The organism is Nitrospirota bacterium (genome assembly GCA_016207905.1).
GTDB lineage: Bacteria > Nitrospirota > Thermodesulfovibrionia > Thermodesulfovibrionales > JdFR-86 > JACQZC01.
In genome coordinates this window covers 1-57,210 of record JACQZC010000084.1, presented here as the reverse complement: position 1 = coordinate 57,210, position 57,210 = coordinate 1, and the positions used below count along the sequence as shown (strand labels likewise).

Here is a 57,210-nt window from a genome sequence, read left to right as displayed (position 1 = left end):
CGGAATGGGAATCGAGCTCACAGATATAGATGCAAACTACATGAATTTTGTCAAGGCATCCACATTGTCGGATACGACTCAGACAGGCAAGCAGGGTGAGCAAGAGTTCCTGATAGTGTTCTGTATTTCATGCGGGACTAAAAATAAGGTGCCAAAAGCAAAACTCCATATGGGTCCAAGGTGCGGGAACTGCAAAAGTGGCTTAAAGATAAATTAGCCCCTGCCATAGTAAATCTCATATACCCGTCAAAATGCCCTGTGTGCGGGAAAGACTCTAATAGGTTTCTACACTCACCTATATGCATTGACTGCTGGAACGGAATGTCCTCCTATGAAGGGAACTCATGTAGGTCATGTGCAACGCCCCTTCCTGCTCCTCAGGCAGGCTCTTGCGGTGAATGCCTAAAGGAGCGTCCAGTGTTTTCAAAGGTCATTAGCTTTGGCATTTACAAAGGCACACTTAAAGAGGCAATCGGTTTGTTTAAGTTTTCAGGCATCAGGAGGCTTTCAAAGCCTCTCGGAGGATTGCTTAGTGGGCTAAACATCCCAAAGGCAGACTGCATCATCCCTGTCCCGCTCGAAATCCATGGGCTCAAGGAAAGGGGATTTAACCAGAGCCTTCTCATTGCAAAGGAACTCTCACAGGCATTGAAAATCCCCTTGTTTCAGGATGTGCTTTATAAAAAAAGAAGGACCCTGCCACAGATAGGACTCAGTGCAAGCGAGAGGGCAGTGAACCTTAAGGATGCATTCGGAGTAAAAAGAAGGCTCGATGACAAAGAGGTTCTTCTTGTGGATGATGTTATGACAACAGGTGCAACTGTAAAGGAGTGCTCTAAGGAGCTGATTAAGGCAGGCGGAAGCAGGGTAACCGTGGTTGTGCTTGCGAGGGCAGAAATGTAGTAATAGGCATATGGTAAAATTTACAATGCTTCTCAGGGAGGTTTCCTATGAAGTGTAGGAAGTAAGGTCATCAGACAGGGCATGATGAGTAAAAATCTCATAGCAGTCATAGGTGGAAGACACGAGGGAAAGCCTCTTCTTAAGGAGGCAGAAGCACTGGGAAGGCTTATCGCCAAAAAAGGCTTCATCCTGATTACAGGAGGCTTAAGCGGAGTTATGCGAGCTGTCTCAAAAGGTGCACACTCTCATGGAGGAATTACAGTTGGAATACTTCCGCAGGAGCACAAAGGCTCTGCAAACGAATACGTCTCAATCCCCATTGCCACTGGCATTGGCATTGCAAGAAACGCAATCATAGCACGCACTGCAGATGCAGTCATAGCAATAGGAGGAGAATACGGAACGCTCTCTGAGATTGCATTTGCCCTTCAGATGGGAAAGCCTGTCATCGGGATAAAGACATGGGATATAAAAGGCGTCATAAAGGCAAAGGATGCAAAAGAGGCAGTCTCAAATGTAATGAAACTGCTCAGCTAAAACCTATTCTAAGCAATTAGAGGGAAGCCATGCCTTATTCTAATTTTTTGGCGGATAAGTTTTGGGCATTGGCTCTGGCTGTCCATGCGGCAGGAGTAACGAGGGATAAACCTAAAAGGTGTAAGGAAGTGACAGCGAGGAGTGTGTGATTTTCTCTTGACAGGGGTGTTTTGGAAGGTGTAGTTTTAAGGGCATGCTGGTTGTCATTAAGAAATAAAAGGTATGGGATACGAAGGAAAAAAGACAGAGCATTCAGGCCCTAAAAAGGGTTGTGGTTCTTACTGGGGGCGGAAGGTTGACGCTAAAAAGCAGAGTAATCGTAAGCGTCGTGAGCAAGGCAAGAATTTGACACGGAAGGGAATGAACTGACTTTTTATTGTAAAAAGAATATTATAAAATAGATAATAAGAACCGATGAAGGAGAAGGTTATGGAAACCATAAAGTTTGTATACTGGCAGGATAGCAATGTGTGGCTCGGGCATCTGGAAGAATATCCGGACTACATGACACAAGGCGAAACATTAGATGAGCTGAAAGAAAATCTAAAAGACTTGCATAAAGAACTATCAAGCGGTGTAATCCCTTGTGTTCGTAAGGTTGCTGAACTGGAAGTAGCTTGAAAAAAAATGAAAATCTTGCAAGGCATATCATAAAAATGTTGAAGGATAATGCCTGAAAAGAAAATGGAGGGTGTAGTTTTAGGGGGATTGAAAGGAGGATAAACAACATAAAGAAGGTATTGATTTTATTTTCAGTTACTTTGATTTTAGTTTTTGTAAGTGTTGCCTGCGAGGCGGGCAAAAAAGGAACGAACATTGAAGGGAAGGTAGTTGACATCTACGGCAATCCGCTCTCTGGCGTAAAAGTAGTGGCTATACAGGAAGAGACTCTTAAGGGTTATGAGAAGTTTGAAACTAAGACTAAGGGCGATGGAACATTTGTATTTAAAGGTCTCTATCCTAAATCCACATATTACCTTTTACCCGAAGGTGGACAGTGTAATAATGCAAAAAAAGAGATAGACACCGGGCCTGCGGGTGAGACGAAGATGCTTAACGACCATATTGTATTAAAGTTCTCACCATTTCAAGTTTCTAATGAAGGTGTTGTAACCGATTCGAGAACCAGACTTGAATGGGTTTCTGCATCCAGCGAAAATATGAATTGGTATGAGGCGAATCAGTATGTTCAAAGCCTGAGCCTTGCCGGAGGAGGTTGGAGGCTTCCGACACGAGTTGAACTCAGAGGATTATATGAGACAGGTAAAACCGGCTGTGGCGTTGGTGACAAACTTGTTTATAAGGGGGGCGAATGGGGGAAAGGGGCGAGAATTCGGGCATGGTCATCGGAGTTATATAAAGACGATTCATCATCAGCGTGGATTTTCAATTTCCAAAGCGGCAGCGAGGGAGCTTACAGATGCGATGAGACATTCCCCCAGTACAATGGCCTCTATGCTCTGGCAGTGCGTTCCCAAAGGTGATGATATAGTATCATGGAAATCCATTAACATAAAACAAAAGACTAACATCCAAAACCTTTCGGGCTTTTTCCCCGCCTTGAAGGTTAGGCGCAATTTTGTCATAATATAGTATTATATATAGTATATGGGAGGATAGCTTTATGAGAGCCAAAAGTTTAGGTCGGTATATTATCGCTGACCCTAAGATTTGTCATGGCAAACCTGTTTTTCGCGGCACTCGCATTCTGGTTGCCGATATATTGGAACAGGTGGCAAGCGGTATGGTCTGGGAAGCGATTATTGATGAATGGCGCGGCGTATTAACAAAAGAGGCAATAGCAGAAGCAGTTCGTATCGCCCGTGAAATGTTAGTCACTCATGCTTCAGAGTTGGTAACAGAAATAGCCTGATGTGATTATTCTGAAGGAAGAAAACATTAAGTGGCAACCATAAACAAAACTTTCTTTTTTGTCCCTTTCAAGAACTCCCGCATGAATTAAAAGAACCACTGAGCAGTAAGCCCTATCCTGCTTGGGGCAAACGGATCAGTATGAATACGAATATACGGATGCAGTGTTTCAGAAGCAAAACCACCTTGCCAAGAACAGCCTACTTATCAATCTATCTTTTTGATGGACTCACACACCCTTTTTCAATTCAAAGACAACTATTAGAAACCTGCCTTCCGCCTTTTTTAGTATAATCCATATTATACTAATTAATTATGAAGTTTGAGCTGATTTCAAAAGAAACCATTGGGCCCCGACTCGGAATTATAAAGACTCATAGGGGAGATATTCATACCCCCTCATTCATGCCTGTTGGGACAAATGCCACTGTAAAGGCAATGACCCCCGAGGAGCTTAAAGACATTGGGGTTGAGATAATTCTTTCAAATACCTATCACCTTTATTTAAGGCCCGGAAATGAGACAATAAAAAGATTAGGCGGTCTTCATTCATTCATGAACTGGCAGAGACCTATACTTACAGATAGCGGTGGGTTTCAGGTCTATAGCCTTTCGGCGCTTAGAGATATAAAGGAGGAAGGCGTTAGTTTTAAATCCCACATAGACGGCTCAATGCATTTCATAAGCCCAGAGCTTGCAGTGGAGATTCAGGCAGATTTAGGCTCCGATATATTCATGGCATTCGATGAGTGCACTCCTTATCCTGTCTCTTATGAGTATGCATTGAACTCCCTCAGACTCACAACAGAATGGGCAAAGAGGTCTAAGGAGGCATATAAGAAGCTCTTCTCGGTTGAAGAAAATCCCTCTACATCCCCCTTTGCTAATCAAATCCCCCTACATCCCCCTTTGCTAAAGGGGGATAAGAGGGGGATTACCAATAAGAGCCATCCGTCCCTTTTTGGAATCATTCAGGGTGGCATGTATAAAGACCTTAGAAAACAGAGCATAGAGGAGATTACAGAAGTTGGCTTTGATGGATATGCAGTAGGAGGAGTTTCTGTTGGAGAGCCAAAAGATGAGATGTATGAGATAATAAGCTATGCAGGGACCCTTTTGCCATATGAAGCTCCGAGGTACCTTATGGGTATAGGCGAGCTAAGGGATGTCATCCATGCAGTAGAGGCAGGCTTTGATATGTTTGACTGCGTAATGCCTACAAGAAATGCAAGAAATGGAACGCTTTTTACATCCGAGGGAAGGATAAGCATAAAAAGAACAGAATACAAAGAAGACAGCTCTTCTCTTGACCCTGACTGTGACTGCTATACATGCAGGAATTACTCAAGGGCATATCTAAGGCACATGTTTCTTTCAAAGGAAATCCTTTCGATGAGGCTTAATACTATACATAATCTTTATTTTTACATGGAGTTCTTTAGACAGATGAGGGACTCTATAAAGGAAGATAGATTCATGGAGTTCAAAAGGAAATGGCAGAGCATACCATTTTAGATACAGCCCGGAACACCTCGATGGTAAGAAGGGTTCTCATCTATACCTTGGGGCTTAACCTTCTGGTGGCTTTTGCAAAGATAATCTATGGCTATTTAAGCGGCTCCGTGGGAATGCTCTCGGATGGGTTTCATTCCATGTTTGACGGGTTCTCGAATGTCATCGGGCTTGTTGGCATCTGGGTGGCATCCCATCCACCCGATGAGAGGCACCCTTACGGGCATAAGAAATACGAGACCTTCTTTACGATTGCCATAGCGTTTGCGATATTCACCACATGCATTCAGATTTTTAGAAGGGCATATAACTCGTTTTTTGATGGACACAGGGCTACTGCAGAGGATACGAGCTTCATAGTGATGTTTCTGACATTATTCATAAACATATTCGTTATGGTATATGAGATGAGAAAGGGAAGACAGCTTCAAAGCTCATTTCTCATAGCAGATGCCCTTCACACAAAAAGCGATATACTTGCCTCGCTGGCAGTAATTATGGGGCTTATCTTTACAAGACTGGGGTATGCCTTTGCAGATACTATTGCAGGGCTTGTAATCACCCTTTTCATAGGAAAGATCGGCTATGATATTCTTAAGAATGCCTCTGATGTGCTTGTGGATACTATCTGCATAAATACAGAGGCGATAAGTGCGGCTGTGATGAAGGTTGCCGGGGTAAAGGGATGCTATCGGATAAGGACGAGGGGTACTCAAAATGCGGTTTATCTCGACCTTCATATACTCGTAGAGCCAGAGCTACCCATGGATAAAGCCCATGATATAGCAACTACGGTTGAGGAGAAGATTAAGGATGAGTTTCCCTCAGTTGTTGACATTGTTGTTCATGTGGAGCCTGACCGAAGAGTGAGTCGTTAAACAGGAAAATAGCATAAAATATTTTAGTGCATGCCGGGGTAGCTCAGTGGTAGAGCAGCTGATTCGTAATCAGCAGGTCGTGGGTTCAACCCCCATCCCCGGCTTTTTTATAAAAAAAGGCATGCTGGCGGAGGGGGTGAGATTCGGACTCAATGTTTCAGGGTTTTAAGTATATTCTTAAAAGTGCTGGTAAACTTTTTCTCTTCTGATAGCTTATCAAACTCTCCAAGCCATTTCTTTATATAAGCCATATCGTAGTCAGGGTTTTTTATGAGCATTGACCTGACATCCTCTAAATCCCTTGCACGGCATGAGAAGACTTTATGGATGATAATATCCTCTAAAGAGGCAAATTTAATCTTAGTGCCAGAAATGACTATGTCCCTTACCCTTGAAATCGCCTGCCTTTCATACGGGGTAAAGGAAAAAATGAAATCCACTCTCATTTTGCTTTTCCTATCCCTTGTGGGCAGGACAAAGGTTTTTTTCACAAAGCCTTCAGAATCTTTCGGAAGAATTTCCAGCCCCGCGTCTTTGACTGTATTGACCACATCAGAGAGTTTGTCTATGCCGACTCCGAGAGTTATGTCTATGTCTTTTGTAAGCCGCGGTGCTCCATAAAGAAGAACTGCCTGGCCACCAATGACCATATAGGGAATGTTGTGCCTTTTGAGTGAAAAAGCTACCTTTGCTAAGAGTTTTTCAAACACGAATTTAACACCTTTGCAAGTGCAATATCTGCCTCAAGGTCTTCCATAGGGTCTTTTAAAGGCAGGACTCCAAAGCTCACTGCCTCCTTCCACATTGCCTCAAAGAGCTTCAATGCCTCTTTATAAGAGAGCCTTTCTTGTCTTAGAAGCCTGTCTTCAAATTCAGAAAGGAGCTTTGCGTTTTTAATCATGGCTTTATTATACCAGTTTTTGTCGGAACGATGCTTTGCAACAGAGTTTATTTGTAGGAATAAAAACTGCTCTTTCGGGGCGGGGTGAGATTCGAAAACAGGACTGCTTCTTGTCTTAGAAGCCTGCCCCGGCTATTGTGGAATTTAACAGTTAAGCCCTTTACAGGGATGTTAAAGGGAACTATAATTTAGTCCTTTGCGGCCTGTCATGAATTTTGATTACAAGCTCATTGAAGATTTTTTTATCGAAGGCAGGGGCAAGGGTTTGTTTCAAGAAGTCATACTCAAGAATATGGAAAGTGTAGCCTGTCTAAAAACTATGGTTCAACGCCTGAATTAACGGGCGGCTACTCGCCGTCCCGTTGAATGACTCGTTAGATGTTTCTTTGATTCAAATTTTAGGGGGTATTTTTCTGGATTTTCAAGATTGTCAATTTCCAAGTCAACATCCAATTCAGGCCAATACAAATGATAGCCATGAAGTAATTGAACATTTTGTATGGAACTCAATGTCTGGTCCTTAAAATAAGGATAGTCCTTATAGCTTAGAAAATATTCTTTTTCTTTTACATACAGCCAGATACCAAAAGGCGTTATATTTTCAACGCTTACTGAAATGTGTTCGCCATGCTTTAATGATTTCATTTTTATGCTCCTCTACGATTTTTTGAATTTCGTTCAACTTTCTTGGATTTAACCCATGAGATATAGCTAATGATATTATGGGTTCCAGCCAAAACTTAGCCTCCCCGTCCTCGCATGTAACATGGATATGGATTCTATCCTCTTCATTTGAAAGAAAATAAAATCTGTATCCCCTTTCCCTAAAAATTGAAGGACTCATACAGTTTTATTTTAACATCAAACGGTTGTGACAAGCTATCGAAAATAAATAGAGACACAGAGCCTGTCTAAAAACTATGGTTCAACAATGAGCTAAGCCGCCCGGCCACAAGCCTTTGCCAAAATCAAACCAGCGTTGTTCCTGGTCGGCTTGAGTGATTCGTTAGACAATCATATATCCTTATTCATTTATTGTCTATTAGTCGTTCCATCTTGTAAAGATGATAATAGAATCTGGAATCGTCTATAAAAAAGAATATTCCAACTGAGAAGATAAGAGACCATATGACCCCGGGAATCCATTTATATGGTAAAATTGTCAAAATATTTTCTGGCAAAATAATTGAGAGTAATGCAATAAGGGTTGCGATTCCAAAGAAAATCATGGATTTCTTGAAACCATTTGGCTCCACCTCAGCCAAAACAAGTTTTAGGCGTGGAAAACCTAATTCATCTGTAAGCAGATTCAAAAGTCCTGAGGCTGTTAAAGGCGGATTATGCATAATGTGATTTTTAAGTATACGATTGATTCCCTCATCTCTCTTTTTACTTAAGGTTGGTGACTGCCGATAAAAGTTAAGAAACGTCACAATAGAGACCAATAGAAAACTTCCAGATGCAATGGCTAAGCTGACCATCTCTCTAAGCTCCTATTTTACCAATTTGGTTTTTCTTTATTTGGCTGATTAACTTATTCCAATCATCTGCTGAAATTGTAATACGATTCTCAGAATTATAACTATCGATGATACGCGCTTCTCTCAGCTTGTGATCTAAATAAATATCAATAGATCTAATCCCTCCCCAAGTTTTGGAAGAGACGTGATAGTGATCTACTTCTTCCTTATTTTGCTTCATAATTTCCTCCTTTATAATTATCTCTGTCTAACGAGATAAATAACCCGATGGTGAACTGCCCTTTGAAAACCAAAACAGGCTTATCACCAGTCGGGTTGATTTTTTTGTTAGGCATTGTTTTTCATTTTTATATCAGATCAACATGTCCTATAGCCAAAAAATCTAAATAAGCCAAACAGAACAATAAAACATAAGCTTGTAAGAATCCAAAGCTTTAAAAGAAAAGGCTCTCTAATTGGTGTCTTATGAAGAGTTGCAAAATGTTTATTGATAAATTGATGTCTTGCAAGAAAAGAAAGAGATAAAGAAACAGTGAAGCAACTTATAATCCATAGTATAAAAACGGAAATACCCCGTGAAAGCAGTAATACATAAGAATACCGATAAAGTATAAGAAGGGAAATGGCAGAAGAAAGAAGGCAGTAAAATATGCCGACGGTAGTTCTCTGGTTGAGCCAAGCTTGCTTATCCAGATCATAAATTTTATCAAATAATAAAACATCCCGCTGAAGAAGACTGCATAACCGCTCGCCAATTACATAAGTTGCACAACGAGCCTTAACAAGTATGACTTGAAAAGAAGAAACAGCATGAATTAAAAGGATCGCATTTATTATAGGAATAGCAAGAACTAATCCGATCAATTCAGTCTGTTCATCAATGTTCTTTATGAATTCATTGAAATTTGCAGTTTTCAAAAAGAAACCGATAATACCAAAAACAGCGATGGCATAAATTCCAATTATTTTGTCTATACGTGCTATGTCCGTTCTTATTGATGCCGCAAGCATTTCGTATTCTTTCAGATGAACAGCTATTTCCTGTTCATCATTAGATCTATTAGCAAGTTGGTCTTGTTCTACTTTTGTCAATTTGATGCCTCTATATTATTCTCATTTATGCGTATAACCAGTTATTAGACGGAAACCGTCCCGATAATATCGGAATTTGTATATTAGTCAGGAAACGCTCTATATTCCCCATAGTTGATTACCAATAATAACTTACACTATTTTGAATCTTTTGCCAACAGTTTGTATGGGTTCAACACATATGAGACAAGTTATATCCCCCTCACCCTGACCCTCTCCCACAAGGGGAGAGGGTAATTAAAAGGAGTAAAGACCTGTCCTGTAAGGAAAAAATGCGATTTGCTTTATCGACCCCTCCCTTGATGGGAGGGGTTAGGGGAGGGTGATTTAATTGACGCATTTTGTCTCATATGTATCTGAACTTATTCACAGTTTAATCTGTAACAACCTGATAGCTTTTGCCAATTGTAATGAAATCTTCTGTTTTTCCTTCTTTGAGTTTCTTTCTTATGACCTCAAACTTTTCCACCACTTCAGGAGAATATAGCCTTTCTCCACAATGGATACATGCTTCTGCTTTTACTCTGACAATAGCAGTATTTCCATTACCTTTAAGGAGTTTTTCAACCTCTTTATCTACAAGCTCGCCTTCACAGAGAGGGCACTTTTTAAAAAGTCTCATTGTTTCCTCCTTGTCTTGAAGTCTTCCATCCACCTCAGTGGGTCTGGACGATATACTGTTATTAAAACGCTTGCCTCGGTTTCCGAATTATAAGCCCATACACTATGAATTGGCTCGTTTCTAAGATTCCTTCCTAAAATCAAACAGCTTGGATATGGTTTATCTTTTGGATATTGCTCTATTATTTCACCTATCTGCACCGAGCTTAGTATCTCCTTAAAAGAAAGATTGTCAGCCTGTGCTTCTTCATCAGCATGGTCTGTTATTCTAATTTTACCATTTCTGATAGACTCTATTATATCGTTAATATTTATCACTTATTCTTAATTAAAACGGAGGGGGTGAGATTCGAACTCACGGTAGAGTTGCCCCTACAACGATTTTCAAGACCGTCGCCTTCAACCACTCGGCCACCCCTCCAGAAGAGTTTAATATTATAAAGAATTTCGCTCCTTTATTTCATCTAATAAATCATAAGCAACCGGCACCACAACTAATGTAAGAAATAAAGAGGTAAGAAGCCCGCCTATGGTTGCCACTGCCATCGGAGCCCGTGTCTCAGCACCCTCTCCAACTCCAAGTGCAATGGGAAGCATTCCGAATACTATTGCAAATGTGGTCATAAGGATAGGCCTTAGCCTTACAGGGCCTGCCTGAAGTATTGCCTCTCTTCGGCTGATACCACGACTCCTTAATGTGTTTGTGTAGTCTACGATGAGTATTGCGTTTTTCTTGACAAGTCCCATGAGAAGGATTAATCCGATGAAGCTGAAGCGTGGCTTTTGCACTGTCAACCTATGCCTGTGCCAGGGCAAGGCGCGTGGAGACATCGTCAAACTGCTGTTTCGTAATAAGCTCGTCTTTGATAAGGGCAGATTTTCTTTCGTATTCAAGCTGGATATTAAGTAGGCTTGCTTGAGCCTGCTTGAGGCTTGCCTCTCCCCGTTTTACCTCAAGGTCAAACTCCACATCCTGAATACCTGCAATGAGCTGGCCATTTCTGACATGCGAGCCCTCCTTCACTTTAACGGATTTGAGTATGCCCTCGGCCTCTGCACTAACAATCACCTCATCGTAGGCATCCAATGTCCCGACTGCCTCGATATATGGCTTCAGTGCCTTTTTAGATACTTCCCGAACCTCTACCCTAATAACCTTTTCCTTGGGCTTTCGTGCCTCTTTTTCCTTACAGCCCCCTACGAACAAAAGCACAAATATAGATACCAAAACCGAGATGCCCCTTTGAACGGTTGGACTCACTGAATTCCTCCTTTATTTTCTCCAAGCACCGATTTAACGAGTGTTCCAGTTGCCTTTTTAAGCCTGAGCAGGGATAACCTATAGGTTGCCTTCTCATCGGATAGCTGTTTTTCAGTGGTAGTAAGAAGATTATTGGCATCCATTACATCGAGGCTCGTTGCCAAGCCGTAGTCAAATTGTTTTGAGACTGCCCCATAATTTTCCTTTGCATAATTCAGTTGGGCATCGAGCTTTTCGATAACTGCCTGATTTGCAATAACATCTAAATAAGCACTCTGAACCTCGACCTCGATAGTCTTTTTAATGTCTGAAATGGCAAGCTCTGCCTGTCTCAGTCTGGACAGAGATTCCCTGAGCTCTGCCTTTCTTAGTCCTCCCTCAAAAAATGGGAAACTCAGCTTTATGCCTCCATAGAAACTCTCCTCCATAAACAAATCCGATTCAGGTTCATCGTCCCTTTGAGTAAAGACTGCCTCCACCGACACGGTGGGTAAGAAAAAGCCTCTCGAATATCTGACCTGCTTTTTGGCAATCTCATTCTGAATCATAATGCCTCTGAGCTCAGGCCTTTCGGCATATGCTATTTCTTTTAATGCCTCTATTGACAGGGTCTCTGCCAGTTCATCCTCGGATTCCTTGAGGGTAAAATCCTCATTTACCCCCACAAGTCTGATTAAGGTAACCTTTGCAATGGCGAGGTTGTTTTGCATGCGCACAAGGTCCGAATAAGCGCCCTCGAGCTCTGCCTCTGCCCTTAGTAGCACTGTCTTTGTTACCTCACCCACCTTGAGTCTTAAAGCCGCAGCATCCCTGTGACTCTTTAGACGGGCAACATTTGACTGGCCAATCTCCAATGCCCTTTCGGCACTAAGCACATTGTAGTATTGCACCGCAACACCATAAAGATATTCCTCTTTGATGCGATAAATCTCATAACGGTTTTTCTCTATATTGTCCTTAGAAATCCCCAGCGATATAAACTCATTGCCTCCTATGGAAATGGACTGGTCAAGCCTTATCCCCCATAGCGAGGATGTTTCAGGCTGAAGAATCTGACCACCGGGTATGACCTTCCCCTCTTTGTATCTTCTGAGTTCTCCGAATAAAGAGAGCTTTGGAATAAGAAAAGAAGATGCCTTATCCTTTCCTGCCTCTGAGATGCGGAATTCTTCCTCGGAAATCCTTATCTGCTCGGAGCGCTGAAGGGCAAGTGAAAAAATGTCCTTGAGGGTATACTCCTCAGCAGATGAGATGCCCTGATAAATAAAGAGAAATAGACATAAAAACCCGATTGCCTTTTTCATTTCAATGTCCCCTTTGCAAATATCTCTACAAGCTCCGCTATAATCTTTTTGGATTCCTGCTTGCTTAATTTTTTCCTCAGCATTAACTCCTGTGAGGTAAAAAGGGAAAAGAACATTCCGAGGAATGCCCTTGCTCCGTATCTTGGCTCGAACCGTCTCAGGACGCCCTTTTTCTCTTGCTCGCTGAAATAAGAGGCAAGGGTAGTGAAGGTTTCATTAATCAAGCCATGGTATATCTGCCTTGTCTTAGATGGATACTTTGGAATCTCGGAGTGCATTATCCTGATGAGCTCTTTTCTTTCCGATAGGGTGCTAAGAAACCTTTCTGCAATCTTTGTAAGTGCATCCTTATATGGAAGGGCATCTATTTCTCTGAGAAGACCTTTAAGGGCAGGAAGAAAAGAATATGTCTTTATGACCTCTTCGAGAAGGCTCTCCTTCGAAGGGAAATATCTGAAAAGCGTAACCTCTGCTATGCCTGCCTCTTTGGCAATGTCCTTTGTTACGGCACCGAGGTAGCCCCTTTCCGAGAAAAGCTTAAGCCCTGCATCGATGAGTCTCTGTCTTGTGTCTTTTCTTTTCATAGAAGTTTTGTTTGTTAGCACTTACTTACAATTTTACCGATCAAAACCAGAATTGTCAAGAAAAAATTATGTGGGGTAATATCAATTATTTTGTGTAAATTCATTTCTTATTTGGGGTTTCACCCCAAACCCCAGTTGCTTTTCTTCATGCCCAAGAAAAGTAACCAAAAGAATGCACCCATGAAAAGGGGGTAAGGGGGGATCGGTGGGTTTTTAAATATGCTCACTATTAGTGGCGTTCCTTCAACTGCCGTGTTGAGTATAGTTTCCAGATATACCTCAGATAGAACATAGCCATTGTGAAATAGAAGCAATCTGATCTTCGTCGGTAAGGTTCGCGGCGTTCTCCAAAATAGATTGGGTGAGCATTTCCCAAATCTCCGCGGCCATCTTGGTTTCAATGGCCGCTCCGATGAAAAAGGTATGCGGTTTGAGTTTCTTCTTTGAAAATGCCTCGTGAATTCGGTTGAGCGCAGTGCGAGCCGTTTTCCAATGTTCATCCGCTCCTGCCGGGTCAATGCCTCCTTTGAGTTCTCCAAGTGCGATGTAAGCGGAAGGCGTTTTGATGATTTCACGCGTCAGGTCTTGGGCGGAACAGTTGAAGAGAACCAAATCAACATTGTTTTTGAAAAGCGGAACAGTTACATTATAAAAGAGTGTACGCGGCCCATTGCCAGTATTCCAGCTAAGACCCCTTAACGACAACTCAATATCGGCATCATCCTTCGGCAACTCAGTCCATGAGGTGGTTTTATTGGGAAGCCATTGACATTTATGTTCAGTAAGTTTTAAGTAAGCAATAATAGCCCGTGTAATCTTCTTTTGCGCTATAAAGCCACCGATATTTCGCATAGAATCGCCGAGGGTGTCGCCGCGAGTTAGAAGGAAGCGAAAGACAAGTTCCTCGACAAAATTAGTGCCTGCTGGTTCAAGAAAGTTCTTGATAAGGCCACCGACGGCTTCATGCTTATCAGAATCTTGCAGATGGTTTATCGCTTTGTCCGATACTCCAGCTGCCGTCAGCAATGCAGGTTGAATCTCTTGAATCTTTAGAAGATCATCGGCCGATTTGGCTTTGCTCGCGGCAGCCTTCAAAGCACGTGCCTGAGCGACAAACGGCGTTGCACGTCGATTTTTTTCAAGTGCAAGGGCAACGAAACCTGCTCGCACTGCCTCATAGCTGGTCTCAAGACTCTTACTGGATTTTAAGTGTTGTAAATATGGCTTCGCCATTCGTTATTCCTTTCGCCAGACATATACGCATTTGCGCAGTGCTTCGCGTCCATGCGCGCCCATTTGCTGGCTGCTGTTTCCTTTGCCGTTCGGAAGTGCCAGAATCTGCTCTGTCCTAAAACCCAACTGCTCGGCAATTTCCGAAAGAATGATGTCTACGGCTATACTAGCTCCAGCGTATCGCACGTTGTCGTTGACCATGATGAGTGGCGCTCCTCTCTTCAGTACTCTCGCTGACTCAAAAATAACGCAAGCCATCTCATAAAAGTAGCCGCGCACCATCCGAGGGATTCCATTATTGTTGAGCAGGCCGAGATTCTTTTGCGAATCTAAGTATTCGAGGATGTTTTGCAGTAGCGTTTGTTGGTCAGCAGCAAGAATGGCTTGTTTCCATTTTGGATTCAGTACCAGAAGGTCTTTGGCTCGGTTTTCAACAGTGCAACTTAACATTTCTTGCCTGAGTTTGAGCAGTTCTCCCTCATCAACGCCAAGTAGCGCGAGTTCCAGAGCGTAAGTGCGTGTGTAATCGTAGCGATTACAATAGGGCGGTGAGGTAATCAGGCAATCATAGGATTCGGTTGAGAGATGAGGCAAGATTTCCAAGCAAGAGCCACCGTAAAGACGGACATCTGCCTTAGAGCGAGTTGTAGCAAATAAATCTTCAGGCAGTTCAGCAGAACGCAAATCGGTAACGATTTCATGTAGTTTAGATGTTATGGCCCTGTCGAAACTCAAAATCTCGCCTTTGTCGAAAAACTTCTTTCCTTGGCGTCGCCCGGCGCGGTAGTCCCATCGGAGATATTGCCCGTCTTTTCGTGTGTAGCTGACATTCTCAAGAACGCATAGCAAAGCAAATAGCAGGATAGCCTTTATTCTTTCTTCCTCTTGTTCCGCCGCCTTGAGGAAACGCCCTATCGCCCCAAGCGTCTCTGCCGGATATGCACCGCGAGTAATACGAAGTTCAATAATAGGCTTCTCCATCGTGATTTGACGCCAAAGACATGTGTCGCGCCAAGAGACTAACCGCTCGATAACCTTATCTTCCAACCCATCTTCAATGATCTGCCTCGTCTTGATGATAGTACGGCCTATCGGAAGTAACTCAACGCCTTCGGCACTCATTCCAAGCCCACCCGCTACAAATAATGCCGTCCCACTGCCTGCAAATGGGTCGAGCACAATGCCACTTGTAATTCGATGTCTCCTTAACAAATGCTCAATGAGGTCAGCAAAAAATGCTTCCTTGTATTTGAACCAACGATAAACCGCTTTGCCTTTATTAGCCTGAAAACTCACAAGTGCGCGCGTGAGTGAGCTATCAATCTGAATTCTGGTCGCCCATTGTAGTTCGGCTTCCCTGTTAAGCTTGTCAATGTCATTAAGTTTTATAGATGTCGCAGTCAACATTTGTTTGGTCACTTAAGTTTTACTTATTTTCTGCCGAAATTTCAAGTGTTATTCCTGCTATCTCTAACAGCCTATTGAACTCCTCTACCTGTCCGATAGAGTCTGGTATCTGGCAGTCCAAAATGAATTTTGCAAATATGAAAAAGGGTATAATTCTCAATAGTTTAAACAAATCCCGAAGTATCGGGACAGTTACATCATCTTAAGCAGGCATCCTTTCTCTGTCAAGGGGAACACAGAGCAGGAGTAATCCCCTTTTGCTTTTAAAGAAAACTTGGATTCTCCGGTCAAGCCGGAGAATGACAAGAAGTGCAGAATGACAAAGGCTCCTCAGGAGCGAAACTGTTTCTTAAAACTACTTTTTTTCTGTCGAGGGGAAAATTAGTAATCCCCACAAGCAATCTGCAGAGTATCTAAAAAAATCCCCTCCCTTGAGGGGAGGGGTTTGGAGAGGGTGAACAGAAAAGTCCAATCACCCCCACCCTCGCCCTCCCCCCTCAAGGGGGAGGGGAAACGGAGTTGCAACCTGCTAACATAGGTAACACATTAACCTATGGACATGGGTAACAGTATAATGGCAGAGCAAGGAGAGAGGGAAAGGTAACAAGGGCTGGATTCTTGTTTTCACAGGAATGACGAATGTGGAAATGTCTTAGGTGAACTATTTCAGGTGAAACATTTCAAGTGAAACATTTCATATTGACTGCTTCCATCTTTTACTGATATAGTGCGACATATGAATAAAAAAATCTCAAAAGAAAAAAAGGATGTGTTTCAAGGTTATTGCCTCTGCAATACTCATGGACAAGGCAAGGCTCATCGAGGGTGAGAAAGTAAAGGATGACAACAGAGCTGATTTGAACAAATTGAACATGATTGAACACTCTAACGATAAAAATGAAGATAATTCAAGCACTTAGGGAATTCAAATTGAACCTATAAAAAAAGGAGATGGCAACGATTTCAGAAGATTTTACACAGAAGATTTTAGACTACCAAAGCATGTTATATATCTATCTGTCCTTCAAAGACCTCTTCAGCAGGACCTGTCATATAGACAGGACTCTCGGATGTCCACTCTATGAACAAGTCTCCGTATTGAAGCTCTACCCTGACATTTCTCTCTGTAAGCCCTTTAAGTATACCTGCAACAACAGATGCCGATGCACCTGTTCCGCAGGCAGGGGTCTCGCCTGAGCCCCTTTCCCATACCCTCATCTTAATGTGGGTAGGCGTGAGGACCTCTACGAACTCTACATTCGTTCTTTTTGGGAAAAGCTGATGCCGCTCTATCAGGGGACCATAATGGCTTACAGGGAATCCTGAAACCGACTTAACGAATATAACTGCATGGGGATTTCCCATCGAGACGCATGTGATGTTAAACAGCCTATCTTGAATCTCCAATGGGTAATCAATCACCCTTCCAGAGATATTGACAGGTATGTCTTTTCCTTCAAGTATAGGGACCCCCATATCCACAGAGACGAGACTGCCTGCCTTAGAGGGCTTTATTATGCCTGCCAATGTCTCTATATTAAGGGTATCTTTTTCGGAAATCCCCCTGTCCCAGATGTATTTTGCAAGGCACCTTATGCCGTTTCCGCACATCTCAACCTCTCCACCATCTGAATTGAATATCCTCATTCTCAGGTCTCCGATATCGGATTTCAAAAGCAGAATGAGCTGGTCAGCACCAATGCCAAGCCGTCTATGGCAGAGCCTTTTTGAAAGCTCGGTAATGCCCTCTGGGATAGATTCCCTGACATCTATCACTATAAAGTCATTTCCGAGGGCATGCATCTTTGTAAATCCGATGCTCGTCACAGAAGTCTTTCGCCTGCTATGAGGTCTTCGTATGTCTGCCTTTTACGAATGAGGAAGTGTCTTTTACCTTTTACCATGACCTCGGCAGGAAGCGGTCTTGAATTGTAGTTTGAACTCATTGAAAACCCGTATGCACCTGCACCAATCACTGCAATGTGCTCTCCTGGACGAATCCTCGGAAGCTCTCTTTCCTTTGCAAGGAAATCCCCTGACTCGCATATAGGTCCTACTATGTCCTGAATGCGATTACGCCGTCCTGTCCTTATCACAGGGATAATCCTGTGATAAGCTCCATAGAGGGATGGCCTCATGAGGTCGTTCATTCCCGCATCCACGATGAGAAACTCCTTGTCCTGTGTTTTTTTGATATATAGGGCTCTTGAGACAAGGATTCCTGCGTTACCCGAAATAGAACGGCCGGGCTCTACTATGAGCGTTAGTCCCTGCCTTCCATTAAGAAGAGGGATTATATGCCTTGCAAGCTCTTTCGGATGAGGTGGAGTTTCGGTGTCATAGGTAATACCAAGCCCTCCACCAATATCGAGGTAACGAATGTCGATTCCCGATGCATCAAGCTTATCCACAAGAAGAAGCGTTCTTCTAAGCCCCTCGACAAAAGGAGAGACCTTTGTTATCTGAGAGCCAAGATGCTTATGGATACCTATAATGTTAATGCCTTTGAGCCTTGCGGCAGACTTGTAGTGTTCAATCGCATCCTCTATTGGTATGCCGAATTTCTGGCTCTTAAGTCCTGTTGCAATATAAGGATGCGTTTCCGGGTCTATATCAGGGTTGACCCTGAGGGCAATGCAAGCCTTTTTTTTCATCACCCGTGCAATCCTGTCTATCTCCATAAGTTCGGAGAAGGACTCTACATTAAACATGAGTATTCCTGCATCAATGGCGTATCTTATCTCATCCTCTGTCTTTCCGACCCCTGCATAGACTATCCTTTTGGCAGGGATGCCTGCCTTAAGTGCCCTATAAAGCTCTCCTCCTGAGACTATGTCTGCGCCTGAGCCGTTTTTCCCGAGAAGCCTGAGTATCGAGAGATTTGAGTTTGCCTTCAGGGCAAAACAGATGATATTTGGAAAACCATCGAATGCATCCTGATATGCATTTAAATGCCTGAGGAGGGTGTTTGAGCTATAGACATATAAAGGAGTTCCATACCTGTCCGCAAGTGTCTTTACAGGAACATCCTCTGCATAAAGCTCGTTTCCTTTATATCTAAATAGATGCATACCTTAATTTACCACTATTATTGACATATAACTCATTTTCCTTTTCTGAAAAGGCTCAAGAAGGAATTCAGGATTTTGAGGGGTTTCCGCAGTTTTGCCTTTAGTGCCCATATATTTTTTCCCGGAAAAAGCAAAAATAAAAGCGAGATGCCTATCTGCCTTAGATTGAATCCGAGTCTGAGAAATGGGAATACCCTGAAGCCTGACTCACTTAGGTCAAGACGAACTGTCATAAGATACTGTCTTGCTAAGTCCCTGACCATGCCTTTTTGAAATCTTACCTTGTATTTCCCCAAAAGATAAGAGGCATCGTGTGCAAAGATATGTCTTCTTAGGGAAGTCCAACTGCCTTCGTGCATCCTATAAATAAATGTTGGCTCAGGTATATATCTGAATTCCCCTATCTCGGAAAGCCTGAGCATAAGGTCAAAGTCCTCTTCGGCAAGCATCACAGGGTCAAATGGATACTCGAGTTTCTCTACGGCATCCCTTTTTACCAAAGCAGACTGAAGCCATATGAAGTTTTTCTTACATAGATGCCTTGTGATACTGCCTGAGTGGAATTCCCCTTCAGGGTCAAAAGGGACATACTCCTTATTGGATGCCATGTCCCTTATCAGGAAATTGCCGTAAACGACAATCGTGTCTTTTTGAAATGCATTAAGGTGAGAGCTTAGGTGCTCTGGCATCCACACATCATCGCAATCGAGAAATGAAACGAAATTACCGCTTGCCTTCTCGAATGCCTTGTTCCGAGCTACACCAAGTGGAAGAAACTCCGTGCCTCTGAAGTATTTAAGCCTGCTGTCATAGCTTTTTGCAATGTCTGGGCTTTCGTCTGTCGAGAGGTTATCGTAGAAGATAATCTCCCAGTCCGTGAATGTCTGGCTATAGATACTGTCAATCGCCTCCCGAAGATACTTCGAGCTGTTATAGCAGTTCATTATGACGCTTACAAGAGGCATGATGTGTTAATTAAATCTCAGCGATGTTTAAGGCTCCAGTCATAGGGAATTCTTTTGTCGAATGGCTCGAGCCTTTCAATCTCCTCAGGGTCATGAGGAAGGGTGGCACAGTTTGCAATAATCGCAGGCTTAATGCCTATGCCTTTTGTTCCGTTCCATACCATTGGAGGGATTTTTACAAGCACATAGTTTTCCTCTCCCATAAAAAGCTCCATAAGTTCGCCTTTGGTTGCCGAGTCCTTTCGCTCATCGTAAAGCACAAGTTTTATCATTCCCTGTATGACTGCATAGTTTAGAGTCATCCTCTTATGGATGTGCCATCCTTTGATTACATTGGGATAGACTGTGGAAAAATATATCTCGCCAAACTTCTCAAACTCAGGGTCATCTGCCCTGAGCATGTGATATATACAGCCCCGCTCATCAGGTATCTTTCTTAAAGGTTTTATCACAACACCATCTATCATGGCACTACATTTTATACCATTTCCTCTTTTTAAAAAGCAATCGAAGGGAGCTATAAGTCAACTTGCAATCTCGCCGTTTACAGGCTATATTTTCTTCCATAGACCTCATCTAATATCTCCCTTGCGCCCTTTGTAAGGAGGTCTTCGGCAAGCCTTATACCTAAGGCATCTGCATCCTCAGGGCTTCCTTTTATCTCAGACCTAATTATCATATCTCCTGAGATGCTTCCAACAAGCCCTCGAATAAAAAGCTCTTTCTTTAGAAGTCTTGCATGTGCGGCTATTGGCACCTGACAGCCGCCTTCAAGCCTCCTGAGCATAGCCCTCTCTGCCTTAACGCATAGTGCTGTCTCTGTGTGGTTTAACGAAGACAGTAGCCTGTTTATGAATTCATCCTTTACCCTGCATTCTATGCCTATCGCACCCTGTCCTATGGCAGGAAGGCTTATCTCTGGAGAAAGGATTTCTGTAATTACATTTTCAAACCCGAGCCTTTTTACGCCTGCCAGTGCAAGGATTATTGCATCGAATCGTCCTTCGTCGAGCTTTCTTAAGCGTGTGTCGAGATTACCCCTTAAGGAGGTTATCTCCAAATCAGGCCTCAAGCTAAGGAGCTGACATGAGCGCCTGAGACTCGATGTGCCTATGTGGCTATTATGAGGAAGGCTCTGAAAAGAGCTTATTCCTTTTTTTGCAATGAATGCATCTCTTGGGTCTTCCCTTTCTAAGACTGCACTGAGGTGAAGCCCCTCTGGCAGGTCAGTTGGGACATCCTTCATGCTATGAACCGCAAGGTCAGCCTTGCCTTTTAGTAGTGCCTCTTCTATCTCTTTAACAAAAAGCCCTTTGCCCCCAACCTTTGAAAGAGGCACATCCAGAATCTTATCCCCTGTTGTCTTTATTTTTAAAAGCACAACATGAAGCTTGGGGTTAAGTCTCTGAAGATTGGACATCACCCATTCTGACTGCCATAGGGCAAGCTTGCTTCCGCGTGTGCCAATTATGACTTTAGATTTCACTGCCCGTTTATGCCGTAAAGCCTTTTTATGGTTGCGATGAGAAACTCTTTGTCTTCCGAGTCCTCTTTTAGGGCAACTGTCGGAGAGTGTATAAGTTTATTGACTATTGCAGTTGCCATATATTCGACTGCCTTTCTTTCTTTTTCTCCCAATTCAGGAAGTCTATTAAGAAGCCTTTCTATCTCCTCCTTTTTTATGCCCTCTGCCATCTCTCTTAGGGCTACGATTGCAGGCACTGCATCCAGAGACTCAAACCATCTGAGGAATGTCTCCACTTCCTCTGCTATAATGCCTTCTGCCTTTTCAGCCTCTTTTTTCCTTTCGAGCATGTTTGTGTCAATCACGCCCTGTAAGTCATCCACATCGTAGAGGAATACATTTTCCATCCTGTTTATCTCAGGGTCTATGTTCCTTGGGACCGATATGTCTATTATGAATACAGGTTTTTGTTTTCTTTCCTTCATGACTGCATGCATCTCTGCCTTTGTGACAACATATGTTGGTGCTCCTGTGGAGCATATTACTATGTCTGTGTGCCTCATCTCATGAAGGAACTCATTGAACCTTACTGCCCTGCCTCCGAATTCTTTAGCAAGCTCCACCCCTCGCTCAAAAGTCCTGTTTGCAACCACAATCTCCCTGACACCAGAGGAGACGAGATGTCTTGCGGCAAGCTCTGCCATCTCGCCTGCTCCGAGAAGCATGACCGACTTTTCGGAGATATCCGTAAAAATCTTTCTTGCGAGCTCCACTCCCGCAAAACTTATCGAGACAGCATTCTCTGCAATCTTGGTCTCTGTTCTTACCCTCTTTGCAACGGAGATTGCCTTTTTCATGAGCTTATTAAGAAGCACCCCTGTTGTCTTTTTAAGTAGGGCAAACTCGAATGCATCCTTAAGCTGACCTAATATCTGGGGCTCGCCGACAATCATAGAGTCTAAAGAAGAGGCAACCCTGAAGATATGCCTTACTGCATCTTTTCCGCTCAGGAAATAAAGTGCGGACTCAAGGAGATGGCTTTTTATTCCGTGAAACTCCGATATGAATCCCTTAATGGCATCCGATGCTTCATCTTTGTCCAATACATTCGTGTAAATCTCAACCCTGTTACAAGTAGAAAGCACCACTGCCTCTAAAAAGCCCGGAAGCCCTTTCAACCCCATGAGCCCCTCATGAAGCCTTGGACCTTCAAAGGCAAGCTTTTCCCTTACCTCGACATCGGCAATCTTATGGTTCAGTCCAACGACAAGGATGTTCATAGGAATACATGCCTTCCCTTTTCAAGAAGTTTTATGCCAAAGAAGGCAATGAGTATCGTAAGGAAGCCTATTATCGAAAGAATTGCGGCCCTTTTTCCTCTCCAGCCTGCGAGGAGCCTTGCATGGAGGATTGTGGCATAGATGAGCCATGTTACGAGTGACCAGACCTCCCTTGGGTCCCATCTCCAGTATGAGCCCCATGCAGTGTTTGCCCACAAAGAGCCTGTTATTATGGCTAAGGTAAAAAGCGGGAATCCCCATGTGATAAGCCTGTAGTTAATCTCATCGAGGCTCTGAAGAGATGGAAGCCTCCTGAAGAGGTCCCCTATGTGCTTTGACCTTACAAATCGCTCCTGCACAAGATACATGACTCCGATGCCAAATGCCATGGCAAATGCGGCATTCCCTAAAAACGCAAACACAGTGTGTATTCCAAGCCAATTGCTCTGAAGCATAGGACTCAGGTCCTTAATCTCTCTTGGAAGCATGGAGGATGAAAGCATGAGGACAAATACAATCGGCATTATGAAAGACCCCAGAAGGCCAATCCTGTATCTGAATTCTATGATAAAAAACATGAAAACGATACACCATGAAAAAAACGATGTTGCCTCATGCGCATTCGATATTGGTATGTGCCCTGCGATGACATACCTGTAGATGATGCTTATGCTGTGGCTAAAGAAACCAAAGCCTGCTATAACAAGCATGAAACGGGATGTCGTCTTTGTGCTTTTGAAAAGCTCTATGATACCTATAAGTACTGCGGCGAGATAAAGCGTCAGTGCAAGCTCAAATGAGAGGGTGCCTGTGTCCATCAAAAGCACCCAAGCTCGCAGTCTGTAATCTTTATCCTGAGCTCATCTGCGGCTCTTCCAACCTCTCCGTAAGAAACCTTATAGGTCTCTGCAATCTGCCTTGCCATGGCACAGCTAATCCTGCCTTCGGATGACTTCTCTTTAAGCACCTCTTTTATCCTTGTATCCATCTATAAGTCCTATGATAAAGCTTATATAGCCTTCTTCGTCCTCAGGAGAAAACACCGGTTTTCCCTTTAGCTTGAGCCCTCTGTCTCCTATAATAACATCAGCCATCTTTAAGGTGTTTTCCGCAGATTTTTTAAATCCGCCTTTATATACAAATATTACAATATCAGGCATTAAAACCTCAATCGCACTATTGCCCTCGATGATAATGCCCTTAAGATGGGAAAGCCTATCTATTGCCATTGAAAGGATTTCTTTAAGAGCCTCTTTTGGGGATGAAACCCATAGGACCTCTTCGGCACCTGCCCTAAGGAGTCTTTCTGTGTCTTTGCCTTTCTGCCGCAGAACCTCAGGGTCATCTATGATAGAGCTATAAAGGTTTGTCTTAGTGTATTTTATAGCGGCCCAGCCTTTTAGCCTTTTTAAAAGGTTACAGGCAACTTCTGTCTTCCCTGCCTTGCTTTGGCTTCCTCCTACTCCTATAACGATGTGTCTCAGCCCTACTCTTCTTTTTTAAGGAAAACAAATATGTTCAGACCTGCGGCTAAGAGGAAAAACGCAGCTGTAATCCAGAAACCAAACTCATATTCCACCCGAACCATTCCGCTTGCTTCCTTTGTGATATCGCCATCGAGCTTTGATTTTAAAAGCAGAATCATGACCAATCCCACTACACCTAAGATTGCAGGTGCAATAGCACTCTTATTGCCCCTAAGAAAGCTCAAGACCAATCCTAAAACTGCCACTGCTAATGCCGCAATTGCAAATGGCTGTATCTCTACTTTCTGACCAGCCTTCGCGGTTGGCTCCTGCCCAGGCATGCCTCCTGGCTGTTGCTGCATCATCTGGCTCATATCCGGCATGTCCATGTCTATGGTTGTGCCTGTGATTAGCTGAAAACCAGAAATGCTTTTGCCAACCTTCTGCCCCTGACAGGAAAGATGCATAAACGGAAGGAAAAAACAAATAATGATAATCCCGAAAATTACAGGTGAGAATTTTTTAATCCCCATTCTTGTCTCTCCTTTACTTTCACTTGTATCTACAGGTCCTACACTGGGTTTCCTTATGTCTCCTGTTGCTATTTTCTCCTTAGCCTCTGCCGCCCTTTTAGCCTTCCACTCCTCGTATTCCTCACGACTTTTAAACTCAGGCATAATGACCTCCCTTTATTGAAATTATAATTCCAATATAATTCTGGTTATACTCTAAAATTTTTAATAAAATATTTCAAGGGAAAAATATCAGAAAGAGCGGGCGACGGGACTTGAACCCGCGACAACCTGCTTGGGAAGCAGGCACTCTACCAACTGAGTTACGCCCGCATAAGTGTTTTATAAAATACCCTCTATATAAAAGTCAATCCAACCGGTATCGATAGATATGAATTATTATGTTCATTTTAAGGTTTTTTGCTGTAATATTAAATATGGTTAGATATATTATTTTCCTTACCGCATGTCTTTTGTTTTCTGTGACCTCGGCAGAGGTTAGTGACATCTATAGCGAAAGGCGAAGGCAGATGGTGGAGGAGGACATATTGGCAAAGGGAATTAGAGATGAACTGGTTTTAAAGGCAATGAGAGCTATTCCAAGACATCTCTTTGTGCCGAGGCATTATATGGATAAGGCATATGGCGATTATCCGCTTCCTATAGGAGAGGGTCAGACAATATCGCAGCCATATGTGGTTGCACTTATGACAGAGGCACTAATGCTTAGCCCAACTGACAGGGTCCTCGAGATAGGGACAGGCTCAGGGTATCAAGCCGCAGTGCTTGCCGAGCTCGTCAAAGAGGTCTATACGATAGAGATAAGAAAGGGGCTTTCAGAGGAGGCTGAAAGGAGGCTTAAGGAGATGGGCTACAGGAACATCAAGGTCAAACATGCAGATGGATATTTTGGCTGGCAGGAGTATGCACCATTCGATGCCATAATCATAACTGCCTCTGCAAACCATATCCCTCCGCCTCTTATCAAACAGCTTAAAGAAGGCGGAAGACTCATTGTTCCGCTTGGAAGCACTCTTTATTACCAGACCCTTACGCTTGTAACCAAGAAAAAGGCAGAGATAGAGCTTACCCAGATGGGACCAGTTTCTTTTGTCCCAATGGTTGGCGAGGTAGAAAAGACAAGATGATATTTTATAAAAGGGTATCCTTCTGGCTCATCCTAATTTTGGTATCAGCAGTTTTATTTTTTGCTTTAAAAAAGAGATTTACATCTATCGAGGTGAAGACACAGATAGCAAGCCGACAGTCTATCGAGCTTACAGTGTCGGGCATTGCAACAGGAACCATAAAATCCGATATGGAGGTAAAGGTCACTGCCCAGAGAATAGGAAGGATTTCAAGACTCTTAGTCGAGGAAGGTGACATTGTAAAGGCAGGCGAAACCATTGCAGAGCTTGACTCTGAGGAGGCATATCTTTCAGTTCAAATAGCCAAGGCATCACATGAAAAAGCTAAGGCACTGCTTGAGGAGATGAAGACTGCGATTGAGGCTTTAAAGGTAGAGGTAGAGACAGGCATTCAAAAGGCAGAGGCTAATCTCAAGGAGGCTAATAAAAGGCTTAAAAGGCTTAAAGACCTTAAGGGAGAGGGCTTTGTTTCGGAAACCGAGCTTGACTCCGCAGAGTTGAATTACGATGTCTCAAAGGCAAACTACGACTTTGCACTTTCGGGAAAAGACAGGCTTAATGCAAAGAAAGGCAAGATTAAGGCACAGGAGGCAACCATAAAAGAGGCGGTCAATCAACTGGCACTTGCGGAGCTGAATTATAAATACTCATTTATAAAATCGCCCATCTCAGGTGTTGTGTCGGCCCGACCTGTGAAGCTGGGCGAGACTGTTATAAAGGGAGCCCTCATTGCCACTGTTACCAAAATAGACTCGTTTTACATAGAGGCATTTATAGATGAGGCGGATGTGGGAAAGGTAAAAATAGGTCAGGATGTCCATATATCTCTGGATGCTTATCCAGAAAAAACATTTTCTGGCAGGCTATATGCAATATCTCCTGTGGTTTTGGGTGGAAAACAAGAGACAAGGTCATTTGAAGTAAGAAGCAGGTTTAAGGGAAAAGACATTCAGGTGAAGCCCGGAATGTCGGCAGACATAGAGATAGTTGTCTCGACGGCAGGTGATGCCATTGTAGTTCCGTCTCAGGCAGTGGTTGAAAAAGATGGGAAAAAACATCTCTATGTGAAAGAAGGCACAAGGGCAAGACTCAAGGAGGTCAAGATAGGGCTTTTTAACTGGACATATACTCAGATAATCTCAGGCATAAAAGAAGGCGCTGAGGTTTTAATCAATCCTGACACCCCAGGTCTAAAAGACAGCGTAAGGATAAAAACCAGTGAGTCTGATCATTGAACTCAAAAGAGTTGAGAAATCCTATTCCCTTCCAAGGATTTCTATAGAGGTGCTGAGGGGCATAGACCTTGAGGTCAAAGAAGGGGAGTTCGTTACAATAATGGGACCATCTGGCTCTGGCAAGTCAACCATCCTTCATATAATAGGCTGTCTTGACAGACCCACATCAGGGCTATATCTGTTTTCAGGCACCGATATAAGCGGCAAAACCGACAATGAGCTTGCAGAGATTAGAAACAGAAAGATTGGCTTTGTGTTTCAGGGCTTCAATCTCCTTCCGAGATTTTCTGCATGGAAGAATGTGGAGCTACCGCTTCTTTATAGCGGGGTCTCCTCACACGAAAGGCAGGAAAAGACTTACCAGACCCTTGAAAAACTTGGTCTTTCTGACAGGGCAGGTCATACGCCATCTGAGCTTTCAGGCGGCGAACAGCAGAGGGTTGCCATTGCGAGGGCACTTATAAATAATCCTTCGGTAATCCTTGCCGATGAGCCCACTGGAAACTTAGACAGCCATTCGGGCGTAGAGATTATGAATATATTCTCAAGGCTCAAGGAAGAGGGTGTGACCATCATAATGGTCACACACGAAAAAGACATTGCAAGTACTGCCGAAAGGGTAATCACCCTAAAAGACGGGGTCTGTTACAATGGATGTTATTGAGACACTGAGGACAGCAAAGGACTCACTTTATACAAACAAGGTGAGGTCTGCCCTCACTATGCTTGGCGTAGTCATCGGAGTGTCGGCAGTAATTCTTCTTGTTGCAATAGGCGAGGGGGCAAGAAGATATATCCGGAAAGAGCTTGGGGAGCTTGGCTCTAACATTCTTGTCGTTGTGCCCGGAAAGACATCCAGAGAAGGCGGAATGCACATGGGCACATCTGCCGTAAGAAAACTCACATACGAGGATGCCGTCCTTATAGAGAAGCGCTCCCAAAATATACTTTACGCAGTGCCTATTATTGTCGGCACATCAAAGATAAAACATGAAGGCAAAAGCAGGGACACTTATGTAGTAGGCGTTGGAGATGCTTATTTTAATATAAGAAACTTGAGGATTGCCGTTGGAAGGGCAATCAGTGCATCCGATGTGGATGATGCAAGGCGCGTTGCGGTTTTAGGAAGAACAGTAAAAAGAGAGCTCATGGGAGACAAAAACCCTCTTGGCGCAAAGGTAACGCTTACGGATACGAAATACAGGATAGTGGGAGTTATGGAGCTAAAAGGGGTTGCATTAGGCTTTGATGTAGACGATGTTGTCTTCATACCGGTCAGCTCTGCCAGAGAGCTCTTTGACACTGACTGGCTCTTTAATATAACGGTGAAGGTCAAAAACGCAGAGCAGATTCCATCTGCTAAGGAGGACATCAGGGGACTGCTTATAAGAAGGCATGCAGGCAAGGAGGATTTTACAATCCTGAGTCAGGACGAGATGATTGCCGTTATGAGCAAGATACTTAATATAATGACTGCTGTCCTTGCAGGCATTGCGGCAATATCTCTGATTGTAGGTGGAATCGGAATAATGAACATAATGCTTGTCTCGGTGAGGGAGAGGACAAGGGAGATTGGCATAAGAAAGGCATTGGGTGCAAAGAACAGGGATATACTGTTTCAGTTTCTCATAGAGGCAGTTGCACTGAGTCTCATAGGTGGTATATGCGGAATCATATTTGGAGGAGGGATGTCTTTGGGAATCCCTTATTTCGTGGAATTCCTTCCAGCACATCTCACATGGTGGTCGGTTGTGGTTGCATTTTTATTTTCATTTGCAGTGGGCGTGTTTTTTGGCGTGTATCCTGCAAGAAAGGCATCCTTTCAGGACACGATAGTTGCCTTAAGATATGAATAGGGTAGCGTAAAATACGGAAAATGGTTGACACGACCAATTACCCGAATCTATGTTAAAATATTATGCTCTCATCACTTGTTTGCAATGAAGATGGAATTAGACAAACTTCATGAGGAATGCGGTATCTTCGGTGTCTATGGACACGAGGAGGCGGCAAACCTTGTCTATTTAGGCTTATATGCCCTTCAGCACAGGGGTCAAGAAGGCTCAGGAATATCTTCATCAGACGGCAGACACCTTTACACTGAAAAAGGCATGGGATTAGTGGCAGACATTTTTAGCGAAAAGAGGCTCAAGCGCCTCCCAGGCAATATAGCCATCGGACATAACAGGTATTCCACAGCAGGCTCAAGCGTTCTTAAGAATGTCCAGCCAATAGTTGCCAACTTTGCCTTAGGAATGCTTGCTATCGCACATAATGGCAACCTCGTCAATGCAAAGGAGTTAAGGGAAAAGTTAGAGGCAGATGGCGCAATATTTCAGTCCACATCAGACAGCGAGGTCATTATTCATCTTATAGCCCACTCAAAAAACGAAGATGTATACGAAAGAATATTAGATGCCCTCAAGGCTGTAAGTGGTGCATACAGCCTCCTCCTTTTAATGGAAAAGGAGATTATAGCAGTCAGAGACCCTTATGGCGTAAGACCTCTTTGTATCGGTCGGGTCGATGGCACATATGCAGTTGCCTCGGAGACATGCTCATTTGACCTTATAGGAGGCACATACCTTAGGGATGTAGAGCCAGGAGAGATGCTGATTATTAACGACAATGGCATAAGGTCGATAAAAACCCTTTCAAGCCCAAGAAGGGCTTTCTGCATATTTGAGTTTATATATTTTTCCCGTCCTGACAGCTATATCTTTGGCGGAAACAATGTCAATCAGCTGAGGAAAAACTTCGGAAGACTTCTTGCAAAAGAATCCCCTGTCGATGCAGACATCGTTATACCAGTGCCTGACTCGGGAGTGCCTGCGGCAATTGGGTTTTCAGAGGAAAGCGGAATACATTTCGATTTTGGACTTATAAGAAGCCACTACATTGGAAGGACATTCATAGAGCCCAGACAGAGCATAAGGCATTTCGGCGTGAAGATAAAACTAAACCCTGTCAAAGAGCTTCTTTCGGGCAAAAGGGTCATAGTGGTGGATGACTCCATAGTAAGGGGCACGACAAGTAAGAAAATCGTAAAAATGCTAAGAGAAGGAGGAGGAGCAAAAGAGGTTCATATGAGAATCAGCTCTCCGCCTAATATAGGGCCATGTTTTTACGGCATAGACACTCCCACACGGCAGGAGCTAATTGCAACCACGCACTCCATAGATGAGATAAAAAAATACATTACAGCGGATTCCCTTTCATATCTAAATCTCGGTGGACTCAAAGACATTGTGCCAAACCCTGAAAATTACTGTACAGCATGTTTTGATAATCACTATCCAATAAGCTTCCCGGGAGAGAAGTTACACCAGATGGGATTTGCATTCTGATGAGAAAAAATTTAAAGGTTGATATAAAATATAATATAATCTCCGAAGACCCAAAATAAAATAATAAGAGGGCAGGGAGAAAAACTGGAGGTAACAAATGAAGAGGAACTGCTGGGAATTTAAGGGTTGTGGAAGACAGCCGGGTGGAAAAAGAGAAAAACAAAATGGAATCTGTCCTGCCACTACAGAGGCAAAGCTTAATGGCATTCATGGAGGAAAAAACGCAGGAAGGGCATGTTGGGTTGTGGCAGGCACATGGTGTGGTGGAGATGTTCAAGGCTCATTTGCACAGAAATACAAAAACTGCGAGCTCTGCGACTTCTATCAGACCGTAAGAAGGGAAGAAGGAGCAAATTACCAGATTTCGATATTGCTTTTGAATAAGCTAAAAAAATAAGGTTAGCTTTGGCTCAAGGCAGTCCTTAGAGAGCTGATGAGTGGTTTTATCTCAGAGCCATTTACAGTCCTCATATCGAGCAAAAGTGCATTCTCCTTGATTCTTCCTATAACAGGCGGATTACATTTTCTTAGTCTTTCTTCTAATTTGTTTGGTGTAAGGACTCTCGTGCTTATCGAGACCACATATGTCTTAAGATTAACCTCGGGAAGTGCACCTCCGCCTGCTTGCGAGAAGTCCTCCATGACATCTATATCCGCATCCTTTATATATCTTTTGAGCATTCCTGAAACCTTTTTTGCCCTTTCCTTTATGGAGGAAGGAGGCTCAATCAGCATCCTCAGGCACGGGATGTTCCTTTTTGCCTTATCCTCATCCATATATTCCATGAGCGTTGCCTCAAGCGCAGAAAGAGTAAGCTTGTCTATTCTCAGTGCCCTCAGAAGTGGGTTCTTCTCTATCCTCGCTATGTAGTCCTTCTTGCCAACGATAATGCCTGCCTGTGGCCCACCGAGGAGTTTATCTCCGCTAAATGTCACAATGTCTGCACCCTTTGACAATGCATCTGCCACAATCGGCTCTCCTTGTATTCCGTATGGCGTTAAATCGATGAGACATCCGCTTCCCATGTCATACATCACAGGTAATCCATGTTTCTTCCCAAGCAGGGAAAGTGCCTCTATGGGCACATCCTCTGTAAAGCCCGTTATCCTATAGTTTGACTGATGCACCTTGAGTATGAGGGCTGTGTCTTTGCCTACTGCATTTTCATAATCGTAAAGATGGGTTTTGTTTGTTGTTCCTACTTCCTTTAAGACTGCACTACTTGCCTGCATGACATCGGGGATTCTAAAGGAGCCTCCGATTTCCACAAGCTCGCCTCTTGAGACTATCACCTCTTTACCCTTTGCAAGGCTTGAAAGGCAAACGAGAACTGCGCCTGCATTGTTGTTTACTACAATTCCGTCTTCTGCGCCAGTTGTGTCTCTTAAAAGTCTTTTTATGTGGCTATAGCGTTTTCCCCTACTGCCTGTTTTAAGCTCATATTCGAGGTTTGAATACCTTGAGGCAGTTTCCAAAATATGCTGGATTGAACTTTTAGAAAGTATAGCCCTGCCTAAATTAGTGTGTATGACTATGCCTGTTGCATTGATAAGGGGCATAAGGCTGTAAGAGGATAACTGCTCTATAAGGGAATTTATTTCAGGCGATAGTGTCTCCATATCTAAGGATGAGACTGTCTCGCCTGAAAGGATAAGCCTTCTTTTTCTGTCGATGAGCTCTCTTACCGATTCAAGGACAAACCTTCTCGGATAAGCCTTAAGCCACTTCTCGCCATAGGGGCTTTTTAATACCTCATCAACAGAAGGAAGTTTTTTTAGGGCTTCTTTCTTAGCCATGCCTCAGAGCCTGCCTGACCTGATTATGGATATTATAAGCCATATGCCGAGGAAGGATGCAAAGCCAAATGCAAGAAACCCTAATATGGACATGCCGTATATCTTTGGACCAACGCCAGTTGCATGCATTATTGCAGAGCTGACGATAATTGAGCTTATAATCATTGCAAAGGCAATCCTGTTAGAAGAGCGGTCCATGTCCTTTATGAATTGCTCAAGTCCTATATGTGTGAGCTTCATATGGAAGTCGTCCCTCAGGAGCTTCCTTGTGAGCTTTTTCATCTGCTTTGGGAAAAGAAAAATAAACTCGCCTGCCTCTGATATGTTTTTGCTTAGATTGCGGTATAGCCTTAATGGGCTTAGTCTTTTTCTTGCAAGCTTAGAGGCATAAGGCTCGGCAGAAGAGATAAAGTCAAAGTCAGGGTCAAGCTGAACCCCAAGGTTTTCCAGTATGAGCATTGCCTTGTTGATAAGCAGAAGGTCAGAAGGTATCTTCATATTGTGCTTCATTGCAAGATGTATTATAGTGCCAAGGTATTCGCTAAAGTTAATCTCACCGAGTGTCATTCCGTAGATAGGCTCGAGGAAGTCCGTGAGGTCTGCCTTAAACTCCTTTCTGAAGACATCTATATCTATATCCTCGGATACCAATCCAAGCTCTATATACTGGTCTATCAGCTTATCGAAGTCCTTGTTTATAAGGGCAAGAAATGTATGAGCCATTGTTTCTTTCAGCTCATCCGAGACCCTGCCAACTATGCCAAAGTCCATGAAGCCTATTCTGCCATCTGGCATGGCAAAGATGTTTCCCGGATGAGGGTCTGCATGGAAAAAGCCATCCTCTAATATCATCTTGAAATAAGCATCTACACCCAGTTTGGCAAGCCTCTTTCTGTCAAGGCATAATGCCTCTATGCCTGCTATATCGTCAATCCTCACGCCCTCTATCCTCTCGAGGACTAAAACCTTTTCTGTTAGAAACTCGGTGTATGCCTTCGGGATGCATATATCCGGGTTACTCTCGAAATTCCTCCTGAAACGATTACAGTTTCTTGCCTCTTCCCTGAAATCTAATTCCCTTCTTACTGTTTTTGAAAACTCCTGAACTATTCCAGATGGATTAAAAAACCTACTTTCAGGAATATATTTCTCCATCATATTTGAAAGCGTTGTGAGCATGCTGATGTCGGTTTCGAGTTGTTCTTTGATGGCAGGTCTCTGGACCTTCACCACAACCTTCTGTCCATTAAGGAGTGTTGCATGATGCACCTGCGCAATAGATGCCGCGGCTGTAGGAACAGGATGAAAATCCAAGAATACACCTTCGATTGGCATTTTAATCTCCTCTGAGATAATCCTTATTGCCTCTTCCTCTGAAAACGGAGGAACCTCGTCCTGAAGCTTCTTGAACTCATCTGCGTATCGGGCTGTAATCAGGTCTGGCCTTGCCGAAAGAAGCTGGGCAAGTTTTATAAAAGATGGTCCTAATTCGGCAAATGCCATCCTCAGTCTTTCGGGGACAGTGGGTCCCTTCAGGACAGGCCACTGACCAAATGTCTTTAGCCTCTTTCTAAAAGGTATATACCTGCCTAAGTGAATCTGGTCTATAATCCTGCCAAAGCCATGCCTCAGAAAGACATTGATTATCTGTTGGAGTCTTCTTGCCGTCTTATATGTTCTCGTTAGTCTATGGAAGTTCAACTACTGCCTTTCTTCTATCTTTTTAACCCTCTCTGAAAGTGTCGTGAGCTTTTCGGAGAGCTTGTCAATATCATCCTTTTTTGGAAGATTCAATTTTTCCATTGCCTTTGTAACTGCATCCGAGATGCTTTTGCTAAGCTCTGTTGTGCTTTTCTCTGCCTGAGATGTCCATTCCTTCACGAGCTTTGCGCCCTGAGACTCACTGAGCTCACCTTTTTTTATGAACTCTTCTATCAAGTCCTTGACCTTTTCTTGTGCGCCAACGCCTGCAAGCAATGCCTTTCTTACGACATCGAATACTGCCATATAAGCCTCCTTTCAGGTTTTATCGAGATTTTCCATGATAAGAGTATAATACCTCTCAACACAGTTGTCAAAAGGTCTTGTATCGCTCTCCTTTTTTTATATGTTCATTCTTTAGCTCTGTTTTCAGGGATTTTCTCTTTTAATTCAATAGTTTTATCATCTTTTTGAGTGTTCAAGCGTTCATTCTACTTTTCCCTTCCTAAGTTTAGTTTACTGGGGAGGGGGGGTGTCTTCATAACCCATTGACTTTTAAAGATTCCCATGTTTACTTGTTTACTTTTCCTTTACTTTTGCTTTACTCTTTCTATTAAGAGGGGTATGTGTAATCCTTTTTCATATTTATCCTTCCCTATAAACTATAGTTAGATAATAAACTATTGAAATCTATTTGTCGAGTAAAAAATGAACTATGGTTTTCATTTCCCTCTCCCCTTGCGGGAGAGGGCTAGGGTTTGGGGTGAAACCCCAAATTAACAAAAATCCATGACCTGAATAAGTTCAGATAATCAGGGAAACCTAAATCTGCCGATAGGATTAAAAAAACCTTACCCCTCTACGGAACTGAGAGGCTTCTTAGGTTAGAGATAATCTTACGAGCCTATTTTCAGCCGGCGGCGCATTTCTTCCGTGGAAATCCCAACCTTCAATTTTCTCCTTGTGCGCGAGCGCTCGATTAGGGCAAGAAATCGCGGATTATTGCTTAAAGAGACAGTCTCCATGTCAGCATTCTTGATGCCTACCAAAACAGCTACAGGCTTGCCTTCAGAAGTAACCACTAATGGCTCTTTCTTTACCTTTTCTGCGTACTCCGCAAGCGGTTTAGCTTTTGCTGCTTCGACAGTCCTCATAGTTTTATCACCTCTTTTCCAATTTTAACATTATTCCTTTCTTTGACGCCAACTGCCAAGATATAAACAGCATACTCGCCCTCATCAACATCATAATAAACTCTAAGGCTCCTGATACGAAGTTCCCACGGAGCTATCGGATTTGGCCTCATGAGTTTCCGGTTCATGGTCTCCACAGCAGGCTGGTATTGCAGTTGTTTTTCTACGGTGTCCAACACAATCACCTGCTGACGCCTCGTTAGTGCCTGTAAATGCCCTTCTGTTTCTGGAGAGTATCCTATGCGATATTTCATAGTGACCTATTAAAAAAGTCTTTCATTATTTGCTTATACTCTAAACAAATCAGAATAATATCTTAAAAGCAGACCCCTAAAATTCATATCTCATCTGGAAATAGGCATTGTCGTTTTTCTTAAGCCCTCCCCATCGTCCCTTCATATTGCCTTCAAAGATATTTCCACCTAAGGATGCCCCGAGGTTATCGGTAAATTTATATTTTACTTCAGGGTTAAGCATCCAGTCGGCATCAGAGGGGCTATAAAAGGTAAAAAGAGAAAGTGTCAGATTCTGGTGCATGAGAAGCCTTGTGAGCCTTACTGTTATAAGCTCATAGAGTTTGTCTTCCTTGGACATACTAAAGGGCAGGTTTTTTTCATATTCCGAATACCTGTGCATATACTCCATGTAGAATTGAAGCCCAATGTTAAAGTCCTCCATAAGCTGTCTTTTATAAGATGTAATCAGCCTGCTTGTGGAATTAGGTAAGGATGGATTAGCTCCAGCCCTGTCGTCTTTTGAGTCATAATATCCTGCCTCCAGCCCAAGTATGCCTTCTCCTATAGAGCCTTCGATGCTTCCGCCAAATACAGAGAGCTCAGGATAAAAAAATCCTCCTCCTGATTGCATAGAAGGTGCCCTGAAAAAACCCTTATAAATATAAACCGATGTGTCAAAACCACTGAGGCTACGATATGCCCTCAGGCTAAACTCAGTGTTGTCAAAGGTTACTGCTGGCTCATCGCCTTTAATGTCCGAAGAGGAGTGAAACCTCTCTCCTCTCGGATAGGTATTAGGCTCAAAAAACGGGATTAGCACTAATTCAAAGTTCATAGCAGATGGATAAAGACCTAATTTTACTCCATCAACGGCTTTCTTTAGATATTCTATGGGTCTTCCTGAATAGAATGCCTCGTAATCTTTAGGGAAGACATCGTTTATGAAAAGCATGTCTCCAATACCCCATGTGATGACCTGTCTTCCTGCTCTAATGTCCCATTTACTGGCAGTGTAATCCGCATACCCCTCTCTGAGCTCAACACCTGCTTCATCATCTATATGGTCATAGAAGGCATCTGCCTTGAGGAAGAGCCTGAACAGCTCCTTATCCACATCGAGCTTTAACTGCACCCTTTCTTCTGCCCATTTGAAATCACCTCCATCTGGATTTTCCCTGTCCGTATTAACAGAGTAGTTTCCCTGTATGAAGCCATGAATGGAGACATCTCCTCCGTATGCAGTGTTCAGCATTAGAAGTATTAACGAAACAGTGATTAATAGTTCTTTCTTGCAAGCATGCATACGAACCCAGCTCCTTTGGAAAGATTATTTATCGCTGTTTCCTCAGATGGGCTTTCAGATGGCGGATTCATTCAATCCATTTCTTAGGAGGCTTTCTCAGGTATCTCTCCGAAAAAAGGCTGTCCTCGATGCCAATGTCATAGTCCACCTTCAAATAAGCGACCGTCGTCGTATGTCCGCTCTGAAGGTTCTTCATCGTCCTTTTTGTGACCGTTGGGAATCCCTTTATATCCTTTATCTCATCAGCAGTGAAGACCTTGTAAAGTTCTCCTTTTCTGTCATAATATTCTTCCTTGACAGGAAGGTAGCTTGCCTTGTCAACCCATGAGAGCTTATAGCTATAATCCACATCAGCAGTCTTAGGAGTGCTCTTTATTACATAACAGTTCTTGTCACCAAGCTTTTCTTCCTTTACAAGTGCATGAGTATCGTCCTCTATATCCCTTCCTGAGATATCCTCGTATGTAAAGTCAGAGCCCACAAAGCTTGAGAGTTTGTCCTGTGCGGCTATTCTTCTTACCATATTAATCGAAGGCACAAAAAGCCACCTGTCATCGTCTTTCTTTGGATATTTGTAGACCATGAATGTCATGTCTTTGACATCAGCAGGCTGAAAAAAGTACATGAAATATTTCTGCTCTTCGCCTGGCTCTCCGTAGTTTTTCCTGAGCATCGTGAGTTCCCTTGTCCTTTCCTGACCACCTTTACTTATGAGCTTCATCATCACACGAGCCTTGAAATCCTTCCCTGCATATAGGAATGCAGCCTGAGATTTTTTCATCATCTCTTCGGCGCTTAGGGCAAATGAACTGGAAGATATGAATAGAACTGCCAATACCGCTATTACCGATGAAAAGATTCTCATCTTAGACCTCCTTTAAAAAGCCAACTCTGCATCAATGTAATCAGGGCTGGCAGATAGATTATCGTCATTAATGCACTGAAGAGCATCATACTTACGATGAATGCCCCTACTGTGATATAAGGCGTAAGAGGGGCAAAAAGCATCACAGCGAATGAGGCGGCAAAAAGAATAGCATTCCTCATAATCCCCTTGCCCGGTCGTGCGGCAGTCCAAAGAAGTGCATCGCTCAGAGATTCCCCTGATGCCTCATTCAGCCTCTGCCTGAGCCTGCTTACAAAATGTATAGCGAAGTCCACTGCCATGCCAAGCGATAGACAGCTTAATACAGAGATAGGCATGTCAAAGTCTTTACCGATAAAGCCGACAACTCCATATATAAGAAGGATTGTAAAAAGAAGTGGCATGTAGCCAACAATCGCCCATTTTATCGAACGGAAGTTAAAGGCAAGGATGACAAAAACTACAATAAGTGCAATGATGAAGCCCTTGAGCATGTCAAAAAGAACCGCATTGTTCCATACGAGATTGAAATAGGCGATGCCTGAAGGCTTAAATTCCATAATGACAGGATGCGACTTTTTGTATTCTTCTACTGCCTTTATCACATCCCTCATTGCCTGAGCATCCCATGTCTTGAGCTGAACCCATATATTTGCCTTCTGAAATGGATAGTCTACAACATTATCCAGATCAGAGGGCTTTGCAGACATCGAAAATAGGAATAGATACTGGCCAATCGTCTCTTTTGTCTCAGGAACGGTGTCGTATCTCGGGTCGTCGTCATGAAGGACACGGTTGATTCGTTTAACATAATCTGAAACAGAGGTCGTCTTTCCAACAACATGGAGTTTTTCAAGATGCCTCTGAAGGTTTTCTATGTAACGCATTGCCTCAGGGGTTTTGATATAGTCGTCTTTCTCTGAGATTGCAACAACATAACCGAGGGATGTCCCTCCGAGTGCCTGATTCATAACCCTATCGGCAGTGCGCACCTCAGAATCCTTCTTGAACCACTCCACCATATTGTTATTGACAACTGTTTTCGTTATGCCGAAGATTGCAGTTACAAAAAGCAAAAGACCGATAGTAACAGTCATCTTTGGCTTATGCGTGCCGAATCCAGCAAGTTTTCTCAGAAACTGTGAGCCCTTGCTTATGCCGATGTCTTCTGCATGAGAGATTTTAGCAATCTTTTCTTCTTTAACAAAGGTAAACATGGCAGGTATGAAGCTGAAGCTCAAGAGCCTTAAAACTATTGTTCCAAATGCCACAAGCCCGCCAAAGACCTTAACAGGAATGATGTGCATGAACATCAAGACAGCAAAGCCTACTGCAGTTGCGAGGGCAGTGTATCTTACAGGCCGACCTACTGCTTGCATTGTCTCAATTATTGCGGTTTTTTTGTTTCTTGTCTCTCTGAAGCGGAAGTAAAACTCGTTAAATATGTGCATGCTGTCCGTAGCTATTGCCATCAGGAATACAGGTGCCATGGAGCTCATAATATGAATTGGAAATCCAAGTCCAATAAGAAGTCCCATGCTCCAGACGATGCTCACCATGGCATCCATCATCAGGGTGATGGAAAGAAATAGGTCCCTAAACATGAGATACCTGACAAAAAGCATGACCATTCCAGCAATTGGTGCAAAGATAGCCATGAGCTTGAACATCTCTGCTCCGAATGTGTCTCTTGAAACAGGGTCCCCTGCAACATAGTATTTTTCGTCCCCCTCTTGTTTCTTTACTATCTCTCTTATCCTGTCTGCTATTTCTTTTCCATTTGCGCCTTCCTCAAGAGGGACATATATTGCGGTGGTTTTTCCGTCCTCTGAGATAATCCTATTGATAAAAAGTGGATTTTCGTAGAGCATCTTTCTAAGGGCATGTATCTCCTCGTCGGTTCGGGGAGTCTCTGTCATAAGGGGAGCTACCCTTAAAACCCCTTTCTCTGCTGATACATTCGTAATAGTGGTAAAACTGTTTACATCCCTTGCCGCAACACCTTTGATTTTCAATATCTCATCGGTGAGCCTTTTAATCTTTCCGAGTGTACCTTTATTAAGAATACCTTTGTCGTTAACTATTCCAAGTACGAGCATGTCTTCGTAAAGGCCGAAGGTTTTCTCTACACCGTCATTCCATACCCTCACATCTGAAGTGGCAGGAAGCATGTTTTTGGGGTTCGTATCCGTCTTTATCTTCGGGAACTGGGTCATGAAGATTAAAGATATAGCGATAGTCAGGACAACGATTAGTTTTGGATGCTCTACAGAGAATTTAACTAAAGAATGTTTCCTCAAGGGTTCCTCCTGAAAAAGTTAGTAAGAATTATTAGCAGTATAGCACTGATTACCCTTCTAAGCAATCTTTCCTGTATAAAGGCAGGGGCTGAGCCCCTGCCCTTTATTTACACCTCCTGAAACAGCAACCCCTGAATTAATACCCCCCTGCTTCACCCTGTTCCTTCTTAGGTTTTGTTGGCTTTTTAGCAGGTGCCTTTGTTTTAACTGGGATTTTACTTCTTTTCCCTATATCAACATCTCCAGGTATGACCTCTGCAACCATTTTCATCTCCTCCACAGGCAGGCTCAGGTCACTCCCCCAGACAATCCAACTATCGTGATATATGGCTGGGTCATTGAATCCTAACAACCTAAGCACGAAGTAAGAAAGAGAGATTCGGTTTGCTATGTAGCAATAAAGGACAGTCCTCTTGTCTTTGTTTAGAGACTGGTAGAGCCTCGCAAGCTGGTATGTGGGTCTGAGCTTGGCTGTATTTGGGTCAATGAACTGAAAATAGTGCGGGACATTGAGTTTCGTGTTTGGTATACGACCCATTCTTCTTACCTTACCCTCAAGAAAGTGTTTTGGTGGTGATTGGTGTTCACCCAGATATTCATCCATTGTCCTGTTATCAACGAGCTGTGCATCTTCTTCTTTCTGAGCTATCTTCAGCACTTCCTCTGTGGTTGCAAGCCTGTTTCTTTGGACATCTGCTTTGAATTGAGTGGGTGGCAGTTTGTTTGCCTTCTGCTCGATGGGCTTGCCTTCTGCCTTCCATGCACCGATACCGCCGTCAAGCACCCGGACATCCTTATGCCCCATATATTCCATATACCAGAATGGCACAAAGACATAGCCTGCGAATTGACCGTAATACCTTCCTTTGCTGGTCTCTCCGGGGTCTTCCCTCTGGTCATAGAAGAGGATGGTCTTATCCATGCTGATTCCAACCTTGCTCAACTTTTTCTCAAGCTCTCCTACATCTCCAAGTTTGAGGTCTTCAATCATCCCTATCCCTTCTACTACAAGGTCATCTCTAAAGAAGTCATTACAGGTCTCACCAAGGTGTATTGCAGTTGGTATGTGCCCCTCGTCGTATAGGTCTTTTGGACGGCAGTCAACGACAGTCCATTTCCCTAAGTTCTTCTCCATGTCCGCAGGTTGCACTAAAAGGTGTAGGTTTGCTCCTTTTAATGCCAGTTTTTCTTCATCTGGAGAGGCAGGCGTATCCACATACTCAATCATAGGTGTTCTTGGACTGATTGTGCCGCCATATCCGCCTGCCTCAGGCTTTTTCTCCTTTGCCCCTTCTGGAATGCCTGACTGGCTGTATACCACAAGGAAGCCGAGGATAACAACAACAACCCCTACAATTAATCCTTTCTTCATATTTGCCTCCTTTAGCAACTGGGATAATACTACATGTTATAATCGGATAAAAATTTACTTATCACCTCCTTTATCTGAATATTCAAAGATATGAATATACTTTCGAAAAAAATATATATTCACGACCGGAATCTCCTTACCAGTTTCCCCCCTTTTTCAAGCTGTTCCAAAAGAACTTCCCGCATCATCCCGCATGCCGTAATTATCTTTGGGTTTGCTATGCTGTAGTAGATGTTAAGACCTTCTCTCCGTGCAATAATCAGCCCTTTTGAGCGCAAAACAGATAGGTGTTGCGATGCATTTGCCTTTCGAATCCCAAGCCGCTCTGCCAGTTCCGTAACATTTAGCTCCCCATTGGAGAGGGCTTCTATAATCTCAAGCCTTTTGGGATTCCCCAATGTCTTGCATATGTCTGCCTGATAGGTGAATATGAGTTTTTTCATTTTTTTCATAGCTTCTAATATTAGAATATAGAGATATAGACCTCCTTTCAAGAGGTTTTAGCATATTTCTTCTAAAAGGTCAAGTTCATATCAGCCCGAATAACTACTTCTTTATAGTATCTTGTAGGGTCTGCAATCTTGACGCCATCTACAAGGTCAGAAGGTGTCATCTCAAACAACGATGTATTCAAGGGACATGCAAGCACTGTTGCACCCTCGGCTATGAGCATTATGAACATGTCCTCTACAGAGGGCAGTTCCATCTCCTCCATCTTCTTCATAACTCTATCGCTCACCTCTTTTGGGGCATCAGGCATACACTTAAGCTCTTTTACCTTGTCCTTATGGATTGCATTTACTCCCCTTGAGCCAAAGAATATTGTAACCTCAGAGCCTTCCCTTAGAAGGCTTAATGCAGTCATAAGGGCATTAAAGACCTGGCATAGCTCGTCATGAAAGCACATTATCGAGACTTTTTTTCTTATCTTCTCTCCCATAGCTCACCTCCATCTGCATGGCATCATGGCCAGTTCGGGATGCCATGTCTCATCTTGAAAAGGAAATACTTCTCGAACCATACCTTTAGCCACTTAGCCCATTTGGCTTTTTTAAGTATTATCTCCTGCCTTGGCGAAAGAAGCGGTTTTGCCCTCATGTATGCCGCTGTCTCACCCATATCCATAAGACATATGACATCCATCTCGTATGGGGCAACATAGCCCTTATCAGTGATTTCAGAGGCTATGGCTTTTGCGGCAGTAAGCGCCATTTTCACTGTCATGTAACCTGTTTTTGGAACACCAGTTGGGATGGGAGTTGGCTCTGGAGGTGCTATGGCAACTGCAACGCCAATACAGAAGATGTTCTTGTGAGTTTTGTGTCTCATGGTATCGTCAACAGGGATAAATCCACGGGGGTTTCCTAAATGAGTTACAGCAGGCACACCCTTCATGGGAGGTGCAAACATGCTGAGTTTATACGGTATCTTTGTTCCGTCTTTTAGCCTTACCTCTGATTGTGTGAACTCTTCCACTGCCTGATTCGAAAGCACCCTTATGTCTTTCCACGCAAACTCATCCTCGAGCCAGCTCTTCGATGCTCCGAAACCTCCTATGCCGAAATGCCCGATATATGGCTCAGAGGTTATGAAATATATAGGTGACTTATGTCTGAGCTTTCTTTTTCTGAGTTCTGCATCAGCTTCGAAAGCATATTCATACGGAGGTCCAAAACAGCTTACTCCCTGAACAGAGCCTACTGCTATTGGCCCTGGAGCCTCAAGAAACCTATCCCATGCCTTTTTTGCCCTTTCAGCCTGAGAGATCGTGAATATGCACTCTGTATGTCCCTTTTTAGGTCCAAGTCCAGGAACCTCTTCGAAGGCAAGATAAGGTCCTGTGGCTATAACGAGATAGTCATAGGTCAGCTCTTTAGATGCAGTAATAACCTTAGAGGAGTCGGCATCGACTCCCTTTGCCTCCTCATGAATAAATGCGATGCCTTTTCTTTCTAAGATAGGTTTAATGGAAAGCGTTATGTCTTCTGCCTTTCGCCATCCAAAACTGAGCCATGGAAGCGAAGGTATGAAGACGAATCTATCGGAGTCCGAAACAACCGTTATATCTGCTTTGTCTCCAAGAAGCCTCTTAAGCTCATATGCGGATGTAAGTCCTCCAAATGAGCCTCCAAGTATTACTATTTTTGCCATGTTATCTCCCCGGGGTCTTAGAGCCCCTAAAAAGCGCCTACTACCTTATTGTTTTCTGCCATTATCTCTATGAGCTCATCATAGCTTAGGGTCTTTATGCCCTTTTCTGTCTCTGTGATACCCCTTAGCAATATATCCTCATCGAGAGCATATATTGTTCCGCAGAAGCCCTCTAAACGCTCTTTTTCCGCAAAATAAACTGCATTTTGCATAAGCACGAGGTCTCCTGCCATATCCCTTGCGAGCTTGACTGCCCTTTTGCCATCAGCTGTATCTGGTGCACTTTTAATCAGTACGAGCATAATACCTCCTCATTTTAGAAAATCAAAGAGACATCTGCCTCTTTGATGAGCCCTGCTATTTCAGAGCTATTGATGATTCTTACGCCTTCCACAAGGTCTTCTGGCTCAAGATGTTGCTCCCTAAGAGAGGGCTTATCCACATAGACTCCAACACCCATATCAGTGCAGTCCTTTAGAGTTTCGGCAAGGTTTGTAAAGCCTGTGTCTCCGACATCCTGAGTTTTCTTTGCAAGAAGCACACCTCCATCCACCATTATGAGCACGGTGATAAGCTCATCTGAAACAGCACCAAGTGCATGTCTGACTGCCTCTGCCGAATTAATGTCACCGTAAGGCTGTTTTCTTGAGATTATTGCGATTTTCTTCATATATCCTCCATCCCTCTTAACCCCTTAATTTGTGAGGTTGAGCCATGTATCCGTTTCACCCATTGTCTTAAACAAGCCTTTAAGGGTGCCAACATCTGTGCCTTCGAGGTAGTCGTCTTTCGCTGCACGGCGAAAATTCAGGCATCCACCTCAGAGAAAGACTTTCAAGCCCCTTTCAATGAGCGATGAGAACTCCTCAGAGGCATTTTTTATGCCTTTTGCCTTCTGTCCCTTTAGGAAGCAGTAAACTCCGTCTCCTGATGCTATAAGATTGACTGTGTGACCTCCCTTAAGTGCCGAGTCAGAAATGCGTAAGGCAGTAAGTGTGTTTTCCGATGCATAGGGAGATGTCCCTAAGAGAATCGTAAATGTCTTTGCCATAAGACCTCCTTCCTGCTTTATATGCAAATATAACAATATTTGCATATATTGTCACGGAAAATTATAACCTGTCTTTTATTTGTCCTTTTGGAATTGTTTATTTAACCATCCTAATGGTATATCCACATTGAAATAAAAAACCTCTGTCTTGCCTGTTTTCGGGTTTGTTGCCTCTATACGGTCATAACTATGGCCACCTGAGACTATCAGGCTTTGGATTTTTTTCTCAAGGCCTAAGACATCAAGAATCACATATTCCTCTTTTATGCTGATTACCTGATATGCAGACTCAGGAGACCTGCCCTGTCCTGAGTCAAAGATGGAGTCAAGAAGCCCTTTTACGACAAAGTCGTGGAAATCGGATTTTCCCGAATCCCCTATTGCACGGTAAGAGATGCTTAAGACGATATGGGCAGGAATGTTAACATAACTGCTCTCTAATATGGACAGGGCATTTTTAATAGCTTCCTTATATTGTTTGCTATTCAAGGCATTAAACATTGCCATTGTTTCACTGGTATTTTCATTATAAGGGTCATACTCAGATGTCTCTGTGTAGGAAAGCCTTAGCGCCTTAAAATCAACCGAGCGGTCAAAACTCTTTACCTTATCAAGCAGGGTGTAATAGGATTTATCCTCGGCAATTGCCTCTTTGCCGAATGGGCTAAATGCTATGGATAGCAGGGTTAAGATAACGAAAGGAGTTTTATAGTTCATCTTGCCACCTCCTTAATTTACCCAATTATCTCACTTTCTAAGGTTTTAGGCAAGAGATGTATGGGTTCAACACATATGAGACAGTTATATCCCCCTCACCCTCGCCCTCTCCCGCAAGGGGAGAGGGTAATTAAAAGGAGTAAAGACCTGTCCTGTAAGGAAAAATGCGATTTGCTTTACCCCTCCCTTGACGGGAGGGGTTAGGGGAGGGTCTCATATGTATCTGAACTTATTCAAGATGAAGTATCCCCTTGCATAAGGAAAATGGGATTGTATGTTATAATCTAATCCCGATGCTTCTGGATTAGATTGGAGGGGCAATGCCCAAAAAGGCTTTTATCACAGGCATAACAGGACAGGACGGAGCATATCTTTCTAAGCTTCTTCTTGAAAAAGGCTACCGTGTTTATGGGGCATTCAGAAGGACATCTGACCTTCATGTGAACAGGTTAAAATTCTTAGGCATAGAAGACCAGATAGAGTTTCTTCCCCTCGAGCTTCTTGAGTTCACAAACATTCATCGGGCAATAGAAAAGGTGAAGCCTGATGAGATATACAATCTCGGTGCACAGAGCTTTGTTGCACTTTCATTTGAAGAGCCTGTATTCACGGCAGATGTAACTGCCATTGGTCCTCTCAGGGTTCTTGAGGCAATAAGGGCTGTAAATCCAAAGATAAGGTTCTATCAGGCATCGTCCTCTGAAATGTTTGGGAAGGTAAGAGAAACACCCCAGAACGAAAAGACCCCGTTTTATCCAAGAAGCCCTTATGCGGCATCAAAGCTTTTTGCACACTGGATGACAGTCAATTACAGGGAATCCTATGGCATGTTTGCCTGCTCAGGAATACTCTTTAATCACGAATCCCCTTTGAGGGGACTGGAGTTTGTTACAAGAAAGATAACTAATACCGTAGCAAAGATTAAGCATGGTTTAAAGGACTGCCTTATGCTTGGAAATTTAGATTCCAAGCGGGACTGGGGCTATGCACCCGAGTATGTGACTGCTATGTGGCTCATGCTCAAGCAGTCTAAGCCCGATGATTATGTTATAGCCACAGGTGAGCCCCATAGCGTAAGGGAGTTTGTCGAGACTGCATTTAAAGTGGCAGGTTTTGACATAGGATGGTCGGGAAAAGGCATAAAGGAAAAGGGCATAGATAAGAAAACAGGGCATACCCTCGTTAAGATAGACCCACAGTTTTTTAGACCTGCTGAGGTCGATGTTCTCAAGGGAGATTACTCAAAGGCAAAGAAAAAACTTGGATGGTCTCCAAAGACAACATTCAGGGAGCTTGTGAGCATAATGGTCAGACACGATTTAAACCTCATATCAAAGGGTTAAACCACTTTAATCTGGAATCTTAAATGGGCTTGCCCTTATAATACGGTTTAGCTTAAGAGGACTTCCTGTTAGCTCAAAAACAGCCATGCCTTTTGCTTCCTTAACTTTACCGTTAATGCTCCAGCTTGCCTGCCATGAGATATTGAGATAAACTGCCTCTGCCTTTATCTCAACCAGTCTCGGTGTGAATGAAAGCGAAACGCCTTTGAATTCCGCGAGGTCCTTTTTAATGTCATTATAGCCTTGCTCGGTAGCGTAGTCTTTAAGCCCTTCAAAATCCTTTCCTTCATATAGAGACCTTAAAGAATCTGCAAGCCCAAATGCCTCCTGAGCTATCAGGGAGTCCTCTGAAGGAGGCTTAACCGCCTCCTTTTCGCAGGATGAAAGGAGAAGGATAATGCCTGATATAAGCAGGATTTTCTTCACGGATTCTATTATACTATAAATAATAATCTATGCACCTTCTTCATTTCTATAGAACACCCGGGTTTTCTGAGGCTAAGAAAAACGCACTGCTTTACGCCTTGAGGCAGAAGGTCTCCCCTGACATTCAGGACATAGAGGCAGAGTATTGTTTCAATATAGAGCTTACAGAGCCGTTAACCAAAGACGAGCTTGATACCCTCATGTGGCTTCTTTCGGAGACATTCGAGCCCGAGGGCTTCGGGGAATTGCCGTTTCTTAAAGATGGGGTTATAGAAGTAGGCCCGAGGTTGAGCTTTCAGACTGCATGGTCTACGAATGCAGTTTCTATCTGTCATGCAGTTGGCATTAAAAAAGTCAATCGCATAGAGCGCTCAAGGAGATACATCTTTAAAGGTGTAATCACGGAGTCTGCTATTAAAGATGTGCTTTTTACGCTTCATGACAAGATGACAGAATGCCCTTATCCCCAGAGCCTAATGACCTTTGAAACAGGGCTCAAGCCCGAGCCTGTATTTAGAGTTCCGCTTATAGAGAAGGGTATATCTGCCCTTAAAGAGATAAACATCCAGATGGGTCTTGGTCTCGATGAATGGGACATGGATTATTACTACAGACTGTTTGTCAAGGAAATGGAAAGAAACCCAACTAATGTCGAATGCTTTGACTTAGGACAGTCAAACAGCGAGCACTCAAGACACTGGTTCTTTAAGGGGAAATTGGTAATCGATGGAAAAGAGATTCCCCAGAGCCTTATGGAAATCGTCAGGGCGCCTTACGAGGCAAGCCCGGGTAATAGTGTCATAGCCTTCAAGGATAACTCAAGCTCCATCAGAGGGTATGAGATAAAGACAATCCTGCCTGAGTATCCGGGAAGACCATCGAGGTTTATCTCAAAGGATGTCGGATACAACATCATATTTACTGCAGAGACACATAATTTCCCATCTGGTGTTGCCCCATTTCCCGGCGCAGAGACAGGAACAGGTGGAAGAATCAGGGATGTTCAGGCAGTTGGAAGGGGAGGCATTACAGTTGCAGGCACAACAGGCTATTGCGTTGGAAACCTCCTTATACCCGGGTATGAACTGCCATGGGAAGATAAGGGGTTTCTTTATCCATCCAATCTTGCAAGCCCTCTTGAGATAGAGATAGAGGCAAGTAATGGTGCATCGGATTATGGAAATAAATTCGGAGAGCCTGTAATACAGGGTTTTACAAGGTCATTCGGAATGTCTGTAAATACATCGGAAAGAAGGGAGTGGCTCAAGCCAATAATGTTTACAGGCGGAATAGGACAGATGGATGAAAGGCATACGGAGAAATGCCCTCCTGAAAAGGGGATGCTCATTGTAAAAGTAGGAGGTCCTGCATATAGAATCGGCGTGGGCGGAGGTGCGGCATCGAGCATGATTCAGGGAGAAAATGTAGAGGAGCTTGACTTCAATGCAGTCCAGCGAGGAGATGCAGAGATGGAGCAAAAGCTAAACAGGGTCATAAGGGCATGCGTTGAGATGGGAATGGATAATCCCATAATAAGCATTCATGACCAAGGGGCAGGGGGAAACTCAAATGTCCTTAAAGAGCTCATATATCCAGAGGGCGCAAGGATAGACCTTAGAAACATTCAGATTGGGGATAAAACCCTCTCGACCCTCGAGATATGGAGTGCTGAATATCAAGAGCAGAATGCACTTCTTATAAAGCCCGAAAACGCAGAAATGTTTAAAGGGCTTTGTAGTAGGGAAAATGTCCCAGTTTCATTCGTAGGCGAGATAACAGGTAGTGGAAGGGTTACTCTTTATGACAGCCATGATGGCTCAACCCCAGTGGACTTGGACCTCAAAAAGGTCTTAGGTGAGATGCCAAGAAAGACATTTAGTATAACCCGCATTCCCAAGACACTTAAGCCTCTTAGACTTTTAGAGGGACTAAATGTAAAAGATAGCCTCAAAAGGGTTTTACGGCTTTTATCCGTTGGCTCAAAGAGGTTTCTTACGAGCAAGGTCGATAGGTCCGTAACAGGACTTATAGCAAGACAGCAGTGTGCAGGTCCATTAGGGCTTACTGTGTCGGATGTGGCAGTCATTAGCCAAAGCCATTTTGGTCTGACTGGTGCGGCAATATCGATAGGAGAACAACCAATAAAGGGTCTGATAAGCCCCTCTGGAATGGCACGCATGTCCGTTGCCGAGGCACTGACGAACATGGTTTGGGCAAAGATAACACGGCTTGAGGATATAAGATGCTCTGCTAATTGGATGTGGCCTGCAAAACTACCGGGCGAAGGTGCGCTCATTTATGATGCCTCTATGGCAATGAGAGACATAATGCTTGAGCTTGGAATTGCAGTTGACGGAGGTAAAGACAGTCTCTCTATGGCAGCGGTTTTACCCCAAACAGGCGAGGTAGTTAAATCCCCTCCAACGCTTGTCATATCTGCATATGCGACCATGCCTGACATAACAAAGGTCATTACACCTGACATTAAGATGCCCAATAGCAGACTGCTTTACATAGACCTGGGAGATGAAAGAAAAAGACTCGGCGGAAGTGCCCTCGCACAGGTATTTGGACAAATTGGCAATGAATCCCCTGACATAGAAGATGCCTTGCTCCTTAAAAGGGCTTTTGATGCAATTCAGAGCCTAATCTCCAAAGACCTTCTCCTTTCAGGACATGACATTAGCGATGGAGGTCTAATTGTAACAGTGCTCGAGATGGCATTTTCAGGCAATAAGGGCATTGATATTAATATCGGAGATGTCTCTGACCCATCAGCATTTCTTTTTGCCGAAGAGGCAGGACTTATCATTGAGTATATGCCTGAGGATGAAAACAAGATAGAGGCTCTCTTAGATACCTCGAATGTGAAGTTTAAGGTTATCGGAGAAAGCACACTTAGCAATAGGATTAGGGTTATGGCAAGCGGCAATACCCTCCTCGATGAGGATATGCCTTCGTTAAGAGCTATCTGGGAGGAAACAAGCTATCAGCTTGACAGGCTTCAGACAAACCCTGAGTGCATAGAAGAAGAAAAGAAAAATATATATGAAAGGCAAGCACCTGAATATGTTCTCACATTTTACCCACAAATCTCGGCTCTAAAGGAGAAATCTATAATGCCAAATGTGGCAATCGTCAGGCAGGAAGGAAGTAATGGAGACAGGGAGATGGCATCTGCCTTTTATATGGCAGGGTTTAATACATACGATGTCACAATGACAGACCTGATAGAGGAAAGAATAAGTCTTAAGGAGATGAGGGGCATTGCATTCGTTGGAGGCTTTAGCTTTGCAGATGTGCTTGACTCGGCAAAGGGCTGGGCAGGAAGCATCAGGTTCAATAAAAGGCTTAAAGAAGAGTTCGAGGGTTTTTATGAAAGGCAAGATACATTCAGCCTTGGTGTGTGTAATGGCTGTCAGCTTATGGCACTTTTGGGCTGGTTGTCCGAGGCAGGCTTAGATGGTAAAAAACAGCCTCGTTTTATACAGAATAAATCAGGAAGATTCGAATCGAGGTTCTCGACAGTAAAAATACTTCAAAGCCAATCGATTATGCTTAAGGGAATGGAAGGCTCTGTCTTAGGCATATGGGTTTCGCATGGTGAGGGCAGGGCATATTTCCCGGACAAAGGGGTTTATAAGAGGGTCATGGATATGGGACTTTCACCAATAAGATATGTGGATGACAAAGGAAACCCTACAGAGGCATATCCTTTTAATCCAAATGGCTCTTTAGAGGGCATAGCCGCATTATGTAGTCCTGATGGAAGACACCTTGCCATGATGCCTCATCCTGAAAGGACATTTCTTAATTGGCAGTGGCAGTGGATGCCCCTCGAATGGAAAAAAACCCTTAAGGAATCGCCATGGCTAAAGCTTTTTCAGAATGCAAGGAGCTGGTGCACTAAAGTATAAATCCCATCCTCATCTATTCCATATCTTCTTTTAAGCTCTGCCTGTGTTCCATGCTCTACAAACTCATCCGGTATGCCGAGGGTTTTTACCTTGACATTTTCCATGCCTGCCTCATTCAGACACTCAAGCACCGCACTTCCAAACCCTCCCTGAAGGACATTGTCCTCAACCGTTATAATCCTTCCTGTAAGAGTAGCCGCATAGATAATGAGTTTTTTATCCAGAGGCTTTATGAACCTCATATTGATAACCATTACATCTATACCCTCGGATTGGAGTCTCTTTGATGCGGAAAGTGCCGATGTAACAGTGCCTCCAATTGAAAGAAGGGCTATGTCTTTACCTTCCTTGAGGATTTCGCCTTCACCGATACCAAACGATGTAGATGAAGAGATTTCCTCTGCCTTTGCTCTTGGATACCGAATTACAGAGGGGCCATTATGTTTAAGGCTAAGCTCAAGCATTGCCCTGAGCTCATCTTTATCCTTTGGGGACATGACTATGAGATTGGGTATATGCCTTAGAAAGGATATATCGAAAACCCCGTGGTGTGTTGGGCCGTCTTGTCCAACTATGCCTGCCCTGTCAATGGCAAATATAACAGGTAAGTTTTGAAGACATACATCGTGTATTATCTCGTCATATGCCCTCTGGATAAAGGTTGAGTATATGGCAACAACAGGTCTTAAGCCCCCTATTGCAAGACCTGCTGAAAATGTCACTGCATGGGGCTCTGCAATGCCCACATCGTAAAACCTGTCTGGGTATTTATCGGCAAACGGTCCAAGCCCTGTGGCATCCTTCATTGCAGCTGATACGGCAACTATCTTAGGGTCAGACCCAGCAAGCTCAAGCAGTGCCTGTCCGAATATATCGCTATATGTAACGGCGCCTGATAGAGGAAAGCCTGTCTCTGGCTCAAATGGCCCTATGCCATGAAACTGCTCAGGGTCTTTCTCGGAATGCTCATAGCCCTTGCCCTTCTTTGTTATCACATGGATTAACGAAAGGGTCTTTTGATTCTTAATCTTTCTGAATGTCTCTATGAGAAGCGGAATGTTATGACCATCTATCGGACCTACATAATTAAAGCCTAATTCTTCGAAGAGCGCCCCTGGAAGGAAAAGCCCTTTTAATGACTCCTCAATCCTCTGGGCAAATTTCGAGAAATGGCTACCAAACCGTGGGATGCTTTCTATAAGGCTTTTTGTGTCTTTCTTAAACCTCCGATAAAGGTCGCCTGTGAGAATTCTGTTTAGATATCCAGAGAGCGCACCAACATTTCTCGATATAGACATCTCGTTGTCGTTAAGCACTACTATGAGGTCTTTCTTAAGATGCCCTGCATGGTTAAGTCCCTCAAAGGCTAACCCTGCTGTCATAGCACCATCTCCTATGACCGAGATAACCTTAAAATCCTCGCCTTTTATGTCCCTCGCCTCTATCATCCCGGTTCCTGCTGATATGGATGTTGAGCTATGACCTGTGCCAAACGCATCATAAGGGCTTTCGCTTACCTTCGGAAACCCGGATATTCCGCTTAGCTTTCTAAGGGTGTGAAACCTTTCATATCTTCCTGTAAGGAGCTTATGGGCATAGGATTGATGTCCCACATCCCAGATGAGCTTGTCTTTAGGAGAATCAAAGACATAATGAAGTGCTATAGAAAGCTCTATAACCCCAAGGTTTGAGGCAAGATGCCCGCCTGAAAAAGACACTGCCTTTATTATTGTCTCTCTGAGTTCCTCTGCAAGGAGGCTGAGTTGGTCGATAGTAAGTCTTTTCAGATCATCAGGGGATTTTATATATTCAATCAATTTTTTCTCACCAGAATGTATCTTGCTATCTCCCTCAGAGGCTCTGCCTTTCTGTCTAAATCTTTAATGGCATGAACTGCTGAGCCTATAAGGCTATGTGCCTTGCTTTCGGATTTCTCGATGCCATAAAGGGTTGGATATGTCATCTTCTTTTTTCTTATATCAGAGCCTGTGGTTTTGCCCATTTGTTCCGTAGAGCCTTTAATATCAAGTATATCATCTACTATCTGAAAGGCAAGTCCGAGGTTTCGGGCATATACTGTTAGGCAGTTCAGTTTAGGCTTAGAGGCATTTCCAAGTATTGCGCCCAGCCTTACGGATGCAGTTATGAGAGAGGCTGTCTTATACATGTGAATAAAGGAAAGGGTCTTTGGCTCAGGCATAGAGCCTTCTGACAGGATGTCTTCTGCCTGACCAGAAACCATGCCTTTTATACCTGCATAACATGAAACCTCATTGACTGCCCGAAGATGTGCAGTGCCTTTTATTTTTTTTGTAGGTGTTGAAAGTATGGTAAATGCCTCTGTAAGAAGGGCATCTCCTGCAAGTATTGCAATTGCCTCTCCAAACACCTTGTGATTTGTTGGCTTTCCCCTTCTCAGGTCGTCATTGTCCATGGAAGGAAGGTCATCATGTATGAGGGAATATGTGTGTATGAACTCTAATGCCGATGCATAAGGAATTATGTCTTTCGGGTCTTTTCCACATGCCTCATAAGAGGCAAGTGCAAGTATGGGTCTTAGCCTTTTTCCTCCTGCAAGAAGGGAATAACGCATTGATTCCCTCAGGATTAAAGGCTTAAATGGCTTTCTGAAATAAGACCTTAAGAAGGAGTCAATAAGGGATTTTTTTTCGTTAAGATAGGGCTTTATATCAAATGTCTTTTTCATTGGATTATACCTTTAAGCAACCTAACTGTCTTTCCAACATCCTCTACATTCTCATATATCTTCTTTATCGGCTTTAACTCGGTGGCAGGGTAATAAAAGATTATATCCTGAATTAAATCCTCAAGAAGATTTATTGAGAATAACGCATACCTCGTCTCATTTAAAGGGCTTTCGCTTAATGATGACCTATAGGAGCCATCTCCATTGTAATACATTTTAACTTTAGCAAGTAATCCCTTAGTACTATCAACTAATCGGGTGAGTTCGTTTTGTTTCAACTCAATCTTAGAATAAAGAAAGTCAATACAGTAAGTGATTTTAGATACATCCTCCAGCGAGATATTGTCGCTAATGTAACTTAAAAGATAAATAAGCCAGAGATTGGCATTCTGAGGAATCTTACTTAGATTATCTAAGATAAAGCAAACCTTGAAGAAGCTATCTAAGTCCTTAGGTATAATTTTAATGACTTTATTTTCATCCACTACGCCCTGAAGAAGATGCGAAAGTTTCTCTTTATGTATGTCGACTAATTTATGCTGAAAGTTAAGAATAAAATTTTTAGCATCTATCAGTTGGCAGAGCTTTTCTAAAGTAAAGTCTGGCTTAAGCACTCTTTCAAACCTGTCTTTTGAAATCCTAAATGCATAAGTTCTCCATGCCTCAACCATTCCATACTCACCGTTCTTGACAATCCATTCAGGTTTAAATATTGCGTATTTTTGTAGTGGCTTATGAATATAAGCAAAGAATTTATTCTCTATAGGCTCTTGTTTACCACCCTTCTTTTTAGCAACCTTAGATATCTTGAAATCATAAAATTCTAAATCTGCTTTTTCAGCATACTGAAACTCAAATTCTATCTTGCTGCCATTTACCTCTGCAATAAAGTCAGGCTCTCTTGAAACACCACCCTTCCTTAAAAACCATAAAAACCTATCACCACCTGACTTATAAACCAGCACCTTCTTTTTAGGATATAATCCTTTAATTTTACCTTCTAACCATTCAAGCACCTCTAATTCGGCAATTGCCTTTTTCTTCATGTCTCTGCGATATTCTAAATAGGTGCGGGATTTTATATCGCTGGATTGGGCGTATATCGTCTTCGCATCCAATTTCATTTATATCAACCTTGTTTGATAGTTTCTTAGATTCCTTACTGCCTCAGAAGCAATCTCAGGGTTAATCTCATACCCTACACCATTCCTTTTTAAATCAGCTGCAGCTATCAGAGTCGTCCCGGAACCCATAAAAGGGTCAAAAACCGTTTCTCCAATATAGCTAAATGCCTTTACCAGTCTAAATGGAAGCTCATAAGGAAATGGTGCGATATGATTTCTCCTGTCTCCGCTTCCTTGTGGTTTCATAACCCATACATCACTCTTTTTGATTTCTATCCAGAATCCCTTGTCAAGTTTGGACTGCTCTTTCTGCTCTTTAGTAAGATGTCCATATTTACTAAATCCTTTCTTTTCAGGCTTATTAAACTCCAATATGAATTCATGCATATTGTTGATTAAAATCCCTCCTGGATAAGGATATGTTCCAAAATGTGCCCTCACAGCATTGGTTTTATGCCATATAATATCACGCTTAAAAATAAAGCCTATTTTTTCGCACAGGTCTATGGTTCTTCCAGCCAGATTTAATGTCCTAAAACCATGTCTTTCTCTTATCGGTAAATTCATTATATTTATAAAGGCTTTTCTACCCGGTTGCAAAACCCTGAAAACCTCGCTCCAAACCGCGCCGATCTTCTCAAACCACTCTTCTATATCATGAATATCACTTAAGTCTCCATCAATATGCTCTTTAGAATACATCTTGGTATTAAAATAAGGAGGCGAAGTTATCATTAGATGAATTGACTCGGACTTTAGAGCCTCCATTTTCATAGAATTCTTTATAAATATTCTTTGAACCGTTTCATTAATATTTAATTCTGAAAACTTATCAACTATGGGTTTTCTTTTTGAAGGGACTATTAATGTCAAAGTGAGTTTTTTTAAGTCTTTTAGGTCAAATCGCATCTGTCCGCTTACAGCAATCTTTGCCTTAATGATGCCTTTACGAACTAAGTTATGAATACCGCTAACGGATGTATGTAAATAAGTGGCAGCTTCAATAGCAGAAAGATAACTCCTATCTCTGTAATCCTTTGCTTCTATAGCATCAGTAGCTGAAGACTTCTTTGAGTAAAGCCATTTATCATGGTTCTTTCCATAAGCCTCGGCGTCTTCAGCTATCCCCGTAATAGACTTTATTCTTAGACCTTTAATAGTTTTAGGATTCTTTCTACTCTTTTTTGTCACTACCTTCACTCCCACTCAATCGTGCTTGGGGGCTTTGAGGATATGTCAAAGACAACCCTGTTTATCCCCCTTACTTCGTTTATAATCCTATTTGAGATCTTCCCCAAAATATCGTAAGGAAGTTTTGCCCAGTCAGCAGTCATTCCATCAACAGAATTAACTGCCCTGAGAGCTATGACATTCTCATAAGTCCTTTCATCACCCATCACACCAACGCTCTTTACAGGAAGGAGAACTGCAAATGCCTGCCACAATTCTTGATAAAGCCCTGCCCTTTTAATCTCCTCAAGAACTATAGAGTCTGCCTTCCTAAGAATATCAAGCCTCGGTTTTGTAACATCTCCTATGATCCTTATAGCAAGCCCTGGACCCGGGAAGGGATGCCTCTTCAGTATCTCATCAGGCATACCAAGCTCCTTGCCCAAAACCCTTACCTCGTCTTTAAAAAGCTCCCTCAGGGGCTCTATTAATTTAAGCCTCATTCTTTTAAGAAGCCCTCCTACATTATGATGGCTCTTAATGGTAGCAGAGGGTCCTTTGAATGAGACAGACTCTATGACATCAGGATAAAGGGTTCCCTGTGCAAGAAATGAAACACCCTTGAGCTTTCTTGCCTCTTCCTCGAAGACACGGATGAATTCATTGCCAATAATCTTTCTTTTTCTTTCGGGGTCAGTGATTCCCTTAAGCTTTCTCAAGAATCTTTCTTCGGCATCAACACACTGTATCTTCATATGAAAGTTCTTTCTCAGGGTAGTTTCCACTTTTTTAGCCTCTCCTTCCCTCAGGAGACCATTGTCAACGAATATACATGTAAGGTTATCTCCTATTGCCTCATGCACTAAAACGGCAGTTACAGAGGAATCCACTCCTCCGCTTATTCCACAGATGACATTGCCTTTGCCAACCATCGAACTTATGTCTTCTTTTGCAGTCTCTACGAAGGAGCGCATAGTCCATGTGGGTTTGGCATGGCAGACCTTCATAACAAAGTTCTTCAATATCTGTTTTCCGCTTTCCGTATGAACCACCTCAGGATGAAACTGAAGGGCATAGAGGTTTCTTTTTTTGTCTCCTATTACTGCAATAGGGGAGTTCTCTGTATGTGCAAGTTTTTCGAAGTCATGGGGGAGTTTCTCGATCCTATCGCCATGGCTCATCCACACAGAGGAGGTTTTTTTAATGCCATTAAAAAGCACGGTTGGTTTGTCACTGATAAGCTCTGCCTTTCCGTATTCCCTTCTCTGAGCCTTTGCCACCTTACCTTTAAGCATATGTGCCATAATCTGCATTCCATAGCAGATTCCAAGGATAGGGATGCCGAGCTTAAAGACCGCCATATCGAGCATAGGAGCATCTCTGTCATATACGCTTGAGGGCCCTCCTGAAAGCACGATGCCGAGGGGTTCAAATTCCCTTATCCTCTTTAGAGGTGCATTAAAAGGCATTATCTCGGAATAAACGCTTAATTCCCTGATTCTTCTTGCTATGAGCTGTGTATACTGAGAGCCAAAATCCAATACCAGAATCCTGTCTTTTTGCATATTGAATTATAAAGGATTGATGGGTTAAATGTCTAAACCCTACTGAATAAGTTCAGATACATGTGAGACTGAATGCGTCAATTAAATCACCCTCCCCTAACCCCTCCCATCAAGGGTGGGGTCGATAAAGCAAATCGCATTTTTCCTTACAGGACAGGTTTTTGCTTCCTTTTAATTACCCTCTCCCCTTGCGGGAG

64 protein-coding genes and 3 tRNA genes (1 of these 67 only partly in view) are annotated in these 57,210 nt (G+C 43.1%); 18 read left to right on the top strand and 49 right to left on the bottom strand.

Annotated features, from left to right (window positions below; translation table 11 throughout):
- The 9 genes from HY805_10290 to HY805_10250 all read left to right on the top strand — a co-directional run.
- Positions 1-217, top strand: the 3' portion of a protein-coding gene (locus HY805_10290) for a PilZ domain-containing protein (GenBank protein ID MBI4824598.1). Its footprint begins 245 nt before the window's first position; the window shows 217 of its 462 coding nt (coding positions 246-462); its start codon lies off the left edge, out of view; the stop codon is at positions 215-217.
- The gene (locus HY805_10285) at positions 181-903 is read left to right on the top strand and encodes a ComF family protein (GenBank protein MBI4824597.1); all 723 of its coding nucleotides are present in this window, start codon (positions 181-183) and stop codon (positions 901-903) included. Before HY805_10290 ends, HY805_10285 begins: the two co-directional genes overlap by 37 nt.
- 81 nt (positions 904-984) lie before the next feature.
- Positions 985-1,440: a TIGR00725 family protein gene (locus HY805_10280; GenBank protein MBI4824596.1), complete on the top strand. Its 456-nt coding sequence runs from the start codon at positions 985-987 to the stop codon at positions 1,438-1,440.
- Positions 1,441-1,869: 429 nt separating this feature from the next.
- The gene (locus HY805_10275) at positions 1,870-2,061 is read left to right on the top strand and encodes a type II toxin-antitoxin system HicB family antitoxin (protein ID MBI4824595.1); all 192 of its coding nucleotides are present in this window, start codon (positions 1,870-1,872) and stop codon (positions 2,059-2,061) included.
- A gap of 119 nt (positions 2,062-2,180) precedes the next feature.
- A complete protein-coding gene (locus HY805_10270; protein ID MBI4824594.1) occupies positions 2,181-2,924 on the top strand; it encodes a DUF1566 domain-containing protein in 744 nt (247 codons plus the stop codon).
- A gap of 140 nt (positions 2,925-3,064) precedes the next feature.
- Complete coding sequence (locus HY805_10265) at positions 3,065-3,313, top strand: DUF433 domain-containing protein (GenBank protein ID MBI4824593.1); 249 nt, start codon at positions 3,065-3,067, stop codon at positions 3,311-3,313.
- A gap of 314 nt (positions 3,314-3,627) precedes the next feature.
- Positions 3,628-4,827 (top strand): tRNA guanosine(34) transglycosylase Tgt, encoded by a 1,200-nt coding sequence (tgt, locus tag HY805_10260; protein MBI4824592.1) that lies wholly within the window; start codon positions 3,628-3,630, stop codon positions 4,825-4,827.
- A complete protein-coding gene (locus HY805_10255; GenBank protein MBI4824591.1) occupies positions 4,806-5,702 on the top strand; it encodes a cation transporter in 897 nt (298 codons plus the stop codon). The genes tgt and HY805_10255 overlap by 22 nt, the downstream gene beginning before the upstream one ends.
- A 32-nt stretch (positions 5,703-5,734) precedes the next feature.
- A tRNA-Thr gene (locus HY805_10250) sits at positions 5,735-5,806 on the top strand.
- A gap of 45 nt (positions 5,807-5,851) precedes the next feature.
- Here HY805_10250 and HY805_10245 read toward each other — a convergent pair.
- From HY805_10245 to HY805_10170, 16 genes are all read right to left on the bottom strand, one after another.
- On the bottom strand, positions 5,852-6,412 hold the full coding sequence (locus HY805_10245; GenBank protein ID MBI4824590.1) for a nucleotidyl transferase AbiEii/AbiGii toxin family protein: 561 nt from the start codon (positions 6,410-6,412) through the stop codon (positions 5,852-5,854).
- On the bottom strand, positions 6,394-6,603 hold the full coding sequence (locus tag HY805_10240; protein MBI4824589.1) for a hypothetical protein: 210 nt from the start codon (positions 6,601-6,603) through the stop codon (positions 6,394-6,396). Before HY805_10240 ends, HY805_10245 begins: the two co-directional genes overlap by 19 nt.
- A 336-nt stretch (positions 6,604-6,939) precedes the next feature.
- Positions 6,940-7,248 carry a DUF2442 domain-containing protein gene (locus tag HY805_10235; GenBank protein ID MBI4824588.1) on the bottom strand — a complete coding sequence of 103 codons (309 nt, stop codon included), beginning with the start codon at positions 7,246-7,248 and terminating at the stop codon, positions 6,940-6,942.
- On the bottom strand, positions 7,205-7,447 hold the full coding sequence (locus HY805_10230) for a DUF4160 domain-containing protein (protein MBI4824587.1): 243 nt from the start codon (positions 7,445-7,447) through the stop codon (positions 7,205-7,207). The genes HY805_10235 and HY805_10230 overlap by 44 nt, the downstream gene beginning before the upstream one ends.
- Positions 7,448-7,631: 184 nt before the next feature.
- Entirely contained in the window at positions 7,632-8,084 is a 453-nt protein-coding gene (locus HY805_10225) for a hypothetical protein (protein MBI4824586.1), read from the bottom strand.
- A 4-nt stretch (positions 8,085-8,088) separates the two neighbouring features.
- Complete coding sequence (locus tag HY805_10220) at positions 8,089-8,304, bottom strand: hypothetical protein (protein MBI4824585.1); 216 nt, start codon at positions 8,302-8,304, stop codon at positions 8,089-8,091.
- A 137-nt stretch (positions 8,305-8,441) separates the two neighbouring features.
- A complete protein-coding gene (locus HY805_10215) occupies positions 8,442-9,176 on the bottom strand; it encodes a hypothetical protein (protein ID MBI4824584.1) in 735 nt (244 codons plus the stop codon).
- A gap of 373 nt (positions 9,177-9,549) precedes the next feature.
- Positions 9,550-9,798 (bottom strand): YgiT-type zinc finger protein, encoded by a 249-nt coding sequence (locus tag HY805_10210; GenBank protein MBI4824583.1) that lies wholly within the window; start codon positions 9,796-9,798, stop codon positions 9,550-9,552.
- Entirely contained in the window at positions 9,795-10,112 is a 318-nt protein-coding gene (locus HY805_10205) for a DUF4258 domain-containing protein (protein ID MBI4824582.1), read from the bottom strand. The genes HY805_10210 and HY805_10205 overlap by 4 nt, the downstream gene beginning before the upstream one ends.
- Before the next feature lie 19 nt (positions 10,113-10,131).
- Positions 10,132-10,218, bottom strand: a tRNA-Ser gene (locus HY805_10200).
- A 14-nt stretch (positions 10,219-10,232) separates the two neighbouring features.
- Positions 10,233-10,628: an efflux RND transporter permease subunit gene (locus HY805_10195; GenBank protein ID MBI4824581.1), complete on the bottom strand. Its 396-nt coding sequence runs from the start codon at positions 10,626-10,628 to the stop codon at positions 10,233-10,235.
- Complete coding sequence (locus tag HY805_10190; protein MBI4824580.1) at positions 10,594-11,058, bottom strand: biotin/lipoyl-binding protein; 465 nt, start codon at positions 11,056-11,058, stop codon at positions 10,594-10,596. The genes HY805_10195 and HY805_10190 overlap by 35 nt, the downstream gene beginning before the upstream one ends.
- A complete protein-coding gene (locus tag HY805_10185; protein ID MBI4824579.1) occupies positions 11,055-12,362 on the bottom strand; it encodes a TolC family protein in 1,308 nt (435 codons plus the stop codon). The genes HY805_10190 and HY805_10185 overlap by 4 nt, the downstream gene beginning before the upstream one ends.
- Positions 12,359-12,946 carry a TetR/AcrR family transcriptional regulator gene (locus HY805_10180; GenBank protein MBI4824578.1) on the bottom strand — a complete coding sequence of 196 codons (588 nt, stop codon included), beginning with the start codon at positions 12,944-12,946 and terminating at the stop codon, positions 12,359-12,361. Before HY805_10180 ends, HY805_10185 begins: the two co-directional genes overlap by 4 nt.
- 279 nt (positions 12,947-13,225) lie before the next feature.
- On the bottom strand, positions 13,226-14,179 hold the full coding sequence (locus HY805_10175) for a restriction endonuclease (GenBank protein MBI4824577.1): 954 nt from the start codon (positions 14,177-14,179) through the stop codon (positions 13,226-13,228).
- Between the two features lie 3 nt (positions 14,180-14,182).
- Positions 14,183-15,586, bottom strand: coding sequence for a site-specific DNA-methyltransferase (locus tag HY805_10170; protein MBI4824576.1), 1,404 nt, complete (start codon positions 15,584-15,586; stop codon positions 14,183-14,185).
- A gap of 767 nt (positions 15,587-16,353) precedes the next feature.
- Between HY805_10170 and HY805_10165 the strand changes: the two genes are divergently transcribed.
- Complete coding sequence (locus HY805_10165; protein ID MBI4824575.1) at positions 16,354-16,506, top strand: hypothetical protein; 153 nt, start codon at positions 16,354-16,356, stop codon at positions 16,504-16,506.
- Positions 16,507-16,591: 85 nt separating this feature from the next.
- On the opposite strand, the gene HY805_10160 is transcribed toward HY805_10165, so the two are convergent.
- The 11 genes from HY805_10160 to HY805_10110 all read right to left on the bottom strand — a co-directional run bounded on the left by HY805_10160 (position 16,592) and on the right by HY805_10110 (position 24,678).
- Entirely contained in the window at positions 16,592-17,404 is an 813-nt protein-coding gene (locus tag HY805_10160) for a diaminopimelate epimerase (GenBank protein MBI4824574.1), read from the bottom strand.
- Positions 17,405-17,409: 5 nt separating this feature from the next.
- Complete coding sequence (gene lysA / locus HY805_10155; protein MBI4824573.1) at positions 17,410-18,657, bottom strand: diaminopimelate decarboxylase; 1,248 nt, start codon at positions 18,655-18,657, stop codon at positions 17,410-17,412.
- Between the two features lie 32 nt (positions 18,658-18,689).
- Complete coding sequence (locus HY805_10150; GenBank protein ID MBI4824572.1) at positions 18,690-19,622, bottom strand: glycosyltransferase; 933 nt, start codon at positions 19,620-19,622, stop codon at positions 18,690-18,692.
- Between the two features lie 17 nt (positions 19,623-19,639).
- The gene (locus HY805_10145) at positions 19,640-20,089 is read right to left on the bottom strand and encodes a dTDP-4-dehydrorhamnose 3,5-epimerase family protein (protein MBI4824571.1); all 450 of its coding nucleotides are present in this window, start codon (positions 20,087-20,089) and stop codon (positions 19,640-19,642) included.
- A 77-nt stretch (positions 20,090-20,166) separates the two neighbouring features.
- The gene (gene hemC / locus HY805_10140) at positions 20,167-21,108 is read right to left on the bottom strand and encodes a hydroxymethylbilane synthase (protein ID MBI4824570.1); all 942 of its coding nucleotides are present in this window, start codon (positions 21,106-21,108) and stop codon (positions 20,167-20,169) included.
- On the bottom strand, positions 21,105-22,367 hold the full coding sequence (locus HY805_10135; GenBank protein MBI4824569.1) for a glutamyl-tRNA reductase: 1,263 nt from the start codon (positions 22,365-22,367) through the stop codon (positions 21,105-21,107). The genes hemC and HY805_10135 overlap by 4 nt, the downstream gene beginning before the upstream one ends.
- Positions 22,364-23,185 carry a c-type cytochrome biogenesis protein CcsB gene (gene ccsB, locus HY805_10130; GenBank protein ID MBI4824568.1) on the bottom strand — a complete coding sequence of 274 codons (822 nt, stop codon included), beginning with the start codon at positions 23,183-23,185 and terminating at the stop codon, positions 22,364-22,366. Before ccsB ends, HY805_10135 begins: the two co-directional genes overlap by 4 nt.
- Positions 23,185-23,355: a hypothetical protein gene (locus HY805_10125; GenBank protein MBI4824567.1), complete on the bottom strand. Its 171-nt coding sequence runs from the start codon at positions 23,353-23,355 to the stop codon at positions 23,185-23,187. Before HY805_10125 ends, ccsB begins: the two co-directional genes overlap by 1 nt.
- Entirely contained in the window at positions 23,327-23,596 is a 270-nt protein-coding gene (locus HY805_10120; GenBank protein ID MBI4824566.1) for a hypothetical protein, read from the bottom strand. Before HY805_10120 ends, HY805_10125 begins: the two co-directional genes overlap by 29 nt.
- 257 nt (positions 23,597-23,853) lie before the next feature.
- Entirely contained in the window at positions 23,854-24,510 is a 657-nt protein-coding gene (locus HY805_10115) for a hypothetical protein (GenBank protein MBI4824565.1), read from the bottom strand.
- Between the two features lie 95 nt (positions 24,511-24,605).
- A tRNA-Gly gene (locus tag HY805_10110) sits at positions 24,606-24,678 on the bottom strand.
- Between the two features lie 104 nt (positions 24,679-24,782).
- Between HY805_10110 and HY805_10105 the strand changes: the two genes are divergently transcribed.
- The 6 genes from HY805_10105 (at position 24,783) to HY805_10080 (ending at position 30,472) form a co-directional block, all read left to right on the top strand.
- Positions 24,783-25,493: a protein-L-isoaspartate(D-aspartate) O-methyltransferase gene (locus HY805_10105; GenBank protein MBI4824564.1), complete on the top strand. Its 711-nt coding sequence runs from the start codon at positions 24,783-24,785 to the stop codon at positions 25,491-25,493.
- A complete protein-coding gene (locus HY805_10100; protein MBI4824563.1) occupies positions 25,490-26,728 on the top strand; it encodes an efflux RND transporter periplasmic adaptor subunit in 1,239 nt (412 codons plus the stop codon). Before HY805_10105 ends, HY805_10100 begins: the two co-directional genes overlap by 4 nt.
- A complete protein-coding gene (locus HY805_10095; protein MBI4824562.1) occupies positions 26,721-27,392 on the top strand; it encodes an ABC transporter ATP-binding protein in 672 nt (223 codons plus the stop codon). The genes HY805_10100 and HY805_10095 overlap by 8 nt, the downstream gene beginning before the upstream one ends.
- Positions 27,379-28,584 (top strand): ABC transporter permease, encoded by a 1,206-nt coding sequence (locus tag HY805_10090; protein MBI4824561.1) that lies wholly within the window; start codon positions 27,379-27,381, stop codon positions 28,582-28,584. The genes HY805_10095 and HY805_10090 overlap by 14 nt, the downstream gene beginning before the upstream one ends.
- Before the next feature lie 90 nt (positions 28,585-28,674).
- On the top strand, positions 28,675-30,075 hold the full coding sequence (locus tag HY805_10085; protein ID MBI4824560.1) for an amidophosphoribosyltransferase: 1,401 nt from the start codon (positions 28,675-28,677) through the stop codon (positions 30,073-30,075).
- A gap of 97 nt (positions 30,076-30,172) precedes the next feature.
- Complete coding sequence (locus HY805_10080) at positions 30,173-30,472, top strand: hypothetical protein (protein ID MBI4824559.1); 300 nt, start codon at positions 30,173-30,175, stop codon at positions 30,470-30,472.
- 2 nt (positions 30,473-30,474) lie between these two features.
- Here the strand turns inward: HY805_10080 and HY805_10075 are convergent, their stop codons facing one another.
- The 16 genes from HY805_10075 to HY805_10000 all read right to left on the bottom strand — a co-directional run bounded on the left by HY805_10075 (position 30,475) and on the right by HY805_10000 (position 44,761).
- Complete coding sequence (locus HY805_10075) at positions 30,475-31,872, bottom strand: L-seryl-tRNA(Sec) selenium transferase (GenBank protein MBI4824558.1); 1,398 nt, start codon at positions 31,870-31,872, stop codon at positions 30,475-30,477.
- Between the two features lie 3 nt (positions 31,873-31,875).
- Complete coding sequence (locus HY805_10070) at positions 31,876-33,573, bottom strand: AarF/ABC1/UbiB kinase family protein (GenBank protein ID MBI4824557.1); 1,698 nt, start codon at positions 33,571-33,573, stop codon at positions 31,876-31,878.
- Complete coding sequence (locus tag HY805_10065) at positions 33,574-33,879, bottom strand: phasin family protein (protein MBI4824556.1); 306 nt, start codon at positions 33,877-33,879, stop codon at positions 33,574-33,576.
- Between the two features lie 590 nt (positions 33,880-34,469).
- Entirely contained in the window at positions 34,470-34,727 is a 258-nt protein-coding gene (locus tag HY805_10060; protein MBI4824555.1) for a type II toxin-antitoxin system prevent-host-death family antitoxin, read from the bottom strand.
- Positions 34,724-35,020 carry a type II toxin-antitoxin system RelE/ParE family toxin gene (locus HY805_10055; GenBank protein ID MBI4824554.1) on the bottom strand — a complete coding sequence of 99 codons (297 nt, stop codon included), beginning with the start codon at positions 35,018-35,020 and terminating at the stop codon, positions 34,724-34,726. Before HY805_10055 ends, HY805_10060 begins: the two co-directional genes overlap by 4 nt.
- 76 nt (positions 35,021-35,096) lie before the next feature.
- Positions 35,097-36,305 (bottom strand): hypothetical protein, encoded by a 1,209-nt coding sequence (locus HY805_10050; GenBank protein MBI4824553.1) that lies wholly within the window; start codon positions 36,303-36,305, stop codon positions 35,097-35,099.
- 67 nt (positions 36,306-36,372) lie between these two features.
- A complete protein-coding gene (locus HY805_10045; protein MBI4824552.1) occupies positions 36,373-37,170 on the bottom strand; it encodes an outer membrane lipoprotein-sorting protein in 798 nt (265 codons plus the stop codon).
- Positions 37,167-39,470 carry an MMPL family transporter gene (locus tag HY805_10040; protein MBI4824551.1) on the bottom strand — a complete coding sequence of 768 codons (2,304 nt, stop codon included), beginning with the start codon at positions 39,468-39,470 and terminating at the stop codon, positions 37,167-37,169. Before HY805_10040 ends, HY805_10045 begins: the two co-directional genes overlap by 4 nt.
- Positions 39,471-39,606: 136 nt before the next feature.
- Positions 39,607-40,842, bottom strand: a complete 1,236-nt coding sequence (locus tag HY805_10035) for a sulfurtransferase (protein MBI4824550.1) — start codon at positions 40,840-40,842, stop codon at positions 39,607-39,609.
- Positions 40,843-40,961: 119 nt separating this feature from the next.
- On the bottom strand, positions 40,962-41,285 hold the full coding sequence (locus tag HY805_10030; GenBank protein ID MBI4824549.1) for a winged helix-turn-helix transcriptional regulator: 324 nt from the start codon (positions 41,283-41,285) through the stop codon (positions 40,962-40,964).
- A 71-nt stretch (positions 41,286-41,356) separates the two neighbouring features.
- Positions 41,357-41,782: a DsrE/DsrF/DrsH-like family protein gene (locus tag HY805_10025; GenBank protein MBI4824548.1), complete on the bottom strand. Its 426-nt coding sequence runs from the start codon at positions 41,780-41,782 to the stop codon at positions 41,357-41,359.
- Positions 41,783-41,805: 23 nt separating this feature from the next.
- Complete coding sequence (locus tag HY805_10020; protein MBI4824547.1) at positions 41,806-42,993, bottom strand: NAD(P)/FAD-dependent oxidoreductase; 1,188 nt, start codon at positions 42,991-42,993, stop codon at positions 41,806-41,808.
- A gap of 26 nt (positions 42,994-43,019) precedes the next feature.
- Entirely contained in the window at positions 43,020-43,295 is a 276-nt protein-coding gene (locus tag HY805_10015; protein MBI4824546.1) for a hypothetical protein, read from the bottom strand.
- Between the two features lie 14 nt (positions 43,296-43,309).
- The gene (locus HY805_10010) at positions 43,310-43,663 is read right to left on the bottom strand and encodes a DsrE family protein (protein MBI4824545.1); all 354 of its coding nucleotides are present in this window, start codon (positions 43,661-43,663) and stop codon (positions 43,310-43,312) included.
- 150 nt (positions 43,664-43,813) lie between these two features.
- The gene (locus HY805_10005) at positions 43,814-44,044 is read right to left on the bottom strand and encodes a DsrE family protein (protein ID MBI4824544.1); all 231 of its coding nucleotides are present in this window, start codon (positions 44,042-44,044) and stop codon (positions 43,814-43,816) included.
- A gap of 75 nt (positions 44,045-44,119) precedes the next feature.
- Positions 44,120-44,761, bottom strand: coding sequence for a DUF4919 domain-containing protein (locus HY805_10000; protein MBI4824543.1), 642 nt, complete (start codon positions 44,759-44,761; stop codon positions 44,120-44,122).
- A gap of 320 nt (positions 44,762-45,081) precedes the next feature.
- Between HY805_10000 and gmd the strand changes: the two genes are divergently transcribed.
- The gene (gene gmd, locus HY805_09995; GenBank protein ID MBI4824542.1) at positions 45,082-46,104 is read left to right on the top strand and encodes a GDP-mannose 4,6-dehydratase; all 1,023 of its coding nucleotides are present in this window, start codon (positions 45,082-45,084) and stop codon (positions 46,102-46,104) included.
- A 6-nt stretch (positions 46,105-46,110) separates the two neighbouring features.
- On the opposite strand, the gene HY805_09990 is transcribed toward gmd, so the two are convergent.
- A complete protein-coding gene (locus tag HY805_09990) occupies positions 46,111-46,530 on the bottom strand; it encodes a hypothetical protein (protein ID MBI4824541.1) in 420 nt (139 codons plus the stop codon).
- Positions 46,531-46,559: 29 nt separating this feature from the next.
- Between HY805_09990 and purL the strand changes: the two genes are divergently transcribed.
- A complete protein-coding gene (purL, locus tag HY805_09985; GenBank protein MBI4824540.1) occupies positions 46,560-50,447 on the top strand; it encodes a phosphoribosylformylglycinamidine synthase in 3,888 nt (1,295 codons plus the stop codon).
- On the opposite strand, the gene HY805_09980 is transcribed toward purL, so the two are convergent.
- The 5 genes from HY805_09980 to guaA form a co-directional block, all read right to left on the bottom strand.
- Positions 50,414-52,264 carry a 1-deoxy-D-xylulose-5-phosphate synthase gene (locus HY805_09980; protein MBI4824539.1) on the bottom strand — a complete coding sequence of 617 codons (1,851 nt, stop codon included), beginning with the start codon at positions 52,262-52,264 and terminating at the stop codon, positions 50,414-50,416. The genes purL and HY805_09980 overlap by 34 nt on opposite strands.
- Positions 52,261-53,154 (bottom strand): polyprenyl synthetase family protein, encoded by an 894-nt coding sequence (locus HY805_09975; GenBank protein MBI4824538.1) that lies wholly within the window; start codon positions 53,152-53,154, stop codon positions 52,261-52,263. The genes HY805_09980 and HY805_09975 overlap by 4 nt, the downstream gene beginning before the upstream one ends.
- Entirely contained in the window at positions 53,151-54,278 is a 1,128-nt protein-coding gene (locus tag HY805_09970; GenBank protein ID MBI4824537.1) for a hypothetical protein, read from the bottom strand. Before HY805_09970 ends, HY805_09975 begins: the two co-directional genes overlap by 4 nt.
- The gene (locus tag HY805_09965) at positions 54,279-55,325 is read right to left on the bottom strand and encodes a site-specific DNA-methyltransferase (GenBank protein ID MBI4824536.1); all 1,047 of its coding nucleotides are present in this window, start codon (positions 55,323-55,325) and stop codon (positions 54,279-54,281) included.
- Between the two features lie 149 nt (positions 55,326-55,474).
- Positions 55,475-57,013: a glutamine-hydrolyzing GMP synthase gene (gene guaA, locus HY805_09960; protein ID MBI4824535.1), complete on the bottom strand. Its 1,539-nt coding sequence runs from the start codon at positions 57,011-57,013 to the stop codon at positions 55,475-55,477.
- Between the last annotated feature and the right edge of the window lie 197 nt (positions 57,014-57,210).

Coding starts and splice junctions, on each gene's coding strand:
- HY805_10280 (MBI4824596.1), top strand. CDS start 985: ATGATGAGTAAAAATCTCATAGCAGTCATAGGTGGAAGACACGAGGGA.
- HY805_10275 (MBI4824595.1), top strand. CDS start 1,870: ATGGAAACCATAAAGTTTGTATACTGGCAGGATAGCAATGTGTGGCTC.
- HY805_10265 (MBI4824593.1), top strand. CDS start 3,065: ATGAGAGCCAAAAGTTTAGGTCGGTATATTATCGCTGACCCTAAGATT.
- tgt (MBI4824592.1), top strand. CDS start 3,628: ATGAAGTTTGAGCTGATTTCAAAAGAAACCATTGGGCCCCGACTCGGA.
- HY805_10255 (MBI4824591.1), top strand. CDS start 4,806: ATGGCAGAGCATACCATTTTAGATACAGCCCGGAACACCTCGATGGTA.
- HY805_10240 (MBI4824589.1), bottom strand. CDS start 6,603: ATGATTAAAAACGCAAAGCTCCTTTCTGAATTTGAAGACAGGCTTCTA.
- HY805_10235 (MBI4824588.1), bottom strand. CDS start 7,248: ATGAAATCATTAAAGCATGGCGAACACATTTCAGTAAGCGTTGAAAAT.
- HY805_10230 (MBI4824587.1), bottom strand. CDS start 7,447: ATGAGTCCTTCAATTTTTAGGGAAAGGGGATACAGATTTTATTTTCTT.
- HY805_10225 (MBI4824586.1), bottom strand. CDS start 8,084: ATGGTCAGCTTAGCCATTGCATCTGGAAGTTTTCTATTGGTCTCTATT.
- HY805_10220 (MBI4824585.1), bottom strand. CDS start 8,304: ATGAAGCAAAATAAGGAAGAAGTAGATCACTATCACGTCTCTTCCAAA.
- HY805_10210 (MBI4824583.1), bottom strand. CDS start 9,798: ATGAGACTTTTTAAAAAGTGCCCTCTCTGTGAAGGCGAGCTTGTAGAT.
- HY805_10195 (MBI4824581.1), bottom strand. CDS start 10,628: ATGTCTCCACGCGCCTTGCCCTGGCACAGGCATAGGTTGACAGTGCAA.
- HY805_10185 (MBI4824579.1), bottom strand. CDS start 12,362: ATGAAAAAGGCAATCGGGTTTTTATGTCTATTTCTCTTTATTTATCAG.
- HY805_10180 (MBI4824578.1), bottom strand. CDS start 12,946: ATGAAAAGAAAAGACACAAGACAGAGACTCATCGATGCAGGGCTTAAG.
- HY805_10175 (MBI4824577.1), bottom strand. CDS start 14,179: ATGGCGAAGCCATATTTACAACACTTAAAATCCAGTAAGAGTCTTGAG.
- HY805_10170 (MBI4824576.1), bottom strand. CDS start 15,586: ATGTTGACTGCGACATCTATAAAACTTAATGACATTGACAAGCTTAAC.
- HY805_10165 (MBI4824575.1), top strand. CDS start 16,354: ATGTGTTTCAAGGTTATTGCCTCTGCAATACTCATGGACAAGGCAAGG.
- lysA (MBI4824573.1), bottom strand. CDS start 18,657: ATGCATCTATTTAGATATAAAGGAAACGAGCTTTATGCAGAGGATGTT.
- HY805_10150 (MBI4824572.1), bottom strand. CDS start 19,622: ATGCCTCTTGTAAGCGTCATAATGAACTGCTATAACAGCTCGAAGTAT.
- HY805_10145 (MBI4824571.1), bottom strand. CDS start 20,089: ATGATAGATGGTGTTGTGATAAAACCTTTAAGAAAGATACCTGATGAG.
- HY805_10135 (MBI4824569.1), bottom strand. CDS start 22,367: ATGAACATCCTTGTCGTTGGACTGAACCATAAGATTGCCGATGTCGAG.
- ccsB (MBI4824568.1), bottom strand. CDS start 23,185: ATGGACACAGGCACCCTCTCATTTGAGCTTGCACTGACGCTTTATCTC.
- HY805_10125 (MBI4824567.1), bottom strand. CDS start 23,355: ATGGATACAAGGATAAAAGAGGTGCTTAAAGAGAAGTCATCCGAAGGC.
- HY805_10120 (MBI4824566.1), bottom strand. CDS start 23,596: ATGGCAATAGATAGGCTTTCCCATCTTAAGGGCATTATCATCGAGGGC.
- HY805_10115 (MBI4824565.1), bottom strand. CDS start 24,510: ATGCCTGAGTTTAAAAGTCGTGAGGAATACGAGGAGTGGAAGGCTAAA.
- HY805_10105 (MBI4824564.1), top strand. CDS start 24,783: ATGGTTAGATATATTATTTTCCTTACCGCATGTCTTTTGTTTTCTGTG.
- HY805_10100 (MBI4824563.1), top strand. CDS start 25,490: ATGATATTTTATAAAAGGGTATCCTTCTGGCTCATCCTAATTTTGGTA.
- HY805_10090 (MBI4824561.1), top strand. CDS start 27,379: ATGGATGTTATTGAGACACTGAGGACAGCAAAGGACTCACTTTATACA.
- HY805_10085 (MBI4824560.1), top strand. CDS start 28,675: ATGGAATTAGACAAACTTCATGAGGAATGCGGTATCTTCGGTGTCTAT.
- HY805_10080 (MBI4824559.1), top strand. CDS start 30,173: ATGAAGAGGAACTGCTGGGAATTTAAGGGTTGTGGAAGACAGCCGGGT.
- HY805_10075 (MBI4824558.1), bottom strand. CDS start 31,872: ATGGCTAAGAAAGAAGCCCTAAAAAAACTTCCTTCTGTTGATGAGGTA.
- HY805_10065 (MBI4824556.1), bottom strand. CDS start 33,879: ATGGCAGTATTCGATGTCGTAAGAAAGGCATTGCTTGCAGGCGTTGGC.
- HY805_10060 (MBI4824555.1), bottom strand. CDS start 34,727: ATGAGGACTGTCGAAGCAGCAAAAGCTAAACCGCTTGCGGAGTACGCA.
- HY805_10055 (MBI4824554.1), bottom strand. CDS start 35,020: ATGAAATATCGCATAGGATACTCTCCAGAAACAGAAGGGCATTTACAG.
- HY805_10050 (MBI4824553.1), bottom strand. CDS start 36,305: ATGCATGCTTGCAAGAAAGAACTATTAATCACTGTTTCGTTAATACTT.
- HY805_10045 (MBI4824552.1), bottom strand. CDS start 37,170: ATGAGAATCTTTTCATCGGTAATAGCGGTATTGGCAGTTCTATTCATA.
- HY805_10035 (MBI4824550.1), bottom strand. CDS start 40,842: ATGAAGAAAGGATTAATTGTAGGGGTTGTTGTTGTTATCCTCGGCTTC.
- HY805_10030 (MBI4824549.1), bottom strand. CDS start 41,285: ATGAAAAAACTCATATTCACCTATCAGGCAGACATATGCAAGACATTG.
- HY805_10025 (MBI4824548.1), bottom strand. CDS start 41,782: ATGGGAGAGAAGATAAGAAAAAAAGTCTCGATAATGTGCTTTCATGAC.
- HY805_10020 (MBI4824547.1), bottom strand. CDS start 42,993: ATGGCAAAAATAGTAATACTTGGAGGCTCATTTGGAGGACTTACATCC.
- HY805_10015 (MBI4824546.1), bottom strand. CDS start 43,295: ATGCTCGTACTGATTAAAAGTGCACCAGATACAGCTGATGGCAAAAGG.
- HY805_10010 (MBI4824545.1), bottom strand. CDS start 43,663: ATGAAGAAAATCGCAATAATCTCAAGAAAACAGCCTTACGGTGACATT.
- HY805_10005 (MBI4824544.1), bottom strand. CDS start 44,044: ATGGCAAAGACATTTACGATTCTCTTAGGGACATCTCCCTATGCATCG.
- HY805_10000 (MBI4824543.1), bottom strand. CDS start 44,761: ATGAACTATAAAACTCCTTTCGTTATCTTAACCCTGCTATCCATAGCA.
- gmd (MBI4824542.1), top strand. CDS start 45,082: ATGCCCAAAAAGGCTTTTATCACAGGCATAACAGGACAGGACGGAGCA.
- purL (MBI4824540.1), top strand. CDS start 46,560: ATGCACCTTCTTCATTTCTATAGAACACCCGGGTTTTCTGAGGCTAAG.
- HY805_09975 (MBI4824538.1), bottom strand. CDS start 53,154: ATGAAAAAGACATTTGATATAAAGCCCTATCTTAACGAAAAAAAATCC.
- HY805_09970 (MBI4824537.1), bottom strand. CDS start 54,278: ATGAAATTGGATGCGAAGACGATATACGCCCAATCCAGCGATATAAAA.
- guaA (MBI4824535.1), bottom strand. CDS start 57,013: ATGCAAAAAGACAGGATTCTGGTATTGGATTTTGGCTCTCAGTATACA.